55 protein-coding genes (1 of these 55 only partly in view) are annotated in these 56,174 nt (G+C 71.8%); 22 read left to right on the forward strand and 33 right to left on the reverse strand.

The genetic code is table 11. From position 1 onward, the window contains the following. Positions 1-1,991: the 3' portion of an ABC transporter permease gene (locus tag AB0B72_RS18325; protein ID WP_367739979.1), read on the forward strand. Its footprint begins 424 nt before the window's first position; 1,991 of the gene's 2,415 nt are visible here — the last part of the coding sequence; its start codon lies off the left edge, out of view; the stop codon is at positions 1,989-1,991. 39 nt (positions 1,992-2,030) lie between these two features. On the opposite strand, the gene AB0B72_RS18330 is transcribed toward AB0B72_RS18325, so the two are convergent. Continuing rightward, a complete protein-coding gene (locus AB0B72_RS18330) occupies positions 2,031-2,633 on the reverse strand; it encodes an O-methyltransferase (RefSeq protein WP_367739980.1) in 603 nt (200 codons plus the stop codon). A gap of 80 nt (positions 2,634-2,713) precedes the next feature. Between AB0B72_RS18330 and AB0B72_RS18335 the strand changes: the two genes are divergently transcribed. Further along, positions 2,714-3,679 carry an LLM class F420-dependent oxidoreductase gene (locus AB0B72_RS18335; protein WP_367739981.1) on the forward strand — a complete coding sequence of 322 codons (966 nt, stop codon included), beginning with the start codon at positions 2,714-2,716 and terminating at the stop codon, positions 3,677-3,679. A gap of 13 nt (positions 3,680-3,692) precedes the next feature. Here AB0B72_RS18335 and AB0B72_RS18340 read toward each other — a convergent pair whose 3' ends face one another. The 3 genes from AB0B72_RS18340 to AB0B72_RS18350 form a co-directional block, all read right to left on the reverse strand. Continuing rightward, positions 3,693-4,469 carry an aminotransferase class IV family protein gene (locus AB0B72_RS18340; protein ID WP_367739982.1) on the reverse strand — a complete coding sequence of 259 codons (777 nt, stop codon included), beginning with the start codon at positions 4,467-4,469 and terminating at the stop codon, positions 3,693-3,695. A 128-nt stretch (positions 4,470-4,597) separates the two neighbouring features. Continuing rightward, the gene (locus AB0B72_RS18345; RefSeq protein WP_367739983.1) at positions 4,598-5,407 is read right to left on the reverse strand and encodes a helix-turn-helix domain-containing protein; all 810 of its coding nucleotides are present in this window, start codon (positions 5,405-5,407) and stop codon (positions 4,598-4,600) included. Positions 5,408-5,744: 337 nt separating this feature from the next. After that, positions 5,745-6,317 (reverse strand): hypothetical protein, encoded by a 573-nt coding sequence (locus AB0B72_RS18350; protein ID WP_367739984.1) that lies wholly within the window; start codon positions 6,315-6,317, stop codon positions 5,745-5,747. A 594-nt stretch (positions 6,318-6,911) separates the two neighbouring features. On the opposite strand from AB0B72_RS18350, the gene AB0B72_RS18355 reads away from it, so the two are divergent. The 3 genes from AB0B72_RS18355 to AB0B72_RS18365 all read left to right on the forward strand — a co-directional run bounded on the left by AB0B72_RS18355 (position 6,912) and on the right by AB0B72_RS18365 (position 9,092). Continuing rightward, entirely contained in the window at positions 6,912-7,463 is a 552-nt protein-coding gene (locus AB0B72_RS18355; protein WP_367739985.1) for a hypothetical protein, read from the forward strand. Positions 7,464-7,697: 234 nt separating this feature from the next. Continuing rightward, positions 7,698-8,156 carry a hypothetical protein gene (locus AB0B72_RS18360; protein ID WP_367739986.1) on the forward strand — a complete coding sequence of 153 codons (459 nt, stop codon included), beginning with the start codon at positions 7,698-7,700 and terminating at the stop codon, positions 8,154-8,156. Positions 8,157-8,387: 231 nt separating this feature from the next. Then, complete coding sequence (locus AB0B72_RS18365) at positions 8,388-9,092, forward strand: dienelactone hydrolase family protein (protein ID WP_367739987.1); 705 nt, start codon at positions 8,388-8,390, stop codon at positions 9,090-9,092. A gap of 6 nt (positions 9,093-9,098) precedes the next feature. Here AB0B72_RS18365 and AB0B72_RS18370 read toward each other — a convergent pair whose 3' ends face one another. Further along, entirely contained in the window at positions 9,099-10,088 is a 990-nt protein-coding gene (locus AB0B72_RS18370; RefSeq protein ID WP_367739988.1) for a sulfite exporter TauE/SafE family protein, read from the reverse strand. Between the two features lie 180 nt (positions 10,089-10,268). Between AB0B72_RS18370 and AB0B72_RS18375 the strand changes: the two genes are divergently transcribed. Continuing rightward, positions 10,269-11,171 (forward strand): ROK family protein, encoded by a 903-nt coding sequence (locus AB0B72_RS18375; RefSeq protein ID WP_367739989.1) that lies wholly within the window; start codon positions 10,269-10,271, stop codon positions 11,169-11,171. 299 nt (positions 11,172-11,470) lie between these two features. On the opposite strand, the gene AB0B72_RS18380 is transcribed toward AB0B72_RS18375, so the two are convergent. From AB0B72_RS18380 to AB0B72_RS18390, 3 genes are read right to left on the reverse strand one after another with little or no spacing between them, the layout of a single operon-like run. Continuing rightward, on the reverse strand, positions 11,471-13,018 hold the full coding sequence (locus tag AB0B72_RS18380) for an aspartate aminotransferase family protein (protein WP_367739990.1): 1,548 nt from the start codon (positions 13,016-13,018) through the stop codon (positions 11,471-11,473). Beyond that, entirely contained in the window at positions 13,015-14,409 is a 1,395-nt protein-coding gene (locus tag AB0B72_RS18385) for a diaminobutyrate--2-oxoglutarate transaminase family protein (RefSeq protein ID WP_367739991.1), read from the reverse strand. Before AB0B72_RS18385 ends, AB0B72_RS18380 begins: the two co-directional genes overlap by 4 nt. 32 nt (positions 14,410-14,441) lie before the next feature. Then, complete coding sequence (locus AB0B72_RS18390; protein WP_367739992.1) at positions 14,442-15,680, reverse strand: hypothetical protein; 1,239 nt, start codon at positions 15,678-15,680, stop codon at positions 14,442-14,444. 212 nt (positions 15,681-15,892) lie between these two features. Here AB0B72_RS18390 and AB0B72_RS18395 point away from each other — a divergent pair, with 212 nt between their 5' ends. Genes AB0B72_RS18395 through hypF form a run of 4 tightly spaced genes read left to right on the forward strand, consistent with a single transcriptional unit; the run spans position 15,893 to position 21,427 of the window. After that, positions 15,893-17,692: a PP2C family protein-serine/threonine phosphatase gene (locus AB0B72_RS18395; RefSeq protein WP_367739993.1), complete on the forward strand. Its 1,800-nt coding sequence runs from the start codon at positions 15,893-15,895 to the stop codon at positions 17,690-17,692. 29 nt (positions 17,693-17,721) lie between these two features. Beyond that, positions 17,722-18,780: a B12-binding domain-containing protein gene (locus AB0B72_RS18400; protein ID WP_367739994.1), complete on the forward strand. Its 1,059-nt coding sequence runs from the start codon at positions 17,722-17,724 to the stop codon at positions 18,778-18,780. Then, entirely contained in the window at positions 18,781-19,107 is a 327-nt protein-coding gene (locus AB0B72_RS18405; RefSeq protein ID WP_367739995.1) for an STAS domain-containing protein, read from the forward strand. A gap of 55 nt (positions 19,108-19,162) precedes the next feature. Further along, positions 19,163-21,427, forward strand: coding sequence for a carbamoyltransferase HypF (gene hypF / locus AB0B72_RS18410; protein ID WP_367739996.1), 2,265 nt, complete (start codon positions 19,163-19,165; stop codon positions 21,425-21,427). Positions 21,428-21,453: 26 nt separating this feature from the next. Here hypF and AB0B72_RS18415 read toward each other — a convergent pair whose 3' ends face one another. The 21 genes from AB0B72_RS18415 to AB0B72_RS18515 all read right to left on the reverse strand — a co-directional run bounded on the left by AB0B72_RS18415 (position 21,454) and on the right by AB0B72_RS18515 (position 37,412). Next, positions 21,454-21,879 (reverse strand): type II toxin-antitoxin system VapC family toxin, encoded by a 426-nt coding sequence (locus AB0B72_RS18415; RefSeq protein WP_367739997.1) that lies wholly within the window; start codon positions 21,877-21,879, stop codon positions 21,454-21,456. Next, positions 21,876-22,118: a hypothetical protein gene (locus AB0B72_RS18420; RefSeq protein WP_367739998.1), complete on the reverse strand. Its 243-nt coding sequence runs from the start codon at positions 22,116-22,118 to the stop codon at positions 21,876-21,878. Before AB0B72_RS18420 ends, AB0B72_RS18415 begins: the two co-directional genes overlap by 4 nt. 175 nt (positions 22,119-22,293) lie before the next feature. After that, complete coding sequence (locus AB0B72_RS18425) at positions 22,294-22,590, reverse strand: hypothetical protein (RefSeq protein ID WP_367739999.1); 297 nt, start codon at positions 22,588-22,590, stop codon at positions 22,294-22,296. Positions 22,591-22,746: 156 nt separating this feature from the next. Continuing rightward, entirely contained in the window at positions 22,747-23,166 is a 420-nt protein-coding gene (locus AB0B72_RS18430; protein ID WP_367740000.1) for a hypothetical protein, read from the reverse strand. Positions 23,167-23,194: 28 nt separating this feature from the next. Then, positions 23,195-24,439, reverse strand: a complete 1,245-nt coding sequence (gene hypE / locus AB0B72_RS18435) for a hydrogenase expression/formation protein HypE (protein ID WP_367740001.1) — start codon at positions 24,437-24,439, stop codon at positions 23,195-23,197. Continuing rightward, positions 24,436-25,560, reverse strand: coding sequence for a hydrogenase formation protein HypD (gene hypD / locus AB0B72_RS18440; protein ID WP_367740043.1), 1,125 nt, complete (start codon positions 25,558-25,560; stop codon positions 24,436-24,438). Before hypD ends, hypE begins: the two co-directional genes overlap by 4 nt. Before the next feature lie 5 nt (positions 25,561-25,565). After that, positions 25,566-25,853 (reverse strand): HypC/HybG/HupF family hydrogenase formation chaperone, encoded by a 288-nt coding sequence (locus AB0B72_RS18445; RefSeq protein WP_367740002.1) that lies wholly within the window; start codon positions 25,851-25,853, stop codon positions 25,566-25,568. Continuing rightward, positions 25,801-26,193, reverse strand: a complete 393-nt coding sequence (locus AB0B72_RS18450; RefSeq protein ID WP_367740003.1) for a hydrogenase maturation nickel metallochaperone HypA — start codon at positions 26,191-26,193, stop codon at positions 25,801-25,803. Before AB0B72_RS18450 ends, AB0B72_RS18445 begins: the two co-directional genes overlap by 53 nt. 4 nt (positions 26,194-26,197) lie before the next feature. After that, the gene (locus tag AB0B72_RS18455; protein ID WP_367740004.1) at positions 26,198-26,350 is read right to left on the reverse strand and encodes a hypothetical protein; all 153 of its coding nucleotides are present in this window, start codon (positions 26,348-26,350) and stop codon (positions 26,198-26,200) included. Continuing rightward, complete coding sequence (locus AB0B72_RS18460) at positions 26,344-26,865, reverse strand: hydrogenase maturation protease (protein ID WP_367740005.1); 522 nt, start codon at positions 26,863-26,865, stop codon at positions 26,344-26,346. The genes AB0B72_RS18455 and AB0B72_RS18460 overlap by 7 nt, the downstream gene beginning before the upstream one ends. After that, positions 26,862-28,292: a hypothetical protein gene (locus AB0B72_RS18465; protein ID WP_367740006.1), complete on the reverse strand. Its 1,431-nt coding sequence runs from the start codon at positions 28,290-28,292 to the stop codon at positions 26,862-26,864. Before AB0B72_RS18465 ends, AB0B72_RS18460 begins: the two co-directional genes overlap by 4 nt. Beyond that, complete coding sequence (locus AB0B72_RS18470; RefSeq protein ID WP_367740007.1) at positions 28,289-28,924, reverse strand: DUF6084 family protein; 636 nt, start codon at positions 28,922-28,924, stop codon at positions 28,289-28,291. The genes AB0B72_RS18465 and AB0B72_RS18470 overlap by 4 nt, the downstream gene beginning before the upstream one ends. Beyond that, a complete protein-coding gene (locus AB0B72_RS18475; protein ID WP_367740008.1) occupies positions 28,914-29,606 on the reverse strand; it encodes a DUF5947 family protein in 693 nt (230 codons plus the stop codon). The genes AB0B72_RS18470 and AB0B72_RS18475 overlap by 11 nt, the downstream gene beginning before the upstream one ends. Next, positions 29,603-30,187, reverse strand: a complete 585-nt coding sequence (locus AB0B72_RS18480; protein ID WP_367740009.1) for a NifU family protein — start codon at positions 30,185-30,187, stop codon at positions 29,603-29,605. The genes AB0B72_RS18475 and AB0B72_RS18480 overlap by 4 nt, the downstream gene beginning before the upstream one ends. A 4-nt stretch (positions 30,188-30,191) precedes the next feature. Further along, positions 30,192-32,009 (reverse strand): nickel-dependent hydrogenase large subunit, encoded by a 1,818-nt coding sequence (locus tag AB0B72_RS18485; RefSeq protein ID WP_367740010.1) that lies wholly within the window; start codon positions 32,007-32,009, stop codon positions 30,192-30,194. A 36-nt stretch (positions 32,010-32,045) separates the two neighbouring features. Beyond that, positions 32,046-33,122: a hydrogenase expression protein HypE gene (locus AB0B72_RS18490; protein ID WP_367740011.1), complete on the reverse strand. Its 1,077-nt coding sequence runs from the start codon at positions 33,120-33,122 to the stop codon at positions 32,046-32,048. Between the two features lie 5 nt (positions 33,123-33,127). After that, positions 33,128-33,814: an SIS domain-containing protein gene (locus AB0B72_RS18495; protein ID WP_367740013.1), complete on the reverse strand. Its 687-nt coding sequence runs from the start codon at positions 33,812-33,814 to the stop codon at positions 33,128-33,130. Continuing rightward, complete coding sequence (locus tag AB0B72_RS18500; RefSeq protein WP_367740015.1) at positions 33,811-34,074, reverse strand: HypC/HybG/HupF family hydrogenase formation chaperone; 264 nt, start codon at positions 34,072-34,074, stop codon at positions 33,811-33,813. Before AB0B72_RS18500 ends, AB0B72_RS18495 begins: the two co-directional genes overlap by 4 nt. Positions 34,075-34,100: 26 nt before the next feature. Beyond that, positions 34,101-34,715: an SIS domain-containing protein gene (locus AB0B72_RS18505; RefSeq protein WP_367740016.1), complete on the reverse strand. Its 615-nt coding sequence runs from the start codon at positions 34,713-34,715 to the stop codon at positions 34,101-34,103. A gap of 392 nt (positions 34,716-35,107) precedes the next feature. Then, entirely contained in the window at positions 35,108-36,721 is a 1,614-nt protein-coding gene (locus tag AB0B72_RS18510) for a lectin (protein WP_367740017.1), read from the reverse strand. 208 nt (positions 36,722-36,929) lie between these two features. After that, the gene (locus AB0B72_RS18515) at positions 36,930-37,412 is read right to left on the reverse strand and encodes a pyridoxamine 5'-phosphate oxidase family protein (RefSeq protein WP_367740018.1); all 483 of its coding nucleotides are present in this window, start codon (positions 37,410-37,412) and stop codon (positions 36,930-36,932) included. A gap of 344 nt (positions 37,413-37,756) precedes the next feature. Here AB0B72_RS18515 and AB0B72_RS18520 point away from each other — a divergent pair, with 344 nt between their 5' ends. From AB0B72_RS18520 to AB0B72_RS18535, 4 genes are read left to right on the forward strand one after another with little or no spacing between them, the layout of a single operon-like run. Beyond that, complete coding sequence (locus tag AB0B72_RS18520; protein WP_367740019.1) at positions 37,757-40,426, forward strand: FtsX-like permease family protein; 2,670 nt, start codon at positions 37,757-37,759, stop codon at positions 40,424-40,426. After that, the gene (locus AB0B72_RS18525) at positions 40,423-42,912 is read left to right on the forward strand and encodes a hypothetical protein (RefSeq protein ID WP_367740020.1); all 2,490 of its coding nucleotides are present in this window, start codon (positions 40,423-40,425) and stop codon (positions 42,910-42,912) included. Before AB0B72_RS18520 ends, AB0B72_RS18525 begins: the two co-directional genes overlap by 4 nt. After that, positions 42,896-43,837 (forward strand): ABC transporter ATP-binding protein, encoded by a 942-nt coding sequence (locus tag AB0B72_RS18530; protein WP_367740021.1) that lies wholly within the window; start codon positions 42,896-42,898, stop codon positions 43,835-43,837. Before AB0B72_RS18525 ends, AB0B72_RS18530 begins: the two co-directional genes overlap by 17 nt. Further along, positions 43,830-44,507: an ABC transporter ATP-binding protein gene (locus AB0B72_RS18535; protein ID WP_367740022.1), complete on the forward strand. Its 678-nt coding sequence runs from the start codon at positions 43,830-43,832 to the stop codon at positions 44,505-44,507. The genes AB0B72_RS18530 and AB0B72_RS18535 overlap by 8 nt, the downstream gene beginning before the upstream one ends. Here the strand turns inward: AB0B72_RS18535 and AB0B72_RS18540 are convergent. Then, positions 44,504-45,295 (reverse strand): hypothetical protein, encoded by a 792-nt coding sequence (locus AB0B72_RS18540; protein WP_367740023.1) that lies wholly within the window; start codon positions 45,293-45,295, stop codon positions 44,504-44,506. The two genes, AB0B72_RS18535 and AB0B72_RS18540, sit on opposite strands and share 4 nt — an antisense overlap. Before the next feature lie 216 nt (positions 45,296-45,511). Between AB0B72_RS18540 and AB0B72_RS18545 the strand changes: the two genes are divergently transcribed. The 3 genes from AB0B72_RS18545 to AB0B72_RS18555 all read left to right on the forward strand — a co-directional run bounded on the left by AB0B72_RS18545 (position 45,512) and on the right by AB0B72_RS18555 (position 48,104). Beyond that, entirely contained in the window at positions 45,512-46,975 is a 1,464-nt protein-coding gene (locus AB0B72_RS18545; protein ID WP_367740024.1) for an alpha/beta hydrolase, read from the forward strand. Positions 46,976-47,235: 260 nt separating this feature from the next. Then, a complete protein-coding gene (locus AB0B72_RS18550) occupies positions 47,236-47,610 on the forward strand; it encodes a hypothetical protein (protein ID WP_367740025.1) in 375 nt (124 codons plus the stop codon). 20 nt (positions 47,611-47,630) lie between these two features. After that, a complete protein-coding gene (locus tag AB0B72_RS18555; RefSeq protein WP_367740026.1) occupies positions 47,631-48,104 on the forward strand; it encodes a PPOX class F420-dependent oxidoreductase in 474 nt (157 codons plus the stop codon). A 33-nt stretch (positions 48,105-48,137) separates the two neighbouring features. Here AB0B72_RS18555 and AB0B72_RS18560 read toward each other — a convergent pair whose 3' ends face one another. Beyond that, a complete protein-coding gene (locus tag AB0B72_RS18560; protein ID WP_367740027.1) occupies positions 48,138-49,085 on the reverse strand; it encodes a DUF2218 domain-containing protein in 948 nt (315 codons plus the stop codon). A 110-nt stretch (positions 49,086-49,195) separates the two neighbouring features. Between AB0B72_RS18560 and AB0B72_RS18565 the strand changes: the two genes are divergently transcribed. Continuing rightward, entirely contained in the window at positions 49,196-49,744 is a 549-nt protein-coding gene (locus AB0B72_RS18565; protein WP_367740028.1) for an ArsR/SmtB family transcription factor, read from the forward strand. A 4-nt stretch (positions 49,745-49,748) separates the two neighbouring features. Here AB0B72_RS18565 and AB0B72_RS18570 read toward each other — a convergent pair whose 3' ends face one another. Beyond that, entirely contained in the window at positions 49,749-50,630 is an 882-nt protein-coding gene (locus AB0B72_RS18570; RefSeq protein ID WP_367740029.1) for an alpha/beta fold hydrolase, read from the reverse strand. A gap of 105 nt (positions 50,631-50,735) precedes the next feature. On the opposite strand from AB0B72_RS18570, the gene AB0B72_RS18575 reads away from it, so the two are divergent. After that, positions 50,736-51,368, forward strand: coding sequence for a TetR/AcrR family transcriptional regulator (locus AB0B72_RS18575; RefSeq protein ID WP_367740030.1), 633 nt, complete (start codon positions 50,736-50,738; stop codon positions 51,366-51,368). 145 nt (positions 51,369-51,513) lie between these two features. Continuing rightward, positions 51,514-52,602, forward strand: coding sequence for a Gfo/Idh/MocA family protein (locus AB0B72_RS18580; protein WP_367740032.1), 1,089 nt, complete (start codon positions 51,514-51,516; stop codon positions 52,600-52,602). 128 nt (positions 52,603-52,730) lie between these two features. Here the strand turns inward: AB0B72_RS18580 and AB0B72_RS18585 are convergent, their stop codons facing one another. Beyond that, positions 52,731-53,729 (reverse strand): PmoA family protein, encoded by a 999-nt coding sequence (locus AB0B72_RS18585; RefSeq protein ID WP_367740033.1) that lies wholly within the window; start codon positions 53,727-53,729, stop codon positions 52,731-52,733. Positions 53,730-53,925: 196 nt separating this feature from the next. Between AB0B72_RS18585 and AB0B72_RS18590 the strand changes: the two genes are divergently transcribed. Together AB0B72_RS18590 and AB0B72_RS18595 are read left to right on the forward strand one after the other, a co-directional pair. Continuing rightward, entirely contained in the window at positions 53,926-54,984 is a 1,059-nt protein-coding gene (locus tag AB0B72_RS18590; protein WP_367740034.1) for an LLM class flavin-dependent oxidoreductase, read from the forward strand. A 160-nt stretch (positions 54,985-55,144) separates the two neighbouring features. Further along, a complete protein-coding gene (locus tag AB0B72_RS18595) occupies positions 55,145-55,981 on the forward strand; it encodes an SAM-dependent methyltransferase (RefSeq protein WP_367740035.1) in 837 nt (278 codons plus the stop codon). Positions 55,982-56,174 lie beyond the last annotated feature (193 nt).

Here is a 56,174-nt window from a genome sequence, read left to right on the forward strand (position 1 = left end):
GGGAGAACCGGGGCAAGGGTGTCGGAGACCGGGTGACTCTGCGGTTGATGACCCCGGAGCAGGCCGCCGCCACCAACCGCCCGGGGGGCGGGCTGCGACCGGCCGGTCCGGCGATTCCGGCCCGGATCGTGGGCGTCGTGAGGTCGTCGTGGTTCGCCGAGAACCCCGGAGGAGGAGGCGGCGTGATCGCGTCGCCGGCGTTGTTCGCCCGGTACCACGCCAACATCGTGGGCGCTCACAGCGAGATCCCGATCGAGGGCCTGGCGCGCCTGAAAGGGGGCCGCGGTGCCATCGCGGCCTTCCGCGCCGACGTGAGCAGGGTGACGGGCTCGTACGTCGACATGGAGGACATCGACGCCACCGTCACCGCGCATCGTCGCCAGGTCGACGGCTACGAGGCGGCCGCCCTGACGTTCTTCGCCGCTGTGGCGGCGGTGGCCGCGATCGTCCTCGTGGGCCAGGCGATGGCCCGCTACTGCGGGACGGCGATCGCCGAGCTGCGGAGTCTGGGAGCCGTCGGCATGACTCCGCGCCAGCAGGTCACGGCGGCGTCGGCGGGTCCCACTCTCTCTGGAATCGCGGGCGTGCTCCTCGGCGTCGCGGGGGCCGTGGCCGCGTCGAGCTGGATGCCCATCGGCAGCGCGGCCCTGCACGAGCCCGCGCCCGGCCTCGACGTCGACGCGCCGGTGCTCGTGCTCGGCGGAGCGCTCGTCGCGGTGCTGGCCGGCGCGGGCGCCGCCGCCACCGCGGCGGTCATGCGAGCGGTCGGGCCCACGACGACGGGTCGCCGATCGGCGATCGCCCAAGCCGTGGCCAAGGCGGGCCTTCCCCTGCCCGTGGTGGTGGGAGCCCGGTTCGCGCTCGAGCCCGGGCGGGGCCGTACCGCGGTGGCTGTACGGCCCGCGCTGGCAGGGGCGGTGGCCGGGGTGCTCGGCGTGCTGGCGGCGTTCACCTTCTCCGCCGGCGTGTCGGAGGCCGCGGGCAATCCGGCGCGCTTCGGGCAGACCCAGCGACTGGAGATCTATCTGGGCTTCGGCGGGGACGACGTGACCGGAGCCGCGCCGCTGGTCGCGGCGATCGCGCGCGACTCCGCGGTGGCGGCCGTCAACGACTCGAGGATCTCCGTCGTCCGGTCGCGGGGCGTGACCTTCCCTGTCTTCACGTACGACCCGGTGGGTGAGCCGCTGGAGGCGGTCCTCTTCAAGGGGCGCCTTCCGGCCGGGCCCGGCGAAATCGCACTGGGGGCGGAGACAGCCGGCCAGTTGCGCATGCGTATCGGCGACCGGGTCTCCGTGCCGGGGGCCGAGACGACGGCCATGAGCGTCACCGGGATCGGTCTCCTGCCGGCCGGACTGCAAAGCGGCTACACCCAGGGAGGCTGGGTGACACCGGCCGCCTTCCGGCACCTCGTCGCTGGAGGTCCTTTTCCCTTCATGTGGCACATCGCGCACGTCGCACTGCGTCCGGGAGCCGACCCTGCCGTGGTCGTCCCCCGGCTGCAGAAGATCGCGGACGCGGTGACGGCCGGAGACCCGGTGACGGTCGGTTTCCCGGCCACGCCCCCGCCGCAGATCACCGAGATCCGCGACATCGCCGGCCTGCCGGCCCTCCTCGGCGGCTTTCTCGCGCTGCTCTCCGTAGGAGCGACGGGCCACGTGCTCGCAACGGCCATACGGCGGCGGCGCCATGAGGTCGCCGTCCTGCGCGCGCTCGGCATGACCCGTCCGCAGGCGCGCCTCATCGTCGTCACGCAGGCGACCGTGCTCGCGACGATCGGCCTGCTCGCCGGGATCCCACTCGGCCTCGCCCTCGGCCGAACCGTCTGGCGTGTGGCCGCGGAGCAGACGCCCCTCCAGTACGTGCCGCCCTCGGCGCCTCTGGCGCTCGCGCTCATCGTCCCGGCGGCCCTGCTCATCGCCTGCCTCCTCGCCGTGTGGCCGAGCCGCGCCGCCGGGCGGCTCCGCATAGCGGCCGTACTCTCCGCGGAGTAAGGCCACGTGAGGCCGGGTGAGAACGCGCCGCGGGGGGCGTCAGTCACCGGGGAAGCGCCGTACGGCCACGATCGACGCGAGGTCGGGGGCCGGCCGGAGCTCCACGGCCCGCAGGGACGGGTGCTCCAGCCAGTGCAGCCGGGCCTCGTCGGGCCTGCCGTCGTGTGACGGCGGCCAGCCTCGCGCCGGGGTGAAGTCGTCGATGACGAGGGTGCCGCCGGGTTCGAGGAGGAGGTCCGGGTCGGCCGCCGCGCCCGTCTTGCCCTGCCCGCCGCCGTCGAGCACGACCAGATCGTACGGCGCGTGGTCGTAGACGGCCGTCCAGTCGCCGTGGACGACGGTGACGTCGGGCATCCCGGCGAACAGCTCGGCCACCGCGGCGGCCATCCCGGCGTCGCGCTCCACGCTGACGATCGGGACGCCGGGCGTCGCGCCGACGGCCATCCAGGCGAGGCCGACGCCGCATCCGGTGCCGGTCTCGGCGATGCCGGTCCGGGCGCCGGAGGCCAGAGCGCACAGCAGCCGCCCCTGCTCGGGACGGCACGAGAAGGGGAACGCCCGCCGCCGCGCCAGCTGTACGGCGCCGGCGACGAGAGGCGGCAGCCGCATGCCGGCGTGCGCGCCGGTGCCGTCGATCGCCACCACTCCAGCATGCCCCGTGAGGGGATGAAGACCGTCATGCGGGTCGGGGAGTTCGGCCGGTACGTGGGTAGGGGCGCGGTATGGCTGAAATCGGATACACCCTGATGAGCGAGCAGACGCCCGCCAGGCAACTCGTGGAGGACGCCGCTACGGCGGAGCGGGTCGGTTTCGACTACGCGGTCATCTCCGACCACTACTTCCCGTGGCTGGAGGAGATGGGGCACTCGCCGTACGCCTGGTCGGTGCTGGGCGCGGTGGCGCAGGTCACCGAGCGGCTGCCGCTGATGACCTACGTGACCTGCCCGATCATGCGATACCACCCGGCGGTCGTGGCGCAGAAGGCCGCGACCATGGGGGTTCTGAGCGAGGGCCGCTTCACCCTGGGCCTGGGCGCGGGGGAGAACCTCAACGAGCACGTCGTCGGCCACGGCTGGCCTCCGGTGAACACGCGGCACGAGATGTTCCGCGAGGCCATCGAGATCATCAAGGAGCTCTTCCAGGGCGGCTACCGCAACTATCGCGGCGAGTTCTTCGACATCGACTCGGCGAAGCTGTTCGACCTGCCGGAGCTTCCGGTGCCGGTGGCCGTCGCCGCTTCGGGCGTCCAGTCGGTCGACATCGCCTCCGAGCTGGGGGACGCGCTCGTGGCCACCGAGCCGGACGCCTCGCTCGTCGAGAAGTTCGCCGCCTCCGGGGGCGAGGGCAAGCCCGTCTACGGCCAGCTGCCCATCTCCTACGACCAGGACCGCGACGCCGCCGTGGAGCGGGCGCACCGGCTGTGGCGCTGGTCGGCGCCGGGCTGGAAGGTGATGGCCGAGCTGCCCGCGCCCGTCAGCTTCGCGGCGGCCACCGAGACGGTCCGTCCCGAGGACGTGGCGGAGAAGGTGCCGTGCGGCGCGGACGTGGACGCCGTCGTCGAGGCGGTGCGCCAGTACACCGACGCGGGCTTCACCCACGTCGCCCTGGTCCAGATCGGGCACGAGCACCAGCGGGAGTTCTTCGACTGGTCCGAGAAGGAGCTCCTCCCGGCGCTGCGCCGGCTCTGATCCTTCGAGCGGCTCAGATCGCGTCCCAGGGGACCGACTCGTAGGTCTCGGTCACCGTACGGGTGAAGGCCGCGTCCACCGGGAGATCGAGGTCGTCGATCCGGCTGACGGGGGCGACCCCGTGGGAGTTGGTCACGACGGCCGAGCGGAGCGACGGCAGGTCGGCCAGCCGTACGGGACCGCGTCGTGAGGGCAACCCGGCGGCGGGCAGCAGGGGTTCCAGGAGCTGCATGGTGATGCCACTCAGGCAGGGGGCGTCCGGCCAGAGCACACCCGTGCCGTCGAAGAAGCCGATGTTCGCGATCGCGCTCTCCGCGATGACGCCTCCGGGGCCGGTGAGCAGCGCGTCGTCGAAGCCCTCACGTACGGCCCGCCTGGCGTGGTACATCTGCCCGAACCCGCCGACGTGCTTGATGTGCGGCGCCGGGCGCTGGTAGGAGACGGACCTGAGGCTGAGCGGAGCGCCGGGCGACGGGGCGGGCGGGCGGACGGTCACCATGACCGCCGCCGCGTCCGCGTCGTCCGGCCAGTGCACGATCACCCGCACCGACGCGTCACGGACGTCGTCGCCCAGGGCGTGCCGTACGCGATGGCGGACCAGGTCGCCGTCGAGGCCCGCGCCGAACAGCTCCCGGTTGCCCGCGTCCAGCCTCGCCAGGTGGAGGCCCAGCCCGCGGACGCGCCCGCCCCTGACCTGCATGGCGGTGAAGTGCCCGTAGTTGACGAGCGCGGGATGACGCAGTCGTTCCGCCGTGGGAGGGCGGCCGTCGATCTCCATTCGGAGCAGCATGCCTTCACCGTAGCGACCGGCGGACGGACGGCGATCAGCCGCGGGCAAAACACCTGAAGACGGCCTCCACCAGGGCATCCCTGGTTCCGACCTCACGCGGCCAAATCTTTTGGTCAGCAGGCTCTCAGTTAGGCGCAGACCGGCACTACCGGATTGTCGTGGCTGCGCACCGCGGGGAGCCAGGCGTGGCCACCGGGCGCGCTGTCGAGCCGAACCCTGAACCAGCGTGTCGTGCCGACGCCCGTTTCGTCTTCAACCCGTTCGCCGTCATAAAGGACACAGTCGACAAGCAAGACGTCGTTGTGCCATACGCGGTGGCTGACCACATTGTCGGCGTCGTATTTCAGTCTCGGATCGCGGGCCAGGCCCATACTGCAGGCAGGCAACCGTTCCTTCTGACTCTTGCAGTCGCCCTCGATGTTGAAAACCCGTATCGCCGCGGTTGAGGAGGCCTCTGGCTCGCGCTTCGCGATCGCCGGCAGGTTGGATTTCTGATCTGCTCGCAGTATGACGGCGATGATGGCAACGGCTGCCACGAGGAACGCCGCCGCCAAAAGGGCCCACGCGGTGCGGAGACGAAGGCGCGGCGGTGATGCGGGCGCAACCGGCTGTGGCGCCCGCGACTCGCCGGTCTCCTCGGGTTCCGCGTCCTGAAGCACGGCAGGGCGTTCGGGCGACGTCTGTGAGGACCGCGTGGCACCGGCGAGCGCCCATAACCTGTGCAACTCCCGGAGTTCCTCGCCGGTGGCCCCGCATGCTTTGGCGAACGCGTGAACGGCGCCGTAGCTGACCGGCAGTTTGGTGCCCGAGCAGTAGCGATGGAGGCTCGATCGGCTGATCCCGCTCTGTTTGGCCAGCGCCTCGAAGCTGGTTCCGGCACGCTCCTTAAGCATACGAAGGCGGGCCGCGAACCGCTCGGTTTCCTCCTCATGTGTCATTGCACCCTCTCACAGTAAGAACGAGTCGCTTACCGGTCCGCGACCGCCGAGAGCGTCGTCCCATAGCTGTCTCAGCAGGTACGCGGGGGCGTGCACATCATGATCGATCGGGACGTCTCAGTATCCCACTTCGACCACTTCCTTGCCATGCGTCACTGCCTGGCACAAGCGTCGTTCTTCCATTGGCGTGATGGGTGTGGAGAAGGCGGAACCGTTCGTGACCCCGTCGAGGACGGCCTTCATGCGCACTTCAACCTGAAGCGTAAGCACACATAAGCAGGGCCAGGACACCGCGGTTACGGCGCCTGGTCCTGCGATCAGATGAACATGCGGTGTGTCAGGGAGTGGTGAAAAGCGCCATCCCTGACGGTGCGGTCCTGGATCCCATGTACACCTGAGGATTGCCGAACCTGTCCTTGGTGACCTGGAACTGGACGGAGAAGCTGTATGAGCGGGCGCACGGGAAGTGGACTCTCGGCGTGCAGGTGCTCGCGTAGATGTTCCCCCGGAAATACCGGTAGTAGCTCCCGGTCGAGTCGGTGGGAATGCTCGTGCCGTCGATGTAGAATCCGAGATTCTTTCCGGTGCTGTTCACCTGAGCCTTGGTCACTGAGGCTGACCAGGACGAAGGCGCCTGGTCGCTGCACGCGTAGAAGTGGAAGTCCACCTGGCCGTAGCGAAGCTTGCTGGTGCTCGAGCCGGGATAGACGGAGAAGGTCGGGGATGTGCAGGCCAGGGCCCTGGAGGTGGTGGCGGAGGCGGCGGGAGAGAAAGTGGCGGCGAGAAGCGAGAACCCCGCCACCGCGGTCGAGAAACGCGCGATGCTCCTGGCCCGACCCGAGCGGTCCGCCGATGTTCTGACCGGGGCGGGCCGATCAGCCGCCCTGCGAGTGATTCGCGGAAATCTCATGGGACTCCTTAGAGGGGCGTTACTTCACGTGCCGTGGCGGCGATTCTTTCGTTGTTTCCCCAATTTCTCGCCGCCGGGCGCCGTTGGACGACGACAACGTAAAACCCCGGTTCGACGGCGGCCAAGGGAAATGGCGAAGGCGGGACGCCGGGATGACAAGGGCCCGCTGACCTGCTGGGACGAGAGCGCGTGGGATTACTTTGGGACGAAGACCGTTCGCCGGCCTGCCGCAGCCAGGATGGAAGCATCGATTCGCGAGGCGAGCAACGAGCACGCATGATCGGGCCGGCGCAGGTAGCCGTCGCCGTTCTGATCGAGTACCTCGGCGAAGAACCGGTCGGCCGATCGGAGCACCTGGTCGTCCTCGTCGGAGGCAGGGGTCCAGCAGACCCATGAGGAACTCCACCCGTGTTCAGATCCCCCGGAGGTGGCGGGTGGCACGGCCCCTGTCCCATCGGCATCCCACGGCGCCCGCGTCATAGCAGGTCATCCTGCCTTTCGCCATCCCGTCGTCCCACCGTCGTGTTTTCTCTTGGCTGCCACGGAAGCGAAGATTTATGTTGTCCTCGTCCAGCGGCACTCCGGCGGAAAGAAATGCGGGAAAACAGCGGAGGAATCGCCGGCAAGGCATGCCGAAACATCCTTCCTTCTTGTAAGGAGTCCAATGAGATTTCCGCGTATCGTTCGAAGGGTGGCCGATCGGCCCACCTCGGCCGGCGTATCGGCGGACCATTCGAATCCGGCCAAGAGCATCGCGCTTTTCTCGACAACAATGCCCGTCATTCCCTCGGGCGCGAATCCTCCCGAAAGCTGCGGATGGCGCTGAAAGGCTTCGCGGTGGCCGCCGTCCTCACGACCGCGATCGCCAGCCCTGTGGCGAGTCCCGCGTCGGCCGCTGCCGCCGCGAACTGCCAGACCAGGGCCGCGACCCTGTGGGGCTACGGAGGCCCCTTGGATTTCAAGTGCGTCGGAGCGAACAAGACCAGCGCCATTGCCTACGCGTTCTCAGCGGGCCCCTGGTCCGGCGCCGTTTACACCATCGAAGACGATCCCTACTTCTTCTGCGACGGAGCCTCGTTCAACATCCGCGACCGCACTGTGTACGAGGTCTATCTCAACGCGACCAAGCCCGCTCGCTGCAAATAACGTGAGGCGGTCGTGCGTCCAATCCGTTTGCGCACGGCATGGGTTCGGCCGAACGCTGACACACCCAAGCACCGATGCCCTTCGAGGTCATCGGCCAGGCCGTCGAGGAGTGACGACCTGACAACCCGGGCGGGGGCCGAGGGGGCGCTGTGACAGCTGGTGACCATGTTGACCCGGACGTTGCAGCGGGGACGATTAAAGCGATATTTCACCCATTCGTTTCATTCTGGGCAGGTGCGCATGCGAGAAATCGGGAAATTTCATTCCCTCCAGGCAATCGCCTTCAGTGCGACGCTCTTAGCCGCATTGCTGGCACCCATGGCGGCTCCGGCGCACGCCGCCGCCAGCTGTGGAAGCTTGATCAGCCCTTATCACTTCACGAACAAGCACCGCAAGGCCTGGCTGGTGCTCCCCGACGGGCGGAGCCTTGAGACTCGATCCGGCACGCCATCGACCGGAACCGGTACGTACGGTTATGCCTGGATTCCCTCGTCGAAGAGTGGCGAGTACATCTGGATCGACTACTCGGAGAACAGTCACAAGGACTGGGTCCAGTGCGGTCTGCAGGCCATGAGCTCCACCGGCCCCAACTACAGCAGAGCTCGCTTTAAGGCGGCCAGCTCCTCGGTCTGCATCCGAGCCGGATACCGTTACGGCGGTATTTCCTATGTCACGTCATGGTGGTGCGGATAGCGGAGGCGACGAGGTGAATTAGATCGAGCCCGCCCGCGAGTGCAGGATGAACGAGGCATCAGCCCAGCTCAAAGCATGCAAGCAGCCGTACGGCCTCCACTCTCCGCGATGACGCCTCCCGGGCCGGCGGCCGTCGATCTCCATTCGGAGCAGCATGTCTTCACCGTAGCGACCGAGGACGGACAGCGGTGAGAGGATCGTGATCAGCGAGCGCACCGATGGGAGGACGTCATGCCCGCACGCACGCGGCCGGTCAGGGTGGCGGACGGCGAGTTCGACCTGCACCTGTGGTTTCCCGAGCGCGGGCACGGCCCGGGGCTGCTGCTGATACCGGAGATCTTCGGCGTCAGCGACTACATCCGGGCCGTCGCCGCCGACCTGGCCTCGCTCGGTTACGTCGTCGCCGTGCCCGACCTGTTCTGGCGGCTGGAGCGGAACTGGGCGTCCGGCCACGATGACGAGGGGGTGGCCCGCTCGCTGGAGCTGGGCTCCCGGTACGACGTCGAAGCCGGTGCGGACGACTGCGCTGCCGCGTTCGAGACGCTGTCGTCGCTTCCGGAGGTGATGGGCGGGGCAGGGATCCTCGGCTTCTGCCTCGGCGGCTCCCTGGCCTACGTCCTCGCCGCCCGCGCCGAGCCGGCGGTGCTGCTGTCGTTCTACGGCACGGCGGTGCCCGAGAAGCTCGGGCTGCTGGACGAGATCCACTGCCCCGTCCAGTTCCACTTCGGCGGGCAGGACACGTACATCCCGCGGGACAAGGTGGCGGCGGTGGAGGAGGCCGTGGCGGGCAGGCCCGGCGTGGAGATCCACGTGCAGGAGGCCGCCGGCCACGCCTTCCACAACTTCCGCGCCCCCCGGTTCCACCATCCGGAGGCGGGCCGTACGGCCTGGCGGCTGGCGATGGACTTCCTCGCGCGCCGTCTGCCCGCGAGCTGAGCGGCCTCAGCCGTCCGAGCGCTGCAGGGCGGGCTCCTCGCTGGCGGGTCCGGCGCCCGGCCGGGTCCAGGGCAGCGCCGGCAGCCCCAGCCGGACGCGCAGGAACGTCCAGAAGACGGGGGCGGCGAGGAGCAGGCCGGCCAGCACCCACACGGTGGGGCTGTTGCCCACGCCGAACATCTTCAACGCCGACGCCAGCAGCACGAACGCCAGGGCACGCCGGATCAGGCCGCCGGGCGCCCGGGAGGAGATCCGCGACCCGATGTAGACGCCGGGGATCGACCCCACCAGCAGGGCCGTCGTGATCGAGAGCTGGAAGTCGCCGAACAGCAGGTGCCCCAGCGCCGCCGACATCACGAGCGGAACGGCCTGGACCAGGTCGGTCCCGACGAGCTGGTTGGCCTTGAGCGCGGGGTAGAGGGCGAGCAGGGCCACGATGATGAGCGAGCCCGAGCCCACCGAGGTCATGCCCACCACGATGCCGCCGACCGCTCCGACCAGCGCGGTAGGGACGGGCCGTACGGTGACGGAGGGCAGCCCGGTGGCGGCCGGCTCGCCGGGCGCGGCGGTGCGGCGGCCGGTCTCCGGCGTACGGCCCTCGGCCCGGTCGCGCAGGGCCAGGTATCCGCGCACGGCCAGGCCCGCCGCCGCGATGAGCAGCGCGATGCCCAGGCCCTTCTGGATCACGTCCTGTACGCCCTCGCCGTCGCCCAGCGCCCGGGCCAGCAGCACCCCGCAGAACGCCGCCGGGACGGAACCGGCGCAGAGCCAGGCCACGAGCCGGAGGTTCACCGTCCCCCGCCGCAGGTGGACGAGGCCGCCGATCGGCTTCATGACGGCGGCGGCGACGAGGTCGCTGGAGACGGCGGTGAGGGGAGGCACGCCGAAGAACGTCACGAGCATGGGCGTCATCAGCGCCCCTCCGCCCATGCCCGTCAGGCCGACGACGACGGCGACCAGAAATGAGCCGATCGCCATGGTGTAGTCGAAATGCACCCGCTAACCCTACCTTTCCCATCGGAATTAGGGATACCCCGTCTCGATGGGAGTGCCTTACCGTTGACATCGTTGTCATAGCCGGAATGCCGTTCCGGCGCTTACTCGGTTAAGTGGATACGACCGCCCAGGAGTGAGATCAAACGTGAGCATCTGCCCTCCGCTTACGCGGGCGCGGCCGTGACCGTCCTCGCCGTGGACATCGGCGGCACCAAGTTCGCGGCGGCCGCGGTGACCGCCGACGGCGAGATCCTGGCCCGCGCCGAGATCCCGCTGAGCGGCTCGGCCCCGGCCGGTGACACCCTGTCGGAGGTGGTCGCCCGGATCACCGCCACCGTGCCCCCCTCCGAGCTGAAGGGCGTCGGTGTGGGATCCGCAGGCCCTCTCGATCACGTCGAGGGAACGGTCAGCCCGGTGAACATCCCGAGCTGGCGGGGCTTCCCCCTGGTCGACGTCCTGGGCGAGATGCTCCCCGGCCGTCCCGTACGGCTGGCGGGCGACGGCCAGTGCATGGCACTCGGCGAGTGGTGGCGGGGCACGCCGGACGGGCCGGTCTCCCGGGCGATGCTCGGCATGGTCGTGTCCACGGGCGTCGGCGGCGGGTTCGTCCTCGACGGCGTGCCGTACGTGGGGCCGACCGGGAACGCGGGCCACATCGGCCACATCACCGTCGACTCCGGCGGCGAGGCGTGCCCCTGCGGCGGGATCGGGTGCGTCGAGACCATCGCCAGCGGGCCGAGCATGGCGCGGTGGGCCGGATCGAACGGCTGGCAGGGCGACGACGCGCGGGCGCTGGCCGCCGACGCCGCTGACGGGCATCCGGTGGCGCGCCTGGCGTTCCAGCGCGCCGCCGACGCCCTGGCGACCGCGATCCTCACCGCGGCCGCGCTGCTGGACCTCGACCACGTCGTCGTCGGAGGGGGCGTCGCCGCCGCAGGGCCGGCCCTGTTCGATCCGCTCAAGCGTGCCGTCGAGCGGAACGCCGGGATGGCTTTCCTGCGCCGCCTGCGGGTGGAGCCGACCTCCCTGGGCCGCGACGCCGGCCTGTTCGGCGCCGCCGCCCTGGTGCTGCGGGCCACATGAGCCGGCCCACGTGAACGCGGCGCCGGTTCGGGGCGGGTCACGGGGTCACAGGCGCTCGAAACCCCGGCCCCGCTCCCAGTCGGTGACCGCGCTCTCGAAGGCCGTGAGCTCGGCGCGGCGCCTGCGCCGGGAGTGTCGCTCTTCCCTGGCGGGACGACGACGGGCTCGCCGAACCGGTGCCATCCGGTCGCGGACCGGTACCGCACGGGGACGGCCGGCCGCACGCCGGCCGCCGGGAGTCTCGGGAGCGCGTGAGGCGGCGGGACCTCCGGCGGGCAGACGCTCGGGGGACATGCTGATCACCGCGCTTCCTCCTCGGCCTCGCCGGCGGCGGCGACGGCGTGCAGAAGCCGTTCCACCTCGGCGGATGTGGTGTGCGGGTTGAGCAGGGTCAGCTTGAGCCGCACCCGCCCGGGGCCCTCCCCTGGCAACTCGGTGCGGCCGATCACGGCCCGTCCCTCTCGGAGCAGCCGGCGCCGCAGCCCTGCGTTGACCTCGTCCGACCAGGCGGAGTCGGCGGGCAGGTAGCGGAACAAGAACGCGGTCAGGACGGGCTCGGCGTGCAGCTCCAGCCGGGGATGCGCGCGTACCGTGGCGGCCCCCGCCCGGGCGAGGTCGTGACAGGCGTCCACGAGCCGGCCGAGGCCCTCGCGGCCCAGGGTCCGTAAGGTCACCGCGAGGGGGAAGGCGTCCGCCCGGCGGGTGGTGCGCAGGGAGAGCCCCAGCAGGCTCCCGTAACCGGCCTCCTCGTCGTCGGCCGGGTTGAGGTAGGCGGCGCGCCGGGCCAGCGACGCGTACGTCTCCGCCCGCCGGACCAGGAAGACCCCGGCGGCGATCGGCTGCCAGCCCAGCTTGTGCCAGTCGAGGGACACCGAGTCGGCCAGGGCGATCCCGTCCATCAGTGGAGCGAGCCGGTCCGACAGCAGCGCCGCGCCGCCGTACGCGGCGTCCACATGCAGCCAGGCACAGTGCTCGGCGGCGAGCGCGGCGCACGCCGGCAGGGGGTCGACCGCTCCGGTGTCGGTGGTGCCCGCCGTCGCCACCACGGCCACCGGGGTCTCGCCCGCACTGACACTTCGCTTGAGGGCGTCCCCGAGCGCACGGGGATCCATCCGCAGCTCGTGGTCGACCGGGACGGGCACGACGGCCTGCTCGCCTAGGCCGAGCAGGGCCGCCGACCGCTGTACGGAGAAATGGGCGGCCTCGCTCGCGAAGATCCTCGGGCGAAGCCCGGCCGGTCCAGCCAGTTCGGTGAGCCCGGTGAGCCCGGTGAGCCCCACCTGGCTTCCGGTCGCCCGGCCCAGCACCCGGTCACGGGCGAGCATCAGGCCCATCAGGTTCGACTCCGTGCCGCCGGAGGTGAGCACGCCGGTGGCGTCGGACGGGTAGCCGACCAGCTCCCCCAGCTCCTTCAGCAGGAGGGTCTCGACCGACGTGGCGGCGGGCGCCTGGTCCCAGGAGTCCATGGAGGGGTTGAGCGCCGACACCGCCAGGTCGGCGGCCACGGCGACGGCGAGGGGCGGGCAGTGCAGGTGCGCCGAGCACCAGGGATCCGCCGGGTCGGCGCTGCCGTACGCCAGGAGGGCGGTCAGGTCGCGCAGCACGTCGCCACCGCCACCGGGATCACCGCCGCCGTCGCTGGTGTGGCGGGCGCCGCCGGTGCCGGACAGAGCCCGCGCGACTTCGGCGGCGAGATCCTCGGGCGATCCGGCGGGGACCGGGCCGCCCCGGCGTGCGGCGCCCGAGACCAGGGCGTCCAGCACGATGCGGAGCAACGGCTCCAGGGCCTCCGCCCCGCCGGCGCCCCCGGCCAGCGCCGCCGGGAGCATACGCAGAGGGTCGCTCATGCCGGCCGCCCAGCGAACCTCGCGGACGTCACCTCGGCGATGGCGTCGGCCAGCCGGTCGAGGACGGCCTCGGCCTCCTCGTCCGTGATGGTCAGCGGGGGGAGCAGCCGGACCGTCGCGTCGTACCGGCCGCCGAGCTCGACGATGAGACCGCGATCCAGGCAGGCCGCGCGGACCTCAGCCGCCGTCCGGGGGGCCGGTGGGCGCGCTCCGCACGAGTCGGGCGCCGCGTCGGGGTCGACGAGCTCGACGCCGATCATCAGGCCGCGTCCGCGCACGTCGCCGATCGCGGGCAGCTCGGTCCGCAGCCCGTCGAGGCGCGACATGACGCGGGCGCCGACGGCCGCCGCCCGCGCGGCGAGCCCCTCGCGGACGACGTGCCGCAGGGTGGCCGTGCCCGCGGCCATCGCGAGCGTGTTGCCGCGGAATGTGCCGGTGTGGGCGCCGGGCAGCCAGCCGTCGTAGTCGTCCCGGTAGACGATCACGGCCAGCGGCAGGCCGCCGCCGATGGCCTTCGACATCACGATCGCGTCGGGCACGATCCCGCTGTGCTCGACGGCCCAGAAGGCCCCCGTACGCCCGACGCCGGTCTGCACCTCGTCGACGATCAGCGGGATCTCGCGCTCGGCGGTGACGCGGCGCATCTCGCGGAGCCAGCCGTCGGGCGCGGGGACGGCGCCGCCCTCGCCCTGCACGACCTCGACGATCATCGCGGCGGGCGGGACGACTCCGCCGGCCGGGTCGTCGAGCAGCCGTTCCGCGTACGTCGCCGCGAGCTCCGCGCCCCGTTCCCCGCCGACCCCGAAGGGGCAGCGGTACGCGTACGGGTACGGCAGCCGCGTCACGTCGGCGGCGATCCCGGGCACCGGAGCCTTGACCGTGACGTTGCCGCCGGCGGCCAGGGCGCCCGCGGTCATGCCGTGGTAGGCGCCGGTGAAGGCGATCAGCCCGTGGCGCCCGGTGGCGGTCTGCATCAGCTTCAGCGCCGCCTCGACCGCGTCCGTGCCCGCCGGGCCGCAGAAGTGGACGCGGGCCCGGTCGCGCAGGCCGTCCGGCAGCGTGGCGAACAGCGTCTCGACGAACTCGTCCTTCTCTGGCGTCGCCAGGTCCAGCACGTGCAGGGGGGCGCCGCCGTCGACGGTCCGCCGGATGGCCTCCAGCACCACCGGGTGGTTGTGGCCGAGGGCGAGGGTGCCGGCTCCGGAGAGGCAGTCGAGGTAGCGGCGCCCGTCGGCGCCCTCGACCGTCATGCCGGACGCCTTGACCGGGACGATCGGGAAGGACCGGGCGTACGTGCGGGCCGAGGACTCCCGGGCGCGCTGGCGCCGCAGGACGCCGCCTGCGTCGGCACGGGCGCCGGGCTGACGGGAGATGCCGTCGTTCAAGGTCATCGATCAGGCTCCTGGTGATGGGCTGCGGATGATCAGAGCATGTGCCGTTCGGCGACGGGGTGGCCGAGGAAGCGGTGCATTGCGAACTCCCAGCCGTAGGAGCCCGCGTAGGGGAAGACGACCAGGTCGCCGGCGCGGACGCGGTCCACGTGGACGTCGCGCAGCAGGGTGTCCTCCGGTGTGCACAGCTCGCCCACGATGGTGATCCTGACGTCTTCGGCGGCGGGGCGCGGCAGGCCCGGCGGCCACCGCTCGACGGGCAGGATCGCGACGTTGTGGACGATGTCCCACGACGTGGGCAGCAGGAAGTGGTTGATGCCGCCGCGCAGCACGGCGAACCACCCGCCGTACGACCGCTTCACGTCGGTCACCTCGGCGGCGTACCAGCCGCAGGCGGCGGCGAGGAGGCGGCCGGGCTCCAGCACGACCCGCACGCCGGGCGGCGGCTCCACCTGCCCGGCGAGCTTGCCGAACAGGGCGACGTCGAAGGGCTCCTCGCCTTCGAACGCCACACCCAGGCCGCCGCCGATGCCGACGTGGCGCAGGTCCACGCCGTTCTCGCGCGCCGTACGGGCGCTCCACTCCACGCACCACCGCAGGTACGCCGCGTGGGCCCGCGCGTCGAGGTTGTTGGAGGCGGCGTGGACGTGGAAGCCGGCCAGGTCGACGCCCGGCAGCCGCACCGCCTCCCGCAGGACCTCGGGCACGTCGGGCTCGGGCACCCCGAACGCCGACGGAGTGCCGCCCATGTGCAGCGAGCCCCCGATCGGGATCTCGGCGGGGTTGACGCGCAGGGCGACCCGGGCGCGGACTCCTTCGCCGGCCGCGATCCGGCTGATCCGGCGCAGCTCCAGCGGGCTCTCGGCGTTGATCGCCTCGACGCCTGCCCTGACCAGGGCCGTCAGGAACGGGACCGACTTGGCCGGCCCCGCGGCGACCACACGGGTTATTCCCTCTGCCGTACGGGCGTGGACCCGGCGGGCGAGCTCCAGCTCGGTGACGGACGCCACCTCGAAGCCGTCGACGTGCGGGGCGAGGGACTCCACGACGCCGGGGAAGGAGTTGGCCTTCATCGCGTAGTGGACGGCGGCCCACTTGGGAAGCGCGGCCCGCAGCGCCCCGGCCTGCGCGGCGGCGATCGAGCCGTCGTACAGGTACGCGGAGACCGTCGTAACGCCGTCCGCCATGCTGAGCAGGCGGCTGCGCAGGGCTCCGGGAAGCACCTCCACCGGATAGGCGGATCGCGGCGCCGCCGAGGGGGGAAGCTGCATCGTCACATCGTCTCACTCCAATAACTTAGGTGAGCCTAACCTAACATCGATCGACGATCTGACAAGGGGACGGATCACTATGTGAGCCGTGTCGCCTGTGGGAGCGGGGATCGTGGAGACCGTCGGCATGACGGAAATTTCGGGATGGATGAGCGGCGGTACTGTGGGAGAGATCCGAGACCGGAAGGCTGTGGGATGACGGGAACGCCTGGGTGAGCCGCGCCACTCGCCCCGCCGCCGGTGGACCGGCGCGCCCGCCCGGCATGTCCCGGGACGGGGACCGGCTCCCCGATCTGCCGCCGGCTGTGCTGTTCGCCGCGCTCGACGGCTGCGGCGACGGCGTCGTGCTGTGCGACTCCGTCGGACGCGTGGTGCTGGTCAACGCGGTCGCCGCGGAGATGCTCCCAGGAGTCGAGGCGGGGACGGACACCGCGCGCGGGCCGGCGGCCGAGCTGTTCGCCCACGACGCCTCGCCCGGCAGCGGCGGCGAGGTCCCGCACGGCGATCGGCCCGGCCGCGAGGTGCGGCCCGCGGATCGGCCCCGCGAGGTCCGTTACGGCGATCGTCTCATCCGGGTCCGCGGTGAGCGGGCCGGGCTCGATCACCACGTCTGGCACCTCACCTACGCCGGCCTCGCCGGCCCAGCCGGCGGGGTGGCCGCGGCCTTCGCGCTGCGGGCCGAGCGCAGGCGCACCGAGTTCCTGCTCGACGCCGGCCGCCGGCTGTCCGCCTCCCTGAACACGCGCCGCTGCGCCCGCGCGACCGCGGAGCTCGCCACCGGCTTCCTCGCCGACTCGGCGATCGTCCTGCTCCCGGCCGACCTGCGCCGCCGGGTGGAATGGGTGCGGGTCACCGCCGGGCGTGGACAGGCGTCCGCGCGATTCGAGGAAGGCGCCGTCCCCGCGGCGGACACGGCCACGGTGGCGGGCCTCGCCGACGCTCTGACGGCCTCTCCCCACGGAGGCGTGTGGCGGCTCGACCCGGCCGGGACGCCCGGGTGGCTGGTGCCCGAAGGGTTCGGCGACGCCGGTCACCTGATGGCGATCCCCTTGCCCGGGAACGGAGCGCCGTCGGCCGCTCTCGTCCTGGCCCGGCGCGCGGGCGGGCCGCCCTTCGACGAGGAGGATGAGGCCCTGGCGCGCGCCCTCGCCGTACGGGCCGGAGCCGCGATCGCGGCGGCCACGCTCTACCGGGAGCAGAGCGACACCAACGCGATCCTGACGGGTGATCTGTTGCCGCCCGACCTGCCGGACGTCGACGGGATCGAGCTGGCGGGATCGTTACGCGCGTCCGAGCAGGCCGGGCTCATCGGGGGCGACTTCTACGACGTGTACCTCCCCGACGCCTTCGCGGCCTTCGCCGCCGAGCCGTACCCGCAGGACATCACAGGGGGTGCGGCGACGGACCGGGATATCCGGGCGCCGCTGGTGATCCTGGGCGACGTGTGCGGGAAGGGCGCCCGGGCCGCCGTCCTGGCGGGCCAGGTGCGGCACAGCCTCCGCACGCTGCTCCTGCTGGAGAGCCGCCCGGAGCGGCTGATCGAGCTGCTCAACCGCGCCCTGCTCGCCTCGCCGTCCCCCAACTCGTACGTCACGCTGGTCATGGGCGCGCTGAGCCGGGCCCCCGGGGGTCACACGCGCCTCCACCTCTCGGTGGCCGGGCACCCGCCGCCGCTGGTGCTGCGCCGGGACGGCGTGGTCGAGCGGGTCGCCATACGGGGATCGCTCCTCGGCGCGCTGAAGAACCCCGTCCTGAACGCCGTCACCGTGGACCTGGCCCCCGGCGAGGTGTGCCTGTTCTACAGCGACGGCGTCACCGAGGCGTTCGGAGGCCCCTCCGCCCGGGAGATGTTCGGCCCGGCCCGCCTGGAGGCGGCCCTGGGCACCTGCGCGGGAATGCCGGTGGCCGCCCTCGTCGAGCGGCTGGAGCAGATCAGCACGGAGTGGCTGGCGGGAGGCGAGCACGACGACCGTGCGCTGCTCGCCATCCGGGCCCGCGGCGCGAGTGGTTGACGGTCTCCGTCCCGGGAAGGTCCCTACCGATGAGCAACCTGACCATCGCTCACGACCTGAGCGCGTCCGCCGAGCACTATCTGGAACGCATCGGCGAGGCCGACGAGTACGCCGCCGTGGACGTGGTCCTCGGCCTGATCGAGGACGGCGTTCCGGCCGAGGACGTGCTGCTGCGCGTCGTCGCGCCCGCACAGCGCCTGGTCGGTGAGCTGTGGGCCTCCGGCACCTGGTCGGTGGCGCGTGAGCACGGCGCCACCGCCGTCAGCGAGCGCGCCGTCGCCGCGATCAGCGCGCGTGTACGGCCCCGGCCGACGCTGGGCCGGGCCACCGTGGCCTGCGCCGACGGGGAGTATCACGCGCTGCCCGCCCGGATGACGGCCGAGGTGCTGCGCCTGCGCGGCTGGCGGGTCGACTTCCTCGGCGCCAGCGTGCCGGGACGGCACCTGGTCACGCACCTCCAGCAGACCGGGCCGGACGTCGTCGCCCTCGGCTGCGCGCTGACCACCCGCCTGCCGCGCGTCCACGCGACCATCACCGCCTGCCAGGCCGTCGGCGTCCCGGTCCTCGCCGGCGGGCCCGGCTTCGGCGCGGACGGCCGTTTCGCCGCGCTGCTGGGCGCCGACGGGTGGGCCCCGGCCGCCGACGCCGCCGCCGACCGGCTGGCGTCCGGCGACCTGCCGTCGTTCCCCGCGCCGCAGACCACGGGCCACCTGGCCGGTGAGGAGTACGCGGGGCTCACCCGCCGCCGGGCCGACCTGCTCACGCGTGTGATGGCGGGCCTGACCCGCTCCTACGCCCCCATGGCGTCCTACAGCCCGCAGCAGCTCGAATACACCGCGGAGGACCTGGGGCACATCGCCGACTTCCTCGGCGCGGCCCTGTACGTCGGCGAGCCCGCGGTCTTCACCGACTTCGTCACCTGGACCTGCGACATCCTGGCCGCGCGCGGGGTGCCGGCCGACTCCGTCTCGCATGGGCTGCGGATCTTCCACGACGAGCTGGAGGACCTCCCACAGGCCCGTACGCTGCTCGCCAAGGGCGTCGAGGCGGCTTCCGGCGCCGGCGGCCCCGGGGAGGGCACGCGGTAGATGCCGGACACGCCGCCGTTCCAGGCCGAGCCGTTCGCTCCCGAGCCGGGCGTCATCCGGCTCGCGCTCAAGGGCGCCCTCGACTACAGCACCGCCCCCGACGTGCCGGCAATGGTGCCGGAGCTGTTCGCCGACGGTCCGCACACCCTTGAGCTCGACCTGTCCGGCCTGGAGTTCGTCGACTCCTCGGGCCTGGCGGCGCTGCTGGAGCTGCACCGGGCCTGTGCCGCTCAGGGGGCGCACCTGCGGATCGTGGCCCTCACTCCGCACCTGAGCCACCTGCTGGAGGTCACGATGCTGGACGAGGTCTTCGACCTGCCGGGCTGAGTCCTTTCACGGGGTGGCCGAGGGCGGCGAGGGCGCGGCGAGCGACAATGGGCAGGTGAGCGGGCGCGTCCGCGCGGGCATCCGGGTCGAGGGCGTCGTGCAGGGGGTGGGTTTCCGGCCCTTCGTGTACGGCCTGGCGACGCGGCTCGGGCTCGACGGGCTGGTCGGCAACGACGAGCGCGGCGTCTTCATCGAGGTCGAAGGCGGCCCGGACCGGGTCGAGGAGTTCCTTACGACGCTCCGGGGGAGCCCGCCCCCGCTGGCGGTGATCGAGCGGATCAGCGCCGGCAGCCTCCCGTCCACCGGCGAGAGCGGCTTCCTGATCGCGCGGAGCGCGACCGGCGGGGACCGGCGTGCGCTCGTGTCACCCGACGTCGCCACCTGCGCCGACTGCCTGCGCGAGATGGACGACCCGGCCGACCGGAGGCACGGCTACGCGTTCACCAACTGCACCAACTGCGGGCCCCGTTTCACGATCGTGCGCGACGTGCCGTACGACCGGCCGAACACGACGATGGCCGCGTTCACGATGTGCGAGGACTGCGCGCGGGAGTACCACGATCCGGCCGACCGGCGCTTCCACGCCCAGCCGGTCTGCTGCCCCGCCTGCGGGCCGCGGCTCCGGTTGCTCGGGGGAGACGGCCGGGAGATCCCCGGTGACCCGCTGGCGCGTGCGGTCACTCTGCTCCGCGGAGGCGAGGTGGTGGCGGTCAAGGGGCTCGGCGGCTACCACCTCGCCGCTCTGGCCTCCAGCGAGCCCGCCGTCGCCGCGCTGCGGTCGCGCAAGCACCGGGAGGACAAGCCGTTCGCCGTGATGGTGCCTGACCTGGCGGCGGCACGCCTGCTGTGCGACGTGGATTCCGACGAGGAGCGCCTGCTGGAGGACCGTGCCCGGCCCATCGTGCTGCTCACGCGGCTGGCGGACGCGGACATCGCGCCTTCGGCGGCGCCGGGGAACCGGTCGCTCGGCCTGATGCTGCCCTACACCCCGCTGCATCACCTCCTGATGCGTGCGCTGGCCCGCCCTGTGGTGCTGACCAGCGGGAACGTCTCCGACGAGCCGATCGCCTACCGCGACGCCGATGCTCTGGAACGGCTCGGCGGCATCGCCGGCGCCTTCCTGACCCATGACCGGCCGATCCACACGCGTACCGACGACTCGGTCGTCAGGGTCTTCCGTGGCCGGGAGCTGCCGATCCGGCGCTCGCGCGGATACGCGCCGCGTCCGCTGCCGCTGGCCTGGGGCGTCCCCCGTCCCGTCCTCGCCTGCGGCGCCGAGCTCAAGCACACGTTCTGCCTGGCCAAGGGGGATCACGCGTTCGTCTCCCACCACATCGGGGACCTGGAGAACCACGAGACGCTGCGCTCGTTCACCGATGGGGTCGAGCACTTCCGGCGGCTGTTCGACATCGTCCCCGAGGTCGTGGCCCACGACCTGCATCCCGAATACCTGTCCACCAAGTTCGCTCTGGAACAGGAGGGCGCCGACCTGGTGGGGGTGCAGCACCACCACGCCCACATCGCGTCCTGCCTGGCCGACAACGGGGTGGCCGGGCCGGTGATCGGGGTGGCCTTCGACGGCCTGGGGTACGGCCCGGACGGCACGCTGTGGGGCGGGGAGTTCCTCGTCGCCGACCTGGCGGGATTCACCCGGTCGGGACATCTGGCGACGGTGCCCATGCCGGGTGGCGCGGCGGCGATCCGGCAACCCTGGCGGATGGCCGCCGCCTACCTCGACCTGCTGGGCGACGCCCCGGCCGATCTGCCGGTCGTACGGCGCAACGCCGAGCGCTGGGACGCCGTGACGGCGCTGGCCCGCCGGGGGCTGAACGCGCCTCACACGTCCAGCATGGGACGGCTGTTCGACGCCGTTGCCGCCATGGTGGGCGAGCGGGACTCGATCACCTACGAGGGCCAGGCCGCGATCGAGCTGGAGCAGTGCGCCGACCCAGCGGAGACCGGCGCGTACGCTTGCCGCCTCACGGACGGGACGCCGTTCGAGGTGCGGGGCGTCGATCTGGTGGAAGCGGTCGCCGGAGATCTACAGGCGGGTACGGAGGCGCCGGTGGTGGCCGCGCGCTTCCACAACGCGGTCGTCCAGGTCGTCGCGGACGGCTGCTCGCGAATCAGAGAGGCGGGCGGCCCGTCCACCGTGGCCCTGTCCGGCGGCGTGTTCCAGAACATGCTGCTGCTGGAGCGGGCCGCGACCCTGCTGGAGGAGCGCGGTTTCCGGGTGCTGCTGCACCATCGGGTGCCGCCGAACGACGGCGGCGTCAGCCTCGGGCAGGCCGCCGTCGCCGCCGCCCTCGACCGCCACTGACCCGCAGCCTCAGACCCACAGCTCAGTCACAGGGTCTCGGGGAGCAGCGTCAAGGTCGCGACGTGCCGTGGCCGTACGGCGGTGAAATGGCGGCGGTCAAGAGTGGCGACCTTTATAACCCGCAGCCGTTCAGCGACCGCGATCAGCGAAGCATCGACCAAGCCGAGCCGTAAGTCGTCATACGTCTCAACGAGTTGAGCGGCACGGTCCACGTCCTCGGGCGCCAACTCCACCAGTTCGAGTTCGCCTCGCGCCACTGATGCCAGGAATGCGGCTTCGCTCTTTGCGCCGAGATTCTTCTCCACATGCCAGGAGGTCTCGGTCAGGACGGTGGTGGGAAGCAGGAGCCGGCCAGGAATGGTGGCGAGCAATCGCGCCGAAACCGTGTGATGAGCGTCGGATCGATCGATCGCGGCGTACAGGACTCCGGTGTCCACAAGCGTGACCGTCACGAAGGACGATCCAACCCCTCCCGGAGCAGTTCGTCATGCCGTTCGGAGATATCGCTGCGTCCAGACGCTCCCAAGCCGATGAAGGACAACTCCCGCCGCGCGGACTGAGTCTGTGGCGTCTCGGCGAACCTGGACAACTCCGGGTCGGACTCCACAAGCACGCGCAGACGCCGCACCCCGGCGGGTGGAAGTCGGTCGACGAGGTGGTGCATGTCCTCGTATTCATGGGCAGCGGTCATACCTCCGAGTCTACGCACCGCTCCCGGCCCCGAGCGCTAGCCTCCTGGACCTCGCTCCACTTGGCGTATCCGTCGCTCATCGGCTCCCTCTGCCGCATGCTGCCTCGCGTTCCTTCAGGCGCGCAGGAGGGCGTCGACCGGTCGCACCCTGTTGTGGCACAGGAGGCGCCGTCCGTCATGATCGATGGAACTCGTGCACGACCTCGATGCGGCCGATGATGTGGTCGTTGAACTTATCCAGCTCCTCGGCGGGGACCCACAACTCCAGGATGTCCCTGCCGCCCGCCTGCTGGACCGGGTAGCGGGCGAGAAAGTCGCTGTCGACCTGGAATCGGGTGACGTAGCCGGCGCCGGAGTGCGGGACGTTCCAGTCTCGGGCGATTTTGATCGCGTAGCCCTCGTTCAGCACCGGATAGAAGATCGGCTGCTCGGGCAGGCGCGGCGGCCATCTGCGCCATCCCGATTGGCGCACCAGCTCCAGCTCCTCAGGACCGGTCGGCCGCCAGAGCGTGGTGGCCCACCCGGTTTGGTCGTCATGGGTCGCTCCTCTTTCGCTCCCGTGTCAAGGGTGACGGTAACAATCACGAGAAGGCGGACGACACCGGATTTGCCGGCTGATCAACGTCCGTCAGCCGGCCTGGTCGCCGGAGGGGAGGGTGGGGCTGTCGGCGTCGACGGGCTCCTGCGGCTCGACGCCGGTGGAGTCCTCGGCCGACGAGGTCCCGTACGGGCGGCCCGATCGGCCCTTGACCCCCGCCGTCTCGCGCCCCGCCTCGCCTTCCTCCTGGGCGATCTCCTCGCCCCGCCGGGCGGGGCCGGGCCCGACGTCCTGCGCGGAGGCCGCCTCGGTGTCGGCCGCCGGGACGCCCGACTCCTCCTCCTCGGACGTCAGCCGTCCCGGGCCCGGCTCCCCGGCCGCGTCCGGAGAGAAGGCGCGGTCGCCCGCCTGCGCGGCCTCCTCGCTTCCGCCTCCGACATCCGGGGAGTAGCCGTGCTGGTCATCCCCCTCGAACCGGCCGGGCCGGTCGGTCTCACGTGTCTCATTCATCTCACACCTGCCTGAGCAGTCGCTTCGGTCAGCAGATTCGCGGCAGCGGATCGCCGACCAGCACGTCGACGATGCGGGTGCCACCGAAGGCGGTCCGCAGCAGCACGAGGCCCGGCGGGTCGTCCTTGACGTGGCCGATGAGCGCGGCGCCCGCGCCGAGCGGATGCCCGCGCAGGGCGTCGAGGGCGGCTCCGGCGGCCTTCCCGTCGACGACCGCGATCATCCGGCCCTCGCAGGCGACGTAGAGCGGGTCGATGCCGAGCAGCTCACACGCGCCGCGCACGCCCGGCCGTACGGGAATGGCGTCCTCGTCGACGACAACGGCGACACCGGAGGCGCGGGCGACCTCGTTCAATATGGTCGCCACCCCGCCCCGCGTGGCGTCGCGCAGGCACCGTACGCCGTCCGGCGCCGCGTCCAGCAGCGCCGCGGTGAGGCCGTTCAGCGGGGCGGTGTCCGACGTGAGGTCGGCCTCGATGTCCAGCTCGCCGCGGGCCAGCATGATCGTCACGCCGTGCTCGCCGATCGGGCCGGACACGATGACGGCGTCCCCGGGACGCGCCCCGGCGGCGCTGAGGGCGATCGGACGGTCCAGCACGCCCACCCCGGCGGTGCTTACGTAGCAGCCGTCGGCCTTGCCGCGCTGGACGACCTTGGTGTCGCCGGTCACGACGCTCACCTCCGCCTCCGCGGCCGCCGCGGCCATCGACGCGGTGATGCGCCGCAGGTCGTCGAGGGGGAAGCCCTCCTCCAGCACGAATCCCGCCGCCAGGTAGAGCGGGCGGGCCCCGCAGACCGACAGGTCGTTCACGGTCCCGTTGACCGCGAGGTCCCCGATGTCGCCTCCGGGGAAGAACAGCGGGGAGACCACGTACGAGTCGGTCGTGAAGGCGAGCCGCGAGGTGCCCATGCCGAACACGGCGCCGTCCTCCAGCGGCTCCAGCAGCGGGTTGCGGAACGCCTCCAGGAAGACCGCCTCGATGAGGGTCTGCGACGCCTTGCCGCCCGCGCCGTGGGCCATCGTGATGTGCTCCTCGCGCACCCGGGCCTTGCGGCTGCGGGCGCGGTCGATGCGTTCGAGCACCTGCTCCTCGCGGCTCCGCGGGCCGGCCGTCGTGGCGTGCTCCCGCGCGTCGGCGGCGCCCGCGTGCTCGCGGACGGCCGCTTCGGCCCAGCCCGCCGTCCGTTCCGTCTCCGCGCTCCGGTCGACGCCGGCGACCTGTTCGAGGTCCGCGGCATGTTCGAGGCCGGCCGCGCGTTCGGTTCCGGTCACCGGGTCGCCTCCCTCACCCGCTCCCGCGAGAAGCGGCCGAAGTTGTAGTACGCCGCGCAGGCGCCCTCGGAGGACACCATGCAGGTGCCGATCGGCGTCTCCGGCGTGCAGGCCGTGCCGAACACCTTGCACTCCCACGGCTTGAGCACGCCCTTGAGCACCTCGCCGCACTGGCAGGCCTTCGGGTCCGCCACCCGTACGCCGGGGATGTCGAACAGCCGCTCGGCGTCGTGGACGGCGTAGCGGTCGCGCACCCGCAGTGCGGAGTGCGAGATGAAGCCGAGGCCGCGCCACTCGAAGTACGGCCGCAGCTCCATGACCTCGCCGATGACCTGGAGCGCCTTGACGTTGCCCGCCCACGGCACCACCCGCGCGTACTGGTTCTCCACCTCCGACCGGCCCTCGGCGAGCTGCCGCAGCAGCATGTAGATCGACTGGAGGATGTCCAGCGGCTCGAACCCCGCCACCACCAGCGGCTTGCCGTAGTTGCGGGCGATGAACTCGTACGGCCGGCAGCCGATGACGGTCGACACGTGACCGGGGCCGATGAAGCCGTCGAGACGCAGGTCGGGCGAGTCGAGGATCGCCTTGATCGCCGGGATGATCGTCACGTGGTTGCAGAAGACCGAGAAGTTGCGCAGGCCCTCGGCCGCCGCCCGCAGCACGGTCATGGCGGTCGACGGCGCGGTGGTCTCGAACCCGATCGCCATGAACACCACCCGGTCGCCGGGGTTCTGCCGGGCCACCTTCAACGCGTCCAGAGGCGAGTAGACCATGCGGATCCGCGCGCCCTGGGCCATGGAGTCGAAGAACGACCCCCGCCCGCCGGGCACCCGCATCATGTCGCCGAACGACGTCATCACGACGCCGGGCTGCTCGGCGATGTGGATGGCGTCGTCCACCCGGCCCATCGGGATCACGCAGACCGGGCATCCGGGCCCGTGGACCAGCGTGACCGTCTCGGGCAGGTAGTCCTCCAGCCCGTGCTTGTAGATGGTGTGGGTGTGGCCGCCGCACACCTCCATGAACTTGTACGCCCGGCCCGGCTCGCACAGGCTCGCGATCTTCGCTGAGAGGGCCCGGGCCTTGTCGGCGTCGCGGTACTCGTCGACGAAGCGCATCGCGCTCACCCCCGATCCGTACGGTCGATGGACGAGTCGCGGAGCGCGGCCAGCTCGTCGTCATAGGCCTGGCCGATGCCCTCCAGGAAGTCCAGCGCGGCCCTGGCCTCCTCCTCGTCGATCTTCGAAAGGGCGAAGCCGACGTGGATCAGGACCCAGTCGCCGGGCCGGAGCGGCTCGTTCTCCAGCAGGCCGATGTTGATCGCCCGCCGGACCCCGCTCACGTCGACCTTGGCGAGGTCACTGTGGCCGGGCTGGATCTCCACGATCTCGCCCGGAATGCCCAGGCACATGGGACTCCTCCGCGATCTGGATGGATTCGAGGACGAGCCGGTCGCCGCCCTCGGTGTCGATTTCGGTGCCGCCGCACCCGGGGCAGAGCACGAGGGGGTCGGCGGACATGGTGGTGCGCCCGCAGGCGCGGCAGGTGAGCCTGGCGGGCTCGATGACGAGGTCAAGCGTGGCGCCCTCGGCGGTGGTCCCCTCCGCGACCACGGCGAATGCCTGGTCCATGGCGGGCGTGGCGATGCGCAGCAGCGCCCCCGCCCGTACGCGGACCCGGCGCACCGGCCTGCCCTTGGCGCGGCGCTCGACCGCGTCGAGGACGGCCTCGGCGATCCCGAACTCGTGCACGCGCTCACCCCCCTCCGGCGGGCCCCGCCACCCGGCGGGGGGAGGTCCGCAGCAGCATCCTGCGGATCCGCACGTACCGCTTGATGTCGGGGAGCGACTGGACGAGCAGCGCGGCCACGCCCGCCAGGAACAGCAGGATGATCAGGCGTTTCAGCATCGTGTCTCCTCCTCGTGCCCCGCGGCGACCGGCGCGTCCGCCCGCCGCCGCTGCTCGATCAGTTCGAGGACGAGGCCGGCGGCGGGCTCGACCGCCCCGGCGACCGGGAGGCTCAGGTCCATCCCGGGCGAGGTGTCCGCCGGCTCGCAGCCCACGACGAGCACGCCGGTGCCGGGATGGCCCAGGGCCCGCGCGAGCGTGATGACCGCCTCGGGAGTCATCGCGTGGCCGTCGACGAACGCGCCGGTGGTCTCGCCGGTCTCACCGGTCTCACCGGGCGAGGGCTCCAGGACGTAGAGCGTGCCCGGCGGCCTCCCGCGCGGGGCCGCGTCCACGAGGATGGCCAGGTCGTAGCCCGAGGTCAGCTCGTACGCCAGGTGGACGCCGCGGATGCCGAAGTCGCCGGCCTCGACGCCGGGCGGCAGGTCCGCCTCGGCCAGCCGCCGGGCCACGGCCACGCCGAACCCGTCGTCCCCGAGGAAGACGTTGCCGACCCCCGCGACCAGGATCCTCACGGCTCGTCCCCCCCGAACGGCTGGTCTTCCCCGAACGGCTGGTCTTCCCCCAGCGACCCGAGCGGCTCCACCTCGTCGGGGGCGAAGTAGAGGTAACGCCCGTGCGCCCGCTGCAGGTCGGCCCCGGGGTCGTCGTCCAGCGTGACGGCGAGGTGCCGCGCCCCGTCCACGTCGGACAGAACGGCCTCCACCCGGGCCGTACGGCCGGTGAGGAACATGTCGTGGGCGTCGGCGCGCCGTCTGCCGGGCCGCAGCCGCACCCGGCTGCCCCGGGCCACCGTCACCCCGTCGACCACCACGCCGTCGGTCTCCGGCGACACGTCCTGGTCGGCCCCCGGGTCCCACCACGGGACACCGGTCTCGCGGGGCTCGCGGGGCTCGCGGGGCTCGCGGGGCGCCGGATCCCAGGCGGGGTGGCGGATCGCGCCGTGCAGCCGCTCCAGCAGGTCGGGCGGCAGGTCGCCGGCCCGCTCCACGATCTCGGCCGCCCTGGGATCGGTCGCGCCGGCCTCCCGCTTCTCCTCGTCGGTCAGCGTGAGCGTGCGCAGGCTGAGCAGCTCGTCGATCTCGGTCGAGTCGAACAGGTCGCCGGGGCTCTCCGGGGCGATCTCCGGATAGTCGTACAGGATGATCGGGGAGGACAGCACGACGTCGCGGTGGTCCGGATCCCCTACCAGCACCGGCCACGTGTGCTCGTTGCGGCACAGCTCGGCCGCCGCCCTGGCCCACTCCGGCGGGTCGAGCAGCGAGACGAAGGACCCGCCGGTCACCCCGATGAGCAGATGGGCGGCGACGAACGAGTGCCGCAGGGCCTGCTCGCGCGGCGCCTCCGCCCGCTCCCACCCGGCCCGGTTCTCCGCTGTTACGTGCACTCTGACCAGGCCGTACGGCCCGGGGAGCCGCTCGGCCGCGACGCGGAGGGCGCCGCTCAGCGGCCGGTGCCTGCTGACGACCCGGCCGACCTGCTCGCCGTCGGGGGAGACGATCGGCTCGACCGAGCGGTCACCGGGCACGCGCACCTCCACCGTGTGCGGCGTCCCGCCCAGCTCCGCCAGGAGCAGCACGGCCCGCGCCTCGCGCTCGGTCGCCTCCTCGAAGGTGAGGTAGGTCCGGTCGCCCGCCGTCAGCCGTGGCACGCGCCGGTGCCGACCGTCCACGGTGCGCTCCACGGTCCGCGTCTTGACGTGCAGGAACCGCAGGCGCAGGTCGAGCGCCGCGTCGTGCCCCGCCTCCAGGAGGCACTCGGTGACGCTCGCCGAGGGCTCGCCGGTCGAGGTGAACGCGGGCGGCACGAGCACGCCGAACTGCCAGCGCATCCGGTTCTTCTGGGCGGACGCCCGGTACGGGTAGAGCAGGTAGCCCTCGTAGAGGACGGCGTCGGCGACGCGGCGGGCCCGGTCCATGAGCGCGGTCATCGGCGCGGTCATCGGCCCGCCTCCTTGAGTAACAGCCCGAGGGCCTCGTCCCAGGTCGGCAGGGCCCGTTCCGACTTGAAGCGGAGCAGGTCGCGCAGGGTGTCGCGGCGCAGCCGGAGCCAGCCGGAGCCGGGGAAGCAGTGGTCGATCAGCTCCCGCCAGACGGCGACGGGCAGGCGGTGGCGGGTCTCGCAGTGCCAGGGGATCTGCCGCACCGAGAAGCCCTCCCGCGTCCTGGCGAACACCGTGCCGCTGAACAGCAGGATCAGCGGGATCTCGCCTTCCTCCAGGGACGCGAAGTACTTGCCGGCCGCGACCTCCAGGTCGTAGCTGCACGGAACGGGAAGATCGACCAGCGCGCTGTCCGTGAACCCCGGCACCATGACCGACACCGTCGCGAACTGGATCGGCCGCAGCGTGTCCCCCCAGCGCGCCGGCTCCCCGAACAGATCCGTGAGCAGCGCCGCCTCCTCCGGGGCGTACGGCCTGCGGTGCGGCTCGATGCGGATCTGGCAGCGCAGCGCGAGCGCGTGCACCCCGCCGGGGGAGGGGTCGGTGACGCGCAGTTTGAAGACGAGCGTGGGGGAAGCGGCGTAGGCGTCCGCCCGCACCCCGAGGCACTCGAACCGCGGCTCATGGGTCATCGTCGCCTCCGGGGTCGGTCCGCGGGCCGGGCCGGCGCTCACGCTCGTCGCCGCCTCCGGTGTCCGACACGAGCCGGCTCCGCTCGCGCAGGCCGGCGAAGAAGCCGTCGATGGCGTCCCACGCCACCCGGCCGCCGTCGAAGCCCTTCCAGTGCAGGCGCACCAGCCCGACCAGCCGGTAGCAGGCGTCGATCGGCACGAGGTGGCATGAGAAGCCGTCCTCACGCCGGTCCACCAGCAGTGCCTCGACGTCGGGCTCGGCGTCGGCGAGCGCCGGGTTGGCCGCCAGGATCCGTTCCCAGGTCTCCATCGGCAGGAGGGACTCCGTCGCCCCGGCCGGGCTGGGGTAGAAGGCGACGGTCCGGCCGATCGCGGAGTTGCGGAAGAAGAACGCCGTGCGTACGGGGATCTGCAGCTCCTCCCAGTCGGCCGCCGACATGCGGAACGACGGCGCGTGGAGGTAGCGGTCCGGCACGGCGCGGTATCTTCCCTGGGCGGCCCCCTCGGGCATGAACAGCATCCGGCAGGCCCGGCAGGTGCACAGCAGGGCCCGGGTCTCCACGTCGACCACGTGGCCGTGATCCTCGGCGAGGGGTTCGGAGCACATCTCGCACCCGGGCGTGCCTCCCTGCGGAGGGGCCACCGGAAGGCGCTCGCGGAAGCGGCGCAGGCCGATCGTCACGGGGCGGCCCCCTCCGGCACGGGGCAGGGCCCCGGCGCCCGGCGCCCGATCTGGAGCAGGGGGCCGGCCGGCTCGGCGGCCACCCCGTCCACGTCCACCCGCGACACCTCGGGCGCGGCCTCGGCGATCGCCCGCTCGATGGCCTGGGTGACCGTGATCCTGGACGACGGGCAGCCGTTGCAGGTGCCCTCCAGGCGCAGCCGTACGACGCCGTCGCCGTCCACGCCGAGCAGCTCCACCCCGCCCTCGTGCAGCCCGAGGAACGGGCGCACCTCGTCCAGGGCCGCGCGTACCCGCTCGCCCGTGGTCAGCGGGTGCAGGTCGTGCAGCACGAGCAGGTCGCGGATCAGGTCGTCGTCGACGAGGGCCCGGAGCACGTCCGCCGCCTCCCGCTCGGTGACGATCTCGACGACCCGCTCCAGCCCCGCGCCGTACAGCTCCACGAGGACCCGCACCAGCTCCTCGGCCCTCGCCCGGGCCCCGTCGTCGGCCAGCGCGCCAAGCTCGCCGATCAGCGCCTCCACCCGGTCGCCGGCCGCCTGGACGTCGCGAGCCCGCCGCATCCCCGTGGCCCCCTTCACCCTGTCATCCCCCGGGCGACGCCGGGGTGAAGGCGTGCGGGCTGTGGACGACGCGCAGCTCCCTGCCGCGGCCGAGGTACATGTGCACGCCGCACGGCAGGCACGGGTCGAAGCTGCGCACCGTGCGCATGATGTCGATGCCCTTGAACGTCTCCGGCGGGTTCTCCTCGAAGATCGGCGTGTTCTGCACGGCGTCCTCGTACGGCCCCGGCGTGCCGTAGACGTCGCGGACGCTCGCGTTCCACGGCGTCGGCGGGTACGGATGGTAGTTGGCGATCCTGCCGTTCCTGATCACCATGTGGTGGGAGAGCACACCGCGCACCGCCTCGGTGAACCCGCAGCTGATGGCCTCCTCCGGCACGGTGAAGGGCGACCACGTCTTGGTGTGCCCCTGCCTGACCTCGGCCAGGGCCTGCTCCACGAAGTGGAGCGCGCAGGCCGCGGCGTACGCCTGGAAGTACGTGCGGGCGCGGTTGCGCTCGATGGTGTTCGACAGGGGCTCGCCGTCGTACTCCGGGATCCGCCACTCGAACGACGTCTCCGGCCGGGTGGCCGTCTTCGGCAGGTCGATGACCACGCTGTGCCCGGTGGACCGCACGTAGCCGAAGTCGACCAGGCCGGACAGCGCGGTCACCCACAGCCGGGCGAGCGGCCCCCCGCCGGTGTCGAGCGGCAGCATGTCCTTCCCGTCGAACCAGCGTGGCGACATGACCCAGCTGTACTTGCCGGTGAAGTCGCGCTTCTGCGGGCGCGGGATCGTGTGCTGGTTCCAGGGGTGCCGGATGTCGACGGGGTTGCCGAGCGGGTCCTCGGTGACGAACGGCTCCTGGTCCTCCCAGTCGTCGTAGTAGGAGCTGCCGAGCAGGATCCTGATGCCGAGGTTGATGTCCACCAGGTCGTTGGTGATCAGCTTGCCGTCCACCACGATGCCCGGGGTGACGAACATCCTGCGGCCCCACTCGTTCATCCGCTCGTAGGTGAAGTCGCAGTGCTCCGGGTCGTTGAGGCTGCCCCAGCAGCCCAGCATGACGCGCCTGCGGCCCACCTGCTCGTATCCCGGCAGCGCCTCGTAGAAGAAGTCGAACAGGTCGTCGTGCATGGGCACGACCCGCTTCATGAACTCCACGTAGCGCATGAGGCGGACGAGGTAGTCGGTGAACAACTGCACGGTCGCGACCGTGCCGACCCCGCCCGGATACAGCGTGGAGGGGTGCACGTGGCGGCCCTCCATCAGGCAGAACATCTCCCGCGTGGTGCGGCTCATCGCCAGAGCCTCGCGGTAGAACTCGCCCTCCAGAGGGTTCAGCGAGCGCATGATGTCGGCGATCGTGCGGTAGCCGTGGTCGCGCGCGTGCCGGGCCTCGGTGCGCTCGGCCAGCGCCAGCACGCCCGGGTTGGTCTCCCTGACCATCTTCTCGCAGAAGTCGACCCCGACCAGGTTCTCCTGGAAGATGTTGTGGTCGAACATGTACTCGGCCGACTCGCCGAGGTTGAGAATCCACTCGCCGAGGTGCGGCGGGCGCACGCCGTACGCCATGTTCTGCGCGTAGACCGAGCACGTGGCGTGGTTGTCGCCGCAGATGCCGCAGATGCGGCTGGTGATGAAGTGGGCGTCGCGCGGGTCCTTGCCCTTCATGAAGATGCTGTAGCCCCGGAACACCGACGACGTGCTGTAGCACTCGGCGACCTCGCGGTTCGCGAAGTCCACCTTCGCGTAGATCCCGAGGCTGCCGACGATGCGGGTGATCGGGTCCCACGCCATCTCGACGAGCTCACGGTCCTCCTTGGCCGCCGCGCGGTCCTTGTGCGGTGACAGCGTCATCTCAACTCCCGCGTCATGTCAGCTCCGAGCGTCATCTCAGCTCCAGGGCGCCTTGTAACCGGTGAGCAGCTCGCGTCCCCTCTTGCGCCACTTCGGCTCCTTGTCCACCGTCTTGAGGGTGAAGCCGCGCAGGGTGCGGACGACGCCGCCGTACGCCCGGCTGGCGGTCGCGGAGACGCGCGCCCCGGGCGGCTCGTCCATGAACGGCATGAACTTGTCGGGGAAGCCGGGCATCGTGCACGCGATGCAGATGCCGCCCACGTTGGGGCAGCCGCCGATCCCGTTGATCCAGCCGCGCTTGGGGACGTTGCACTTCACCACCGGCCCCCAGCAGCCGATCTTGACCAGGCACTTGGGGGAGCCGTACTCGGTGGCGAACTGGCCCTGCTCGTAGTAGCCGGCCCGGTCGCAGCCCTCGTGGACGGTCTGGCCGAACAGCCACGTCGGGCGCAGCGCCTCGTCCAGCGGGATCATCGGCGCCTGGCCGGCGACCTGGTAGAGCAGGTAGAGGATGGTCTCCGACAGGTTGTCCGGGTGGATCGGGCAGCCAGGCACGTTGACGATCGGCAGCCCGGCCTTGGATTTCCAGTCCCACCCCAGGTAGTCGGCCACGCCCATCGCGCCGGTCGGGTTGCCGGCCATGGCGTGCACGCCGCCGTACGTGGCGCAGGTGCCGGCCGCGAGCACGGCGGTCGCCTTGGGCGCGAGCCGGTCGAGCCACTCGCTGGTCGTCATCGGCTGGCCGGTGTCCGGGTTGTTGCCGAACCCGCACCAGTAGCCCTCCCGCTTGATCGACTCATTGGGGATCGATCCCTCGACGACCAGCACGAACGGTTCCAGCTCGCCCCGGTCGGCCTTGAAGAACCACTCGATGAAGGTGTCGGCGCCCTGCATGGGGCCGCACTCGAAGTCGATCAGCGGCCAGTGCACCGCGACCCGGGGCAGGCCGGGGAGCGCCCCCATCACGATCTCCTCGATGCTGGGCTGGGTCGCGGCCGTGAGCGCCACGGAGTCGCCGTCGCAGCTCAGGCCCGCGTTTATCCACAGGATGTGGACGACGGGTTCCTCCGTGGCCCCCGATGTCGTCTCCCGCGTCTCGGCCGGCGCGCTCATGCCGCTCACCCCCGTGATCCGCTCGTCGTCGCGCTCGTCGTCAGCAGGGCGCCCTGGGTCAGCTCCCAGAGCGCGTGGTAGACGGTGGTCTGGGCCTCCTGGATCCGGTGCACAGACGACGACGGCACCACGAAGAGGTGGTCGATGGTGCCGAGCTCGGCCATCTGCCCGCCGTAGTAGCCGGCCAGCCCGACCGTGATCATTCCGCGCCGGTCCGCCTCCTCGAAGGCGGCGATGAGGTTGCGGGAGTTGCCGCTCGTGGACAGCCCCAACGCGATGTCGCCGGCGCGGCCGGAGGCGGCGAGCTGGCGGGCGAACACCACCTCGAACCCGACGTCGTTGGCGAGCGCGGTCACCACCGCGACGTCCGCGGTGAGCGCGAACGCCGGCAGCGGCCGGAAGGCGCCCCCGGGGCGCAGGAACAGGGCCGCCACGTCCTGGGCGTCGGTGGAGCTGCCGCCGTTGCCGAAGGCGAACAGCCGGGCGCCCCGGGCGAAGGCCTCGGCCATCGCCTGCGCGCACGCGGCCATCCGCTCCCCGTCGCGCTCGGCCACGGTCCGGCGCAGTGCGGCGATCTCCTCCGCCTTCTCGACGGTGGAGCGGCGCACCTCGGCCAGCACGGAGTCGAGGTCGACGGCGCCCGAGTAGAGGAAGGGGTACAGCGACTCCATCGAGCCGTCCGGCGCAGTCACGTCGCCACCTCCCCGGCCGTCTCCCGAGCGGTCCCCGGGGCCGTGTCCGGGGCTGTCTGGTCGAGCACGGCGATCGCCTCCTTGGCGTGGACCAGGACGGTGTCACCCGCGCGGGCCTCCACGAGCGCGACACTGATCTCCTCCCGGCCGCGCCCGGTGTCGACGAGCGCGAGGTCCGCCTCCAGCAGCCGTACGACCGTCACCGGCACCGCCTCGTCGGAGCAGGTGACGCAGACCTCGCCGTGGCAGTGACCCGTCACGGGCGGCTCCATCGGCCTTCCCAGGATCATGTGACCACCGCCGGATCGAGCACGCCGGGCTGCTCGAAGAACACGTGCACCAGCTCCCACAGGATGTGGTAGGTCGTGACGTGCACTTCCTTGACCACCCGGGGATCGCCGGAACGGGCCACGAGCACATGGTCGACCGCGGCGCTGCGGGCGATCCGCCCGCCGTCGCCCCCGACGAGCGCGACGGTCAGCAGGCCGAGATCGCGGGCCGTCTCCAGAGCCGTGAGCACGTTGCCGCAGTCGCCGTACGCCGAGACGCCCAGCGCGATGTCCTCGGCTTCGGCGAGGTGGCGGATCTGGTGGGCGAAGACGTCGTCGAACCCGATCTCGGCGGCCACCCCGGTGATCGTGGCGACGTCGCCGGTCAGGGACAGGGAGGGGAGCGCCCGCTTGCCCACGATCACCGGATGGACGAACTCCACGGCGATGTGCTGGGCGTCGGTGGCGGCCTCCCCGTTGCCGAAGACGATGAGCCGTCCGCCCCTGTGGAACCGCCGCGCCATGGCGTGGCAGGCGTGGGCCACCGCGTCGGCATCCTCGGCGAGACCGCGGGCCGGGGCCTCGCGACGCGCGAACACCTCCGGAACTGCTGACAGGACCGACTGGTCCATCGCGGACCACATCCCCAGGTCGTGGCCCCTTCGGTTCCCCCTTGGAGAAGGAGCCCCGTATACCGAACGTACGCCCCCATCGGACGGCGAAAATCAACAGAAGTCGGTGATTGCGTAAAGCTCCGCAAGGGGTGCCGAGGCGGGCACGGGGTCGCGGGAGTTCGCCGTTTACCCGCGGCGGACCGGCCGGCGCCGCCACTATGTCCTTAACGGCACACCCCGGCCCCATGGCCGCGGCCGGAGCCGGTGCGCGCCTCCGGCCGCTCGAAAAGAGGGTCTCCAGAACGGCCCGCACGCCGTCCTGGAGACCCTCGTCGTCCCCTGCCCTCACAAGCGGGCGCCCCGATGCCGGGGCGGCCATGAAGGGCCGCCCCGGCACCGGGGGTGCTGGGTCAGGTGCGGGTCCAGCGTTGGTTGGCTCCGCCGTTGCACGTCCAGATGGCGAGCTTGGTGCCGTTGGCTGTGGCGTTGTTCGGCACGTCCAGGCACTTGTTCGCGCCGACGGCGGTGATGGTGCCGTCGGAGTTGAACCGCCACTGCTGGTTGTTCTGGCCGTTGCAGTCCCAGATCAGCACGGTGGTGCCGTCGGCGGTGCCCCGGCCGTTGACGTCCAGGCACTTGTTGCCGAAGACCCGCAGCTCACCGGAGGCGGTGGAGGTCCACTGCTGGTTGGCCTGGCCGTTGCAGTCGTAGATCTGCGCCTGCGCGCCGTTGGTCGCCGTGCCGCCGGTCACGTCCAGGCACCGGCCCGATCCCACACCACGGATTGCACCCGCCGCGCCAGGAGACGGCGACGTCGACGGGCTCGGGCTCGGGCTGACCTGGCCGCCTCCGGTGACGATGTACATGGCCGCGCCGTGCCCCGGCACCGACGCGCTGATCGTCGCCGACGAGGAGGCGGTGGTGTGCGCCCACAGGTCCCGCACCGAATACGACGCCGCCGCGCCCAGCCCCAGCGCCGAGGCGGTGGTCGAGACGGTCGAGGTGGAGGTGCCGCGGTTGAGCAGGACCACCGCGACCGAACCGTTGGACATCGGCTTGCGCCAGACCTCCAGATTCCCGTTGTCGCTGATCTTGTGACCCTGCTTGCCGCCCCAGTCCTGGTTGACCGCGATGACCTCGGTGTTGGTGAGGATGGTGCGGGTGTCGGCGCTCATCGAGCGGATGTCGTTGCCCGCGATCAGCGGCGCGTTCAGCAGCGACCACAAACTGAAATGCGCCCGGCCTTCGGTCCCTGTCACCGACCCGACCCCGACCTCCAGCATGTCCGGGTCGTTCCAGCCGCCCGGCCCCGAGTACGCCTCAAGCCCGACCTGCTGGTCCAAGATCCCCATGATCGAGTTCCAGTTCGACCCGATGTCCCCGGTGGTGCGCCAGGAGTTGCCGGTCGGCATGCCCCAGGTCCACACGCTCTCCTGGCCCCAGTTGCACAGGCTGAACAGGATCGGACGCCCGGTGGCGGCCAGCGCGTCCCGCATGGCGGTGTACCGCTGCTGCCCGTTCTTGCCCTGATGGTCACCGCAGTTGTCGTACTTCAGATAGTCGATCCCCCACGAGGCCCACAGGGCCGCGTCCCGCCGCTCATAGTTCAAGCTGGCCGGGTATCCCGCGCACGTCGTCGTCCCGGCCGAGGAGTAGATGCCGAGCTTCAGCCCCTTGCCGTGGACGTAGTCCGCCAGGGCCTTCATCCCGCTGGGGAACTTCGCCGGGTCGGCGACCAGATCACCGGCCGCGTTACGGCTCTTGGTCGACCAGCAGTCGTCGATGTTGACGTACTTGTACCCCGCCGCCGCCATGCCGCTGGAGACCATGATGTCCGCGGTCTGCCGGATCAGGCTCTCGTTGATGTTGCAGAAGAAGGTGTTCCAGTCGTTCCACCCCATCTGCGGCGTACGAGCCATCCCGTTGTCCAGAGCCAGCGCGGGCGGCGACGTCGCACTGCCGACAGCCACCAGCGAGGCGGCGGCCAGGACCGCCGCCGCGATGAAGCGGAGGAATGTACGCATATGACTCCTCACCCGAGAACGGACCCGGGCCCGATCTCCCCAAAACCCGACTAGATCGCTCAGGATGCTCCTCTCGGGCCCTCTGAGCGTCAAGGATCGAGTGATCGATTCTGGGGAAATATGGGGCTTTCTGCGGTGAAGGTGTGAAACGTTCAGTGATCCGCTCACCGGCGAGCCTGGAGCGCGGGTTCCCGCGGGCGGGAAGAACCTAGAAACCGGTCCAGCGGGTGGGGCTCGCGCCGAAGTCGCGCTGGAGCAGACCGAAGACGCGCGCGGGCCGGACCGCGATCGTCGCGTTGACCTCCGGGTCGAGGAAGCCGATCGGATAGGACGTGCCGTACTTCGCGTTCAGCAGGCCGAGGAACCGCTCGATGGCGGCCGGACCGGTCACCACCGCGGCCACCCCGTCGAGCACCACCGGATCCATGGCGTCCTCGATCGTCACCGTGCACCGGGGCTCGGTCCGGAGGTTGCGGACCTTCCGTGAACGAAGGCCGCTGCTGAACCACATCGCCCCTTCGTGCCAGACGCCCCAGACCGGCATGACGTGCGGCCGGCCGCCGGGGTGCACGGTCGCCACCCAGTAGTTCCTGGACGAGACCAGCTTCTCCTCGGCCCACGACCACGGGAGGAGCCCCTCGGCCGACTCCGAGACGCCGTACCCAGGCATGTACGGCCGGCTCGCTTCCATCTCCGGTCCTCCCGTTCACGGACGTTCACCGACGTTCGCACACCTGATGGACGTCCACGTCTTCGGGGCCTCGTCCCGGCGGTCCGGCCCGTGGAGGAAGACGCGTGCCGCGCCCCAGTGGATGACCTGAGCGCGCGCCGGAGCAAATGTGCGGAATCGAGACGCGGACCGGGGGCCGGTGCCGGCCAAGCCCCATGAGGGGAAAGTTGGCAGGCGGTGCGCGTGTTTGCCATGATGCGCACCGGATGTGGCGTTGTGCGGCGTATCGGCTCCCGTCGCAGGACTTCCCCGCATCGTCACGTCCCCATGGTCACGATCGGGAGCCGGGCAGCGGAGCACGCGAGTTGGGACGGTTCAAGCGGGGCCGGACGCCGCTGGTCGTCCGGCGCGCGCTCAGCGAGCCGTCGCTGCTGGTCGCCGCCTTCTGCTCCATCCTGCTCGCCGCGACGACGCTCGCCGCCCTGACCGCCTACACCGCGCTGGTGACCGACGCGGGCGTACGGCGGGCCATGGAGACGGCGCCGCTCGCGACCCGGGCGACCACGGTCACCACGTCCGTCACCGCCCGGGGCTTCCCCGGGACCGACCGGGCCGTCCGTGATCAGATCGCCCGGGGGTACGGCGGCGTCCCCGCGCCCGTGACGGCGAGCATCGTCTCCGACTCCTACGCCCTGACCGGCCGGGGGCACGGCGGGCAGCCGGACCTGACCAGGTTCGCCACCTACGAGGGCCTCGGCCGCCACGCCGAGCTGCTGACGGGGAGGTGGGCCGCCGACGGCGGGGCCGAGGTCGAGGCCGCGCTCTCCCAGCCGGCGGCCGACGCGCTGCGCCTGGCGGCCGGCGACGAGCTCACGGTCGTGAGCCGCCTCGACGGCCGTCCGGTGAAGGTGCGGATCACCGGCGTCTTCCGGCTGGAGGACCCCTACGGCGAACGCTGGACGGGGGAGGAGCTGCTCCGGTCGGGCACCCAGACCGGCGACTTCACCACGTACGGGCCGCTCGTGGTCGCCGGCCCGGTCTTCCTCGGCCGTTTCGCGACCGGCGTCACCGCGACCTGGCTGGCCGATCCCGATCTGCGCGGCCTGTCCCCTGATCGGCTGCGAACCTTCTCTGCCTCGGTCGCGGGCATCGCCCCGGGATTGCGGGCCGCCTGCCCGGAGTGCTCGGTCTCCAGCCGGCTGCCCGGCATGCTCACGCAGCTCGACCGCGGCGCCCTTGTCGCCCGTTCGACGATGCTGGTCCCGGTGCTCCAGCTGCTGGTCCTCGGCGCGTACGCGCTGACGCTGACCGCGCGCCTGCTCGCCGAGCACCGCCGGCTGGAGATCGCCCTGCTGCGGTCGAGGGGCGGCGGGACGGTCCGCCTCGCCCTCCTGGCGGCGGGTGAGGCGCTGCTGATCGCGCTGCCCTCCGCGGTCGCGGCGCCGTTCCTCGTGCCCGCACTGCTCGGCCTGGTCGGCGCGTTCCCCTGGATCGGCGCGTCCGGCGTGGAGCTCCCGCGTGCACCGGGAGCGGCGGCGTACGCCGTCTCGGCGGCGGTCGCGCTGGCCTGCGCGGCGCTGCTGGCGTCCCCGGCTCTCGTGGGGGCGGGCCGCACGTACGTCGAGGAGCGGGCGGCACGCGGCCGCGGCGACCGGCCGGGCCTGGTCCAGCGGGCCGGGGCGGACGTGGCGCTGTTCGTGGTCGCCCTGCTCGCCATCTGGCAGCTGCGCGGCTACGGCGCTCCCGTGTCCGGCCGGGTGGGCGGCGACCTGGGCGTGGACCCGCTGATCGTGATGGGGCCGGCGCTGGCCCTGCTCTGCGGGGGGCTGGCGGTCCTCCGGCTCATGCGCGTCGCGTCCCGGGTGGTGGAGCGGATCACCGTACGGCGGGCCGGGTTCGCCCCCGCCGTCGGCGCCCGGCAGGTGAGCAGGCGTCCCGGCAGGTACGCGGGCCCGGCCCTGCTGCTCACGATGGCCGTGGCGATGGGCGTGCTCTCCCTCACCACGGCCGCCACCTGGCGAGCCTCGCAGGAAGACCAGGCCAGGCATCTCGCGGGAGCCGACCTCCGCGTGGCGGCGCCCGCCGGGATGGGCGGCGGGGCACAGGATTACGCCGCCCTGCCCGGCGTCACGGCGGTCACCCCGGTCCACCGGGGCGAGGTGGGCGCGGGCGGCGGCGTCGCCACGCTGCTCGCGGCCGACGCCGCGACGCTGGCCCACGTCATGGCGCTGCGTCCCGACCTTTCCGACGCCACGCTTCCCGTCCTGGCGGCGCGGCTGGGCCGTACGGGAGGGGCGGTGCCTGTCGTGGTCACCGCCGGCCTGCGAGGCGACACCCGGATGACCATCGGCCCGGCCGTGATCCCCGTACAAGTGGTGGGGGTCGTCTCCGCCATGCCTGGCACGCCCGCGGGGACGCCGGCCGTGCTGGCCGGCCTGGACGCGCTGCGGGCGGCCGGCCAGGACGCGGCCCCGACGGAGTGGTGGCTCGCCGTCGACGGCCACGACACCACGCGGGCGGCCGCCGCGCTGGCGCGGCGGCCGGGTGTGACGGTGACCGACCTGGCCGCGCTGACCCGGCAGTTCAGGGACGATCCGCTGGCCACCGGGCTGCAGGGGGCGCTGCTGCTCGGCTTCGCCGCCGCCCTGGCCTTCGCGGTGCTCAGCTTCCTGGTCAACGCGGCGGTCTCGGCGCGGGAGCGCCGGTCCGAGTTCGCGCTGCTCGGCGCCCTCGGCGTGAGCCTGCGGCAGATGCTCGCCCTGCTGGCGGCCGAGCAGTCGTTCGTCATCGGCCTGTCGCTGGGGGGCGGCGTGGCGCTGGCCGCAGTCCTGGGGGCCGTGGTGGTCCCGGCGATCGTGCTGACCGGGCAGGCGACGGCCGTCACGCCGTCCGTTCTGGTGCACATCCCGTGGGCCGCCGTGACGGCGCTGGTCCTCGGCGTCCTCGTGGCGCTGCTGGCCATCGTGGCGGGGCTCGCCCGGACGCTGCACCGCCGGGGGCCCGCCGGAGCGCTGCGCGCGGGGGAGGACCGGTGATCCGCCTGCTCGTGGTGCACCGGGGCGTGGCCGCGCTGCTCGCCACGCTGGCGCTGGGCGCCACCCTGCTCGTCTCCGGCCTCCCGCGGATGATGGAGTCCGCGCTCGACGCGGGGATCAGGGACGCCGTCGACCGGTCCCCGGCACAGACGACCGCGCTGGGGATCTTCGCGACCAGGCGCTACGACCTGACACCGCTGAGGACGGTGGACGAGGTGGCCCGCCGCGACGCGGAGTGGCGCGCGCTGCTCCCCCCTGCCCTGCGCGCGGTGACGCTGAGCGGCGGGTTCTACGACTTCGCGACGTCTCCCATGGCCATGGGAGACCGCCATCACCAGTTCCTGACGCTGCAGTGGGTCTCCGGCATGGACCGGCGCATCCGGTACGTCGAGGGGGCCGCGCCCGGCCCGAGCACGGGCGGGAGGCTGGAGGTCGCCCTTCCCGCCGCCACCGCCGCCGAGCTGTCGATCGCGAACGGTGACACCCTCCGCGTCGAGTCGGGCACCGTGACCGTCACCGGCCTGTTCGAACCGGTCCGGCCCGCGGATCGGTTCTGGTCCATCGACACGGAGTTCACCCACGTCGTCCGCCGGCGGCCCCCGCTGGCCCAGGAGGACGACCTGATCATCACCGGGCTCGCCCACGGCGACAGCCTGGCGGGCGCGCCTCTGCCGCTCGTCTACCGGTGGTTCATCACCCCCGACTCGGGGAGGCTCACAGCGCGCAACGCCGAGGCGGCCCTGTCGGGGGTCGGCGAGTTCGGCCGCCGGCTGTCGAACCAGGACCTCCAGCTCTCCCTGTCCACCCGGCTCGACCGCGTCATCGGCGAGTATGCCGGCACCCTCGCCACCACCAGGGCGCTGATGGCGGTGGTCCTCGGCGGCCTCGCCGTGGTCTGCCTCGGCACGATGGCGCTCGCCGTGCTGCTCCTCGCCGAGCGCATGGGCCCCGGTCTGCTGCTGATGCGCGCACGCGGCGGCTCGCTGCCCTCGATCGCGCTGGTGGGCGGGGGAGTGGCGGCCCTCGCGACGGTCCCGGCGGTGGCCGCCGGCTACGCGCTGTCCGCCCTCGTGCCGGGCCCGGCCACCTTGGTCGTCCACCTGGGCCCTCCCGTGCTGGCCGGTGTGGTCGTGGCCGTGGGGGCCGCCCACGTGGCGCGCCGCCACCGACGGCCGCTGGGGGAGACGCGGGAGGACCTCGTGGCGGCGCGCACCTCGCCCCGCCGCGTCGCCGGTGAGGTGCTGGTCGTCGTCCTCGGCGTGGGAGGCGTCCTGACGCTGCGGGCCCGCGGCCTCGGCTCCGGAGATCCGTTCCTGGTGCTGGTGCCCGCGCTGCTCGCCGTCGCCGCCGCGCTCGTGGTCCGGCGCCTCTACGCGCTGCCCCTCCGCCTGGCCGTGCGGCTGGCGGCACGCGGCCGGGGCGCCGTGCCGTACCTCGGCCTGACCATGTCGGCGCGGGCCGCCACGGGCGCCGCCCTGCCGGTGCTCACGCTGCTGCCCGCGCTGGCGATCGCCGCGTACGGCGCCGCCACCGTGGGCGCGCTCGGGACGGCGCAGCGCGAGACGGCCTGGCGGGAGGTCGGCGCGGAGATCCGGGTGGAGCGGGAGGCGGGCATCCCCGCCGACCTGGTGGAGCGGGTCCGGCGGGCACCGGGCGTGCGCGGCGTCGTGACGGCCTCCGTGGGGCAGACCGTCGCGGAGGTGGGCTTCGGCGGGCGTCCCGCCACGGTCGTCGCCGTCGACCTGGACGCCTACCGGCGGCTGGTCCAGGGCGGCCCCCTGACGATCCCGCGCGCGCCCGGCACCGGTGCGCTCGTCTCGCACGACCTGTCCGCCATGCGCGGCTTCGAGATCGGCTGGCCCGAGCGGATGACGGTGGTGCCCGCCGGGGTGGTCGGCGCGATGCCGGCCGTGGACCTGCGTGATCGCGCGCTGATCGTCATTCCCGCACAGCCCGCGCACACCAACACGCTGCTCGTCGGCGCGGACGCGAGCGCGGTCCGCGCCGTCCGCGCCGTCCTTCCCCCGGACGCGCGCGTCACCACCGTGCGCGACAGGGCCGCCGAGCTCGCCCGGGCGCCGCTGGCGTCGGCCGTCGACGGCGTCCTGCGCGCCGTGACCGCGGCGCTGGCCGTGTACGCGCTGGTCGCGGTGGCCATCGCCCTGGTCGGAGGGGCGCCGGCACGCGGGCGTGCTCTCGGGCCGCTGCGCTCCCTCGGCCTCACCACCCGCCAGGCCCGGCTGCTCACGATGATCGAGGTCGCTCCGGCGCTCCTGCTCACCACCCTCGCCGGGCTCGCTCTGGGCCTGGCCATGCCGGCGCTGCTCGGACGCGGCATCGACCTGTCCGCCTACGCCGGAGCGGGGGCCGTCTCCCACGCTCCCGGCCCGGCGGTGCCCGCCGCGCTGGCCGCCGGCATCGCCGCCGTCGCCCTGGCCGGCGCCTACCTCGGAGGCATTGGAGGCAGTCGTGGACAGTCTGGCTGATCTGGAGTCGCGGGCCGGGCGGGAGGCGCCCGCCTTCGGCGCGCGGGCCCACATCCTGTGCGACAACCTCGTACGGATCTTCAAACCCGAGGGCGCCACCGGGGTCGAGGTGGTCGCCCTGCAGGGCCTCGACCTGCTCATCGGCGAGGGTGAGCTGGTGGCGATCGTCGGCGCGTCCGGCTCGGGCAAGTCGACGCTGCTCAACGTGCTGTCGGGGCTGGACGTGCCGACCGCCGGGCTGGCCCGCGTGGCGGGCGTCGACCTGTTGTCGATGACCCCGCGTGACCGGCTGCGCTTCCGCCGCTTCGTCGTGGGCTTCATCTGGCAGCAGACGGCGCGCAACCTCCTCCCCTATCTCACCGCCAGGGAGAACGTGGCGCTGCCCATGCGGCTGGCGGGCGGCACGGCCCGCCGCGAGCGGCGCGCCCGCGCCGGTGAGCTGCTGGAGCTGATCGGGGTCGCCGACTGCGCCGACCGGCGGCCCGGCGAGCTGTCGGGCGGCCAGCAGCAGCGGGTGGCCGTCGCCGTGGCCCTCGCCAACTCGCCCCAGGTGATCCTGGCCGACGAGCCGACCGGCGAGCTCGACAGCGAGACCTCAGACACCGTCTTCGGCGCCCTCCGCCACGCCAACCGGGAGCTGGGGGTCACCACGGTCATCGTGACGCACGACCCCCTCGTGTCCGAGCAGGTGGACCGGACGATCGGCATCCGCGACGGCCGCACCTCCAGCGAGACGGTCCGCCGTACGTCCTCAGACGGCGGGGTGATCGCCGAGGAGTACGCGGTGCTCGACCGGGCCGGGCGCCTCCAGCTGCCGCGCGAGTTCACCAGCGCCCTGAGCATGGAGCACCGGGTCAGGCTGGAGCTCGAACGCGACCACATCGGGGTCTGGCCCGACACCCGGGGAGACGAGTCGAATGACTGAGCGGCCGCTGATCGTCGCGGAGGGCCTGCGCAAGGTCTACCCGAAGGGCGTGGAGGCGCTGCGCGGCGTCTCCTTCGAGGCCCACCCCGGGGAGCTGGTCGCCGTACGCGGCCGTTCCGGCTCGGGCAAGACGACGCTGCTCAACCTGGTCGGCGGCCTGGACAGGCCCGACGAGGGGCGCGTCGAGGTGGACGGACGCCAGATCACCGAGCTGCCCGAGGCCGAGCTGCTGGGGCTTCGCCGCGAGGTCATCGGGTTCGTCTTCCAGACGTTCGGGCTGATCCCTGTGCTGTCGGCGGCCGAGAACGTGGGTGTCCCCCTCCGGCTCGCCAGGGTGCCCGCCGCCGAGCGTGAGGAGCGGGTGCGCGTCCTGCTGTCCCTGGTCGGCCTCGCCGACCACGTCAACCAGCGGCCGTACGAGCTGTCGGGCGGCCAGCAGCAGCGCGTCGCCGTCGCCCGCGCCCTCGCCAACCGGCCGCGCCTGCTGATCGCCGACGAGCCGACCGGCCAGCTCGACTCGCAGACCGCCCGTCAGATCATGGAGCTGCTGCGGGTGCTCGTGCGCAGCGAGGGCGTCACGGTCCTGGTCGCGACCCACGACCCCGGCCTCATCGGCCTGGCCGACCGCGTGCTGGAGCTGCGCGACGGGGTCGTCACCCGGGTGGGTTAGGGGCCGTGCATCCGGGTCTGCGAAGCGGGAGGCGCCTTCACCAGGCTCGTCCCCCAGCGGGAGAAGGTCCTCTCGGTACGCGTCTTCGCGGCGAGGACGGAGCGGACGGGACGTCCAGCGCGGTCCACCCACAGTTCGTAGACGGCGGACCGTCCCAGCTCTTGGACGAGGTCACGCCGGAAGCGGGCCTGGGCGTCCCGGTCGCCCGCTCTGATCTTCCTGTCCTCGTCCTCCTGCTCCAGCGTGAGCGGGGGGTAGGAGCGGCGTGCGACGTACGCCGGGAGGTCCAGCCTCTCGACGGCGCGGGCCACGTCGATGGCGACCGTGTAACGGGCCAGTCCACCATCCACCGTCGCCGACGTCAGCCGGCCGCTCTCCACGATCAGCTCCTCGGTCCGGTGCCCGTCCACCAGGGCGCTCCCGAGCAGCATCACCATGCCGATCGCAGCCAGGTTGTACGACTCGTAGTAGTCGGTGACCTTGTCGAAAAGCTTGCCGGCCTCCACCTCTTCGCCCAACGGCATCTGGAAGTAGGCGGCGTCTTCCGTTTTGATCAGCCGGCCGCTGAGACCTTCCCCCAGGTCGGCTGACAGGTCCGACCGCGTTCCGTCCGAGACGAGGATGACGCTCGCCTGCCCTGACCGCACTGTCCGCGTGACGTTGGGATGCGCGGCCAGGTAGTCGCCGACCAGCGCCGCGACCTCGGCCACGGTGCGGGCGGGAGGCGTGAAGGTGGCGGAGCCGCCCGCCAGCAGGCCGACGACGATGATCAGTGACAGCAGACGCACATCGGAATGGTGTCAACCGGGCGTGCAGGCCGATGCGGGTCCATGGTGCAGGTTCCATGCAGGTTTCCGTCGTTCCCCTCCGTTCCATGCGTTCCAATGCGTTCCACCGCGTTACCGCAGGTGAAAGCTGGTAAGCGGCTCTCAAGAAGCTCGCAAGCGGCGGCCTTTATCACTCAATCAACGGAAATATAAGTCGCCGCGATGAGGGTGAATGAAATGGCACACCGTTCTCTCATGGTCCTTTCCCTGGCCGCCGGGCTGCTGACGACGGGTTTCACCGCCGACCGGCCGCCCGACCCGCTCAGGCAGACCTTCTACACCCAGCACCTGAGCTGGAGCGCCTGCGGAAACGGGTTCGAGTGCGCCATGCTGGCCGTTCCCCTCGACTACGCGCATCCGGCCAAGGAACGCATATCGATCAGCGTGATCCGGCTGCCGGCCTCCGGCCGGGACCGGATCGGTTCGCTCGTGCTGAACCCCGGCGGCCCCGGCGGCTCCGGCGTCGACTACGCCCGGTCGGCCGCGAGCGTGGTCTCCCCGCAGTTGCGGGCCAGGTTCGACATCGTGGGCTTCGACCCCCGGGGCGTCGCCGACTCCTCACCCGTACGCTGCCTGAACGGCCCGCAGTTCGACCAGTACATCGCGCTCGACCCGACACCCGACACGCCGGCCGAGAAGGAGGCGCTCGAGCAGGGCGCCCGCCGGTTCGCCGAGGGGTGCCAGGCCAGGTCCGGCGGGCTGCTCGCGCATGTGGGCACCCCCGACGCCGCCCGCGACATGGACGTGCTCCGCGCCGCTCTCGGTGACTCCAAACTGACCTATCTCGGCAAGTCGTACGGCACGCTTCTGGGGGCCACCTACGCCGACCTGTTCCCCGGGAAGGTGCGCGCCCTTGTCCTCGACGGCGCGCTCAACCCGGCGGCGCCGCGGGCGGAGACGGCGGCGATCCAGGCGCGCGGCTTCGAGACGGCCTTCCGGTCCTTCGCCCGCGACTGCTTCACGGCCAAGGACTGCCCGTTCAAGGGCCGTACCGCCGACAAGGCCGCCGCGGAGCTCACCGCCCTGCTGCACAAGGTGGACACGACCCCGCTGCGCAACACCCTCGACAAGCGCACGATCAACGAGAGCGCCGTCGTGACAGGTGTCATCGCCCCGCTCTACGACCAGAAGGCATGGCCGTACCTGCGCCAGGGGCTGGCAGCCGCGTTCAAGGGCGACGGCACGACGCTGCTGCGGTTCGCCGACTTCTACTACAGCCGGCGCGAGGACGGTTCGTACCCGAACGAGACCGACGCCCAGACGGCGGTCAACTGCCTCGACCGCCCCTACTCGGCGACGGCCGCCGCTCCCGTGAAGCAGTCCTCGCTGCTGGGTGACTACGTGACGGCCGGCGGGGATCCGTGCAAGTACTGGCCGGTGAAGAGCACCACGACTCCTCATGCTCTGCACGCGAAGGGCGCGCCGCCGATCATGGTGGTCGGCACCATCCGCGACCCCGCCACGCCGTACCAGTGGGCGAAGGCCCTGGCGTCGCAGCTGTCCTCCGGCAGGTTGCTGACCTTCGACGGCGACGGCCACACCGCCTATCGGACGGGGTCGAGCTGTGTCGACACACAGGTCGACCGGTACCTGCTCTCGCTCACCCCGCCGACGGCCGGCGCCCGGTGTCCCAAGCTCTGAACCCAGAGCTTTGGTCAACAAGGTTTCCTATTATGGGAGCGCGGGCCGGGCGTGGTTCCGGGGGTGATCACGCCCGGCCCGCTTGCTCGGTCCCGGCCGGGAGCCGGCCCGTCTCGACCCCGCTGATCAGGGACTCGCTGAAGTGGATCTTCTCCGCGAGCTGCACCCCGTACGGCAAGTCCGTCTGGTTCCAGCTTCTCGCGTGGCCTGCGGCTTCATGACGGCGCGCGGTCCGGCGGGGGAGGGTTACCGTGGGAACGGTGGAAGAGAATCGGGCGCGAAGGGTCGTCGACGCGCTGCGTGAGCGCGGCGTCGACGGCCATCTGGCGAGGGTCGGCGTGGACCAGTTCGGGATACGCGTCCGGCTGCCGGGCGGGCGTGAGGCGGAGTGGGACACCGACGGCACGGCGGGCCTCGAAGCCCAGGTCATGCGGGACGGGATGCTGGTCGGCTTCGTCCCCACCATCGAGGGGTCCGAGGACTTCGACGAGCAGCAGGTCGTCGACGCCATCGCGCGCACCGACTACGACCAGCCCATCGCCCGGCAGCGCCCGGTGGCCCCGCCGCCGGGGCCGCCCCTTCCTCGCGCGGGCGGCCTGTTCCGCCGCTTCCTGGACGGCTTCCGCTACCGCTGACCTGTGACCACCCCGCCTCGATGGGACTGATGGGGCTGCCGAAGGCCGCGTATGCTGCCGACCGGGCAACCCGACAGAGCACCGCGTACGACTGGATCACCGTGAAACTCGTCGAAGAACTGCTCGCGCTGCTGCGCCGGCCGAGCATCTGCTACCTCGCCACCACGATGGCCGACGGCTCGCCGCAGCTGACCCAGACCTGGGTCGACACCGACGGCGAGCACGTGCTCATCAACAGCGTCCGGGGCCACGTGAAGACCAGGAACATCGAGCGCGACCCGCGCGTGGCCGTCGCCGTCTCCGACCGGGACGACCCCTCCCGCTACTTCCAGGTGCGCGGCCGGGTGGTCGAGGTCACCACCGAGGGCGCGGCCGAGCACATCGAGGCGCTCTCCCAGAAGTACCTCGGAGCGCCCTACCCCTGGTACGGAGGCCGCGACCAGGTGCGCGTCATCTTCGTCATCAAGCCAGAGAAGATCAACGGCATGAGATGACGGGCCGGCCCGTCGCCCCCGGCCCGTACGTGATCAGCGCCTCCGCGCGAGGGTCACGCCGTCGCGTACGGGCAACATCACCGAGTCGACCCGGTCGTCGGCCACGATGAGGTCGTTGAGGCCGCGGACCGCCCGGTGATGCTCCTCCTGGAACGCCGGGTCGAAGACGCGGCCCCCGAGGAACACGTTGTCCAGCACGACGAGGCCGCCGGGGCGCAGGCGCTGGACGATCGCCTCGTAGTAGGCCGGGTAGTTCACCTTGTCCGCGTCGATGAAGGCGATGTCGATGTACGGCTCCGAGGGAAGCGCCCGCAGGGTCTCGATCGCCGGGCCGATCTTCAGCTCGATGCGGTCGGCCACGCCCGCCCGCTCCCAGTACTCCCTGGCGATGGAGGTCCACTCGTCGCTGACGTCGCAGGCGAGAAGGCGGCCGTCCTCGGGCAGCCCCCGGGCGATGCAGATGGAGGAGTAGCCGGTGAACACCCCCACCTCGACGGCGTTTCTGGCGCCGACCATGCGGACCAGCATGGTCAGCAGAGCGCCCTCGTCGGAGGAGATCTGCATTCCCGACGCGTCGCCCGTGGCCTCCCGCGTCCTGACGACCAGCTCGTTGAGCAGGTCGTCGGCCGGGGTGGAGTGCGTGAGCAGGTAGTCGCCGGCGACCGGGTCGACGATCTGCAGTGCGTCTCCCGCCGCGGGAGCCGTCCACTCGACCTTCAGCTCCTCCTGCGTGGCGAAACGCAGCAGGTGGCGGGTGACGACGTCCTGAACGGTCGCCAGGGCCTCGTCGTCCACCGCCGTGGCGATCATTTCCAGGTGGTCTCCGGACGGGGTGAGCACGCAGGCGCCCCGGCTGAGCGTGATGGTCCCCCTGCCGTCGCCGGCGATCTCGGCGGCGGCCTTGTGGCCCATGTGAGAGACCAGTTGCTTGATGTAGCGCGTCGAGCGATCCGTCGGAACAAATGCGGTCGAGGTGGGCACTTGAGCTCCTTAACGTGGTGTCCAAAGTGTCGAACAACGTCGACACTTCGATGATGTTGTCACCACCGGACGGTTTGTCAAACCGTCGAGGTTCCTCGACACTTGGCGTTGTGGGAGATGAGCTGACCGAGCCGGAGCCCGATCACCTGGTCCTGCACTCGGCCGCGCAGTTCAAGGCACTGGGACATCCGGTCCGCCATCGCATGGTGAACGTCCTGCGCCAGCGGCCCGCGACCCTGAGCCAGCTGACGTCCGCCCTGGGGTCGACCAAGGGGACCATCGGCTATCACGTTCGCGTCCTGCGGGAGGCGGGCCTCGTCCGCCTGGCCGGCACCCGGCAGGTGCGGGGCGGCACGGAGCAGTACTTCGCGCTGGTCAGCCGGGGCTTCAAGCTTGACGACGACGCGGACGCCGGCACCGAGTTCCTGCTCAACGCGGCGCTCGCCGAGATGCTGCCCGCCCGTCCCGGCGAGCCCGGCCACACCGTGCTGCGTCACCTCTGGCTCGCGCCGGACGAGGCCCGCGCGATGGCCGCCCGGCTCCAGGAGTACGTCACCGAGCCGCTTCCCGCCGACAGCTCCCGGGGAGAGGCGTACGGCCTGCTGCTCAGCCTGTACCGGGCCGACATCCCCGCCCTGCCGCCGGACGACGCCGGCTGACGGCTCAGCCGCCGAAGGCCAGAGCCCGGATGTGGCCGAGCATGGACGGCCAGAGGGCTCTGGGAAGGTCGTGGCCCATGCCGGGGTAGGTGACCAGCCGGGCACCGGGGATGGCCGCGGCCGTGGCCCGGCCCGCCTTGGGCCGGATGATCGGGTCCTCCTCGCCGTGCAGGACGAGGGTGGGGATCGTGACCCCGGCCAGCTTCGCGCGCCGGTCTCCGGAGGCGCTGATCGCGGCCCGCTGCCGGGCGTCGCCCTCGGGTGTGCCGGGGTGACGCTCGTAGGAGCGGCGGGCGATCTCACCGGTCGCCTTCTCGTCGAACGGGTAGGCGGGGGAGCCCATCAGCCTCTTCATGGCCACCGCCTCCCGCGCGGCGTCGTCCGGGCCGTTCACCGGGGCGCCCGCGATCGCCATGAGGGCCCGGATGGTGCCGAACGAGGGCATCGTGCCGATCCTGGCCGACGGGGTGGACATGACAGAGGTGAGCGTGCGCACCCGGGAGGGGTGCTCGACGGCGACGGTCTGGGCGATCATCCCGCCGAGCGATGTGCCGACCAGGTGCGCGGAGGTCCATCCCAGCGCGTCCATCACCGCGACGGCGTCCCGCGCCATGTCCTCCAGCCGGTACGGCGCGGAGGACGGGCGGAGCATGGTCTTGAGCCAGCCGGGCGCCGGGGAGCCCGTCAGATGGGTGGAGAGCCCGGTGTCCCGGTTGTCGAACCTCGCCACGTGGAAGCCGATCTCCACGAACGCGTCGCACAGGTCCTCGGGAAAGATCAGCATTTGGACTCCGGTACCGCTGATCAGCAGCAACGGCTCTCCATGCGGACTGCCGAAGGTCTCGTAGGCGAGTTCCACGTCCCCGTTGCGCGCCGTACCGATCATGGGAAGGCCTCCTTGGGTCATACTTGCTATGAACGGTTTTTCAGTGAATCTCGATTCACTGACTTCATGTTCACTGAATGGGGAGCGACTGTCAAGGGGAGCGTTGTGTCCGCAACCGAGCCGGCGCCCGGGAGCCGTAAGGCCATGGCCGCCCAGACCGAGATCGCGCTGAAGGAGGCCGCCCGCCGGGTGTTCGCCCGCAGTGGGTACCTCAACGCCAAGATCACCGACATCACCGCGGAGGCGGGACGCTCGGCGGGCTCGTTCTACAAGCACTTCGCGAGCAAGCAGGAGGTGCTCCAGGCGCTGCTGAACGACTGGCTCGCACAGGCGGGGGAGGAGCTGTCCGTCCACGAGGCGGGCGACGACCTGTCGAACGAGCCCGCTCTGCGGGCCAGGGTGGCCGCGTACTGGCAGACCTACAAGGCGCACCTGCCCGAGATCCTGGCACTCGGCCAGGCGGCCATCGTCGAGCCCGGCTTCGCGGAGCGGCTGGCCCAGATCAGGTACGGCCAGCTGCAGGTCATGCGGGAGCATCTGTCGCGGCTGAGTGCCGCGGGGATCGAGCTGCCGGGCGATCCGGCGGTCCTGGCCTCGGCGTTCAACGCCCTGCTCGAAGGGTTCTGCGGCGTCTGGATCGCGGGGGGCGGAGAGCCGATCGGCCGCGCCCTGGGAGACGACGAAGCGATCGACACGCTCACCGGGCTGCTGCACCACGGGCTCGCCGGCCGCGGCTGACCGGCTGCCGCGTTCGGGCCTTGTCCGCCAGAGCGCTTCCTTCTAGCTTGGAAAGCGCTTTCCAGCAGAGGTGCGCCCCGGCCCCGGAAGTCCGCGCGGTCACGAGTTCGGACATCCACGGTTCCCCCCACCCGCAGGAGCGTTCGTGAAACCGATCCGCACGGCCATCGTCGGCACGGGCAGCGTCGCCCGTCTCCATGCCGAGGCGTTGCGCGCCATCGCCGGGGAGACGGGGGAGGTCGAACTCGTCGCGGCGGCCGACACGGACGCCGCCCGCCTGGGGGCGTTCGCCGCGGAGTTCGGCGTCGCCGCCCGGTACCCGGACGCCGCCACGCTGCTGGAGGAGGCGCGGGTGGACCTGGTCAGCATCTGCACGCCACCGGCGGCGCACGTCCCGGTGGCGCTCGCCGCCCTCGCATCCGGATGCGATGTCGTGGTCGAGAAGCCGGCGACACCGACGCTCGCCGAGTTCGACAGGCTGATCGACGCGGAGAAGGCCACGGGGAGATTCGTCGCCACGGTGTCGCAGCACCGGTTCGGATCCGGCGCCCAGCGGGTGCGTGAGCTGCTCCGTTCCGGCGTGGCCGGCCGGCCCCTGCTGGCCCTGTGCGAGACCACGTGGTTCCGCGATCAGGCGTATTTCGACGTCGAGTGGCGCGGGCGGTGGGAGACCGAGGGCGGCGGCACCACGATGGGCCACGGCGTCCACCAGATCGACCTCATGCTGTCGGTGCTCGGCCCGTGGACGTCGGTGAACGCCCTCGCCCGCAGGCAGGCGCGCAGGACCGAGACCGAGGACGTGTCGCTGGCGCACGTCGCGTTCGACGGCGGCGCCGTCGCGTCCGTGGTTAACAGCGCCGTCTCACCGCGAGAGGAGAGCTACCTGCGGTTCGACTTCGAGCACGCCTCCGTCGAGGTCAGGCACCTGTACGGCTACACCGACGCCGACTGGGTGCTGACGCCCGCACCCGGACACGAGGAGGAGGTGCGCGCGGTGTGGGAAGCCGGGCCGTGGGGCGTGGGCAGCGGTCACCTCGCCCAGTTCCGCGAAGTCATGGCGGCCCTGCGGGAAGGCGCCGCGCCACCGGTGTCGACGAAGGACGCGCGCCCGACCGTTCAGCTCGTCGCCGGCATCTACGCCTCCGCGTTCGGCGGCACCCCCGTGTGCCCGGAGGACCTCGGCCCCGCATCCCCGCACCACCACCGCATGCAGGGGGACGGCCCGGCGTGGTGACATGAGGCCCCTGGGCTGCTCCGGCTCCACGGCCGAAGCGTCGGCGAAGGGATGCCCGCACTCAGGCGGGGGCGCGCCGAGGATCGGCAGGTCGTTCGCACGGAAGACGGCGCTCGGACGGCTTCAGTTCACGGGTGCTCCGCCGCCAGGAGGTCCGTGCGCCCGGCTTCGGCGGCCAATCGGGCGCAGCCGGCGACGTCCCTGACCCCGTCGGCCACCAGGATGTCGTAGCGCAGCCGGAGCGTCGCGCCTGGTTCGACGTCGTGTTCGGTGTCGAAGAAGGGGGCCGGGCACACTCCCGCGTACGTCCCCGAGCGCACGAACCACCGGGTGGGATGGCAGTAGTTGGATTCGTGATCACGAAAGACGACCGTCGAGCCGGTCCCGGTCCCGGTGTCGGTCCCGGCGCCGTCGTGGTGGCCGGCGAAGCCGAGCCAGGGGGAGCGCACGCCCATCAGCTCTTCGCCGCCCGCGCCGTCGGGGGTCAGCACGACGCCGCCGGAGAACGAGTGCGGGCCGCGCCAGAAGAGTCCGCTGTAGCCGGCCGCCTCCCGGCCCCGGCTGCTTGGACTGCCGAGGGAGACGGCGACGCCGCCGACGTTCGTCATCTCCGTCGAGAACGCGAGCTGCCACGCGCCGAGCCCGAGGTGGACCCGTACGGAGAAGCTCCGCCGCTCGGTGAACATCCGCCCGCCCGCCTGGGTCACCCAGTCGAGGCTCTCGACGACGTCGGCCTGATCGCTCGACGCGCCGAGCCGTTCGAAGCCGGTGTGCAGCTGGGTGCCGTCGTTGTCGAGCTGCACGTAGCCCTGGTCGCGCACATAGGTCGGCCCGCCCCAGAAGTTCTCCTCGCCGACGTTGCTCAACGCCCAGGAGACGCCCTTGTGCCAGATGTGATCACGAGGCCGGTAGAGGGTGACGAGCTCGCCGCCGAGAGTGCGCACCGGGTGGAAGTACGGCCGGGGCGCCTCCAGCGGCGACTCCGAGGGCCGGTAGACGTACCGGAGGAGATCCCTGTCTCGCCGGCGTACGAGCACCGCCTCGCCCTGCTCGTGCACGATGTCCAACCCGGCCGACGCCGGCTCCCGGCCGCCCGCTCCGGCACTCCGGACGTCTCCCGATCGCACCGCGCAGCTTCCCTTCGTGCTCGTCCGCGCCGTCTCGTCCGCTGCCGCCTCGGCCTCGCGGTGCGCCAAGTATCCCGCAGCGACCCGAACGGGTGCCTTCTGACCGTGCCTTCGGGGCGTGGGCGCGTGCCGGAATTCTCCTCGCGACGCGGTGGTTGGCGTCTACTGCTCGTGCAGGAGAGAAAGAGGCGAAGGAATGTCCGCACCCATTGAGTTCGCGATCGACACGTTCGGCGACGTCACCACCGACGCGGACGGGAAGCGGCTGCCGTACGCGCAGGTGATCCGCAACGTCGTCGAGGAGGCCGTGCTCGCCGACAGCGTGGGGATCGACGCGATCGGCATCGGTGAGCATCACCGGGACGACTTCGCCGTTTCCGCCCCGGAGATCGTGCTGGCGGCGATCGCCGGGCGCACTGAGCGCATCCGTCTCGGCACCGCGGTGACCGTGCTCAGCTCGGATGACCCGGTGCGCGTGTTCGAGAAGTTCGCCACGCTGGACGCGGTGTCCCGGGGACGGGCGGAGATCATCCTCGGCCGCGGCTCGTTCACGGAGTCGTTCCCGCTGTTCGGTTACGACCTCTCACAGTACGAGGCGCTGTTCGAGGAGAAGCTCGACCTGTTCTCCCATCTGCTCGGAGAGGGCCCGGTCACCTGGCAGGGGCGGCTCCGTCCCGGGCTGAAGGACCAGCATGTGTATCCGAAGACGGAGTCGGGACGGCTGCGCACCTGGATCGGCGTCGGCGGCAGTCCCGAGTCCGTGGTGCGCGCGGCGCGGTACGAGATGCCGCTCATGCTCGCCATCATCGGCGGGGCGCCGGAGCGTTTCGCGCCGTACGTTGAGCTCTATCATCGCGCCCTCACCCAGCTCGAGGTCGAGCGGCTGCCGGTCGGCGTGCACTCCCCGGGCCATATCGCCGAGACCGACCAGCAGGCGCGCGAGGAGCTGTGGCCGCACTATCGGGCCATGCACGATCGCATCGGCCGTGAGCGTGGCTGGGGCCCCACCACCCGCGGCCGCTTCGAGTCGGAGGCCGATGAGGGCTCCCTTTACGTCGGATCGCCGGAGACCGTGGCCGCGAAGATCGCCAAGACGGTGCGTACGCTCGGCGTCGACCGTTTCGAGCTCAAGTACAGCTCCGGGACGCTCGCGCACGAGAAGCTCATGACCACGATCCGCCTTTACGGCGAGGAGGTCGTTCCGCGGGTGAAGGAGCTCCTGGCCCAGACCCCGGCCGCTGCCCCGGCCGGATGACGGCACGGATGGGTCTTTGACGATCAGCAGGCTGCCACCCCGCACGGGCTGAGCGCGACGTACGTCCCGCTCAGCCCGCGAGGAGATCCCCGTCATGGCGATGATCCATCGACGGACTAGCATCTGACCCATCACTACAGCGGTACAGGAGGACAGCCTGGTGGCCAAGCACAACCTCTCCCCGACCTCCGATGAGCCGCCGCCGAAGATCGACGTCACCGTGCCGCACAGCGCCAGGGTGTGGAACTACTTCCTGGGCGGCAAGGATCACTACCCGGTCGACCGGGAGGCCGGCGAACAGTACCGGAGCGTTTTTCCGCAGATCATTGATATCGCCCGCGCGGACCGGGCGTTCCTGGGGCGTGCCGTCGCCTACCTGGCGGGGGAGGCGGGCGTCCGGCAGTTCCTCGACGTGGGGACCGGGCTGCCCACCATGGACAACACCCATGAGGTCGCTCAGCGCATCGCCCCCGAGTCGCGCATCGTCTACGTCGACAACGACCCGCTTGTGCTGGTTCACGCCCGCGCCCTGCTCGTCGGCAGCCCCGAGGGCGCCACGGACTACCTCGACGCCGATCTGCGGGAACCCGAGAAGATCCTCAACGCCGCAGCTCAGACACTCGACTTCGACCGGCCGGTCGCCATCATGCTGCTGGGCATCCTGCACTTCATCGCCGATTTCGACGAGGCCCGCGCGATCGTGAGCCGCCTGCTGGACGCCGTTCCGTCGGGCAGCTACCTGGCGCTCACCCATGCCACCTTCGACATCGGCGACCAGACGACCGTCGAGGCCAACACCCAGGCCCAGCAGGAGTGGAACGAGAAGGCGGACAGCCCGCTCGCGGCCCGCACCCGGGAACAGGTCCTGCGTTTCTTCGACGGCCTGGAGATGGTGGAGCCCGGTCTCGTCTCCATGTCACGGTGGCGGGCGGAAGAGAGCCCATGGGGCACGCCTCCCGAAGTCGCCGGCTTCTGCGGCCTCGGCCGCAAACCCTGAATCCCCGCCGGCCACCGGCAGCACGGCCCCGTATGACCGCTTCTCGACTGACCACTTCTCCACCTGCGGGTACGAACCGGGGGATCGGGGTGTGATCGAATCTGGGGAGTACGAGCGGGCCGGAGCGACAAGGGAAACGACGTCACCGCCTCAGAAAAAGGGCGGTCGCAAGTCCACGGCCCTTCGGCGTCCG

Origin of the sequence: Microbispora sp. NPDC049125, assembly GCF_040802045.1 — a bacterium.
Classification (GTDB): domain Bacteria; phylum Actinomycetota; class Actinomycetes; order Streptosporangiales; family Streptosporangiaceae; genus Microbispora.

What these genes read in the sequence shown, in the direction of transcription:
- AB0B72_RS18335 (WP_367739981.1), top strand. Translation starts at nt 2,714, where the DNA reads ATGGCTGAAATCGGATACACCCTGATGAGCGAGCAGACGCCCGCCAGG.
- AB0B72_RS18340 (WP_367739982.1), bottom strand. Translation starts at nt 4,469, where the DNA reads ATGCTGCTCCGAATGGAGATCGACGGCCGCCCTCCCACGGCGGAACGA.
- AB0B72_RS18345 (WP_367739983.1), bottom strand. Translation starts at nt 5,407, where the DNA reads ATGACACATGAGGAGGAAACCGAGCGGTTCGCGGCCCGCCTTCGTATG.
- AB0B72_RS18350 (WP_367739984.1), bottom strand. Translation starts at nt 6,317, where the DNA reads ATGAGATTTCCGCGAATCACTCGCAGGGCGGCTGATCGGCCCGCCCCG.
- AB0B72_RS18355 (WP_367739985.1), top strand. Translation starts at nt 6,912, where the DNA reads ATGCGGGAAAACAGCGGAGGAATCGCCGGCAAGGCATGCCGAAACATC.
- AB0B72_RS18365 (WP_367739987.1), top strand. Translation starts at nt 8,388, where the DNA reads ATGCCCGCACGCACGCGGCCGGTCAGGGTGGCGGACGGCGAGTTCGAC.
- AB0B72_RS18380 (WP_367739990.1), bottom strand. Translation starts at nt 13,018, where the DNA reads ATGAGCGACCCTCTGCGTATGCTCCCGGCGGCGCTGGCCGGGGGCGCC.
- AB0B72_RS18385 (WP_367739991.1), bottom strand. Translation starts at nt 14,409, where the DNA reads ATGACCTTGAACGACGGCATCTCCCGTCAGCCCGGCGCCCGTGCCGAC.
- AB0B72_RS18390 (WP_367739992.1), bottom strand. Translation starts at nt 15,680, where the DNA reads ATGCAGCTTCCCCCCTCGGCGGCGCCGCGATCCGCCTATCCGGTGGAG.
- AB0B72_RS18400 (WP_367739994.1), top strand. Translation starts at nt 17,722, where the DNA reads ATGAGCAACCTGACCATCGCTCACGACCTGAGCGCGTCCGCCGAGCAC.
- AB0B72_RS18405 (WP_367739995.1), top strand. Translation starts at nt 18,781, where the DNA reads ATGCCGGACACGCCGCCGTTCCAGGCCGAGCCGTTCGCTCCCGAGCCG.
- AB0B72_RS18420 (WP_367739998.1), bottom strand. Translation starts at nt 22,118, where the DNA reads ATGACCGCTGCCCATGAATACGAGGACATGCACCACCTCGTCGACCGA.
- AB0B72_RS18430 (WP_367740000.1), bottom strand. Translation starts at nt 23,166, where the DNA reads ATGAATGAGACACGTGAGACCGACCGGCCCGGCCGGTTCGAGGGGGAT.
- hypD (WP_367740043.1), bottom strand. Translation starts at nt 25,560, where the DNA reads ATGCGCTTCGTCGACGAGTACCGCGACGCCGACAAGGCCCGGGCCCTC.
- AB0B72_RS18445 (WP_367740002.1), bottom strand. Translation starts at nt 25,853, where the DNA reads ATGTGCCTGGGCATTCCGGGCGAGATCGTGGAGATCCAGCCCGGCCAC.
- AB0B72_RS18455 (WP_367740004.1), bottom strand. Translation starts at nt 26,350, where the DNA reads ATGCTGAAACGCCTGATCATCCTGCTGTTCCTGGCGGGCGTGGCCGCG.
- AB0B72_RS18465 (WP_367740006.1), bottom strand. Translation starts at nt 28,292, where the DNA reads ATGACCGCGCCGATGACCGCGCTCATGGACCGGGCCCGCCGCGTCGCC.
- AB0B72_RS18470 (WP_367740007.1), bottom strand. Translation starts at nt 28,924, where the DNA reads ATGACCCATGAGCCGCGGTTCGAGTGCCTCGGGGTGCGGGCGGACGCC.
- AB0B72_RS18485 (WP_367740010.1), bottom strand. Translation starts at nt 32,009, where the DNA reads ATGACGCTGTCACCGCACAAGGACCGCGCGGCGGCCAAGGAGGACCGT.
- AB0B72_RS18490 (WP_367740011.1), bottom strand. Translation starts at nt 33,122, where the DNA reads ATGAGCGCGCCGGCCGAGACGCGGGAGACGACATCGGGGGCCACGGAG.
- AB0B72_RS18505 (WP_367740016.1), bottom strand. Translation starts at nt 34,715, where the DNA reads ATGGACCAGTCGGTCCTGTCAGCAGTTCCGGAGGTGTTCGCGCGTCGC.
- AB0B72_RS18510 (WP_367740017.1), bottom strand. Translation starts at nt 36,721, where the DNA reads ATGCGTACATTCCTCCGCTTCATCGCGGCGGCGGTCCTGGCCGCCGCC.
- AB0B72_RS18515 (WP_367740018.1), bottom strand. Translation starts at nt 37,412, where the DNA reads ATGGAAGCGAGCCGGCCGTACATGCCTGGGTACGGCGTCTCGGAGTCG.
- AB0B72_RS18535 (WP_367740022.1), top strand. Translation starts at nt 43,830, where the DNA reads ATGACTGAGCGGCCGCTGATCGTCGCGGAGGGCCTGCGCAAGGTCTAC.
- AB0B72_RS18545 (WP_367740024.1), top strand. Translation starts at nt 45,512, where the DNA reads ATGGCACACCGTTCTCTCATGGTCCTTTCCCTGGCCGCCGGGCTGCTG.
- AB0B72_RS18555 (WP_367740026.1), top strand. Translation starts at nt 47,631, where the DNA reads ATGGGACTGATGGGGCTGCCGAAGGCCGCGTATGCTGCCGACCGGGCA.
- AB0B72_RS18570 (WP_367740029.1), bottom strand. Translation starts at nt 50,630, where the DNA reads ATGATCGGTACGGCGCGCAACGGGGACGTGGAACTCGCCTACGAGACC.
- AB0B72_RS18590 (WP_367740034.1), top strand. Translation starts at nt 53,926, where the DNA reads ATGTCCGCACCCATTGAGTTCGCGATCGACACGTTCGGCGACGTCACC.